Annotated in this window: 49 protein-coding genes, 2 tRNA genes and 2 rRNA genes (2 of these 53 running past the window's edge); 41 read left to right on the forward strand and 12 right to left on the reverse strand. The window is 38.7% G+C overall.

Annotation, left to right across the window (positions count from 1 at the left end; translation table 11 throughout):
- The 4 genes in view from K6J66_RS05185 to K6J66_RS05200 are tightly spaced (at most 47 nt apart) and all read left to right on the forward strand, a layout consistent with a single transcriptional unit that may run on beyond the window.
- Positions 1 to 1,019 carry the 3' portion of a YcjF family protein gene (locus tag K6J66_RS05185; RefSeq protein ID WP_038439611.1) on the forward strand. 46 nt of this gene lie to the left of the window's left edge, so 1,019 of the gene's 1,065 nt are visible here — the last part of the coding sequence; its start codon lies off the left edge, out of view; it ends in the stop codon at positions 1,017 to 1,019.
- Positions 1,019 to 1,693 carry a TIGR01621 family pseudouridine synthase gene (locus K6J66_RS05190; protein WP_038439612.1) on the forward strand — a complete coding sequence of 225 codons (675 nt, stop codon included), beginning with the start codon at positions 1,019 to 1,021 and terminating at the stop codon, positions 1,691 to 1,693. Before K6J66_RS05185 ends, K6J66_RS05190 begins: the two co-directional genes overlap by 1 nt.
- Before the next feature lie 47 nt (positions 1,694 to 1,740).
- Positions 1,741 to 2,544: an exodeoxyribonuclease III gene (gene xthA, locus K6J66_RS05195; protein ID WP_038439613.1), complete on the forward strand. Its 804-nt coding sequence runs from the start codon at positions 1,741 to 1,743 to the stop codon at positions 2,542 to 2,544.
- 9 nt (positions 2,545 to 2,553) lie between these two features.
- Complete coding sequence (locus tag K6J66_RS05200; protein ID WP_038439614.1) at positions 2,554 to 3,330, forward strand: TIGR01619 family protein; 777 nt, start codon at positions 2,554 to 2,556, stop codon at positions 3,328 to 3,330.
- Positions 3,331 to 3,380: 50 nt separating this feature from the next.
- Here K6J66_RS05200 and mreD read toward each other — a convergent pair whose 3' ends face one another.
- The 4 genes from mreD to K6J66_RS05220 all read right to left on the reverse strand — a co-directional run bounded on the left by mreD (position 3,381) and on the right by K6J66_RS05220 (position 7,967).
- Positions 3,381 to 3,869, reverse strand: a complete 489-nt coding sequence (gene mreD / locus K6J66_RS05205) for a rod shape-determining protein MreD (protein ID WP_005657800.1) — start codon at positions 3,867 to 3,869, stop codon at positions 3,381 to 3,383.
- Entirely contained in the window at positions 3,869 to 4,924 is a 1,056-nt protein-coding gene (gene mreC, locus K6J66_RS05210; RefSeq protein ID WP_012054775.1) for a rod shape-determining protein MreC, read from the reverse strand. The genes mreD and mreC overlap by 1 nt, the downstream gene beginning before the upstream one ends.
- Before the next feature lie 79 nt (positions 4,925 to 5,003).
- Positions 5,004 to 6,059: a rod shape-determining protein gene (locus tag K6J66_RS05215; RefSeq protein ID WP_005657804.1), complete on the reverse strand. Its 1,056-nt coding sequence runs from the start codon at positions 6,057 to 6,059 to the stop codon at positions 5,004 to 5,006.
- A gap of 129 nt (positions 6,060 to 6,188) precedes the next feature.
- Complete coding sequence (locus K6J66_RS05220; protein ID WP_005668011.1) at positions 6,189 to 7,967, reverse strand: ABC transporter ATP-binding protein/permease; 1,779 nt, start codon at positions 7,965 to 7,967, stop codon at positions 6,189 to 6,191.
- A 205-nt stretch (positions 7,968 to 8,172) separates the two neighbouring features.
- Between K6J66_RS05220 and K6J66_RS05225 the strand changes: the two genes are divergently transcribed.
- The 17 genes from K6J66_RS05225 (at position 8,173) to miaB (ending at position 26,767) form a co-directional block, all read left to right on the forward strand.
- Positions 8,173 to 9,828, forward strand: coding sequence for a putative transporter (locus K6J66_RS05225; RefSeq protein ID WP_038439615.1), 1,656 nt, complete (start codon positions 8,173 to 8,175; stop codon positions 9,826 to 9,828).
- A gap of 124 nt (positions 9,829 to 9,952) precedes the next feature.
- Positions 9,953 to 10,261 carry a ribosome silencing factor gene (gene rsfS, locus K6J66_RS05230; protein ID WP_005635481.1) on the forward strand — a complete coding sequence of 103 codons (309 nt, stop codon included), beginning with the start codon at positions 9,953 to 9,955 and terminating at the stop codon, positions 10,259 to 10,261.
- 53 nt (positions 10,262 to 10,314) lie between these two features.
- A complete protein-coding gene (gene rlmH / locus K6J66_RS05235) occupies positions 10,315 to 10,782 on the forward strand; it encodes a 23S rRNA (pseudouridine(1915)-N(3))-methyltransferase RlmH (protein WP_032824218.1) in 468 nt (155 codons plus the stop codon).
- Between the two features lie 21 nt (positions 10,783 to 10,803).
- Complete coding sequence (mrdA, locus tag K6J66_RS05240) at positions 10,804 to 12,759, forward strand: penicillin-binding protein 2 (RefSeq protein WP_038439616.1); 1,956 nt, start codon at positions 10,804 to 10,806, stop codon at positions 12,757 to 12,759.
- Positions 12,749 to 13,864 carry a rod shape-determining protein RodA gene (rodA, locus tag K6J66_RS05245; RefSeq protein ID WP_005649852.1) on the forward strand — a complete coding sequence of 372 codons (1,116 nt, stop codon included), beginning with the start codon at positions 12,749 to 12,751 and terminating at the stop codon, positions 13,862 to 13,864. Before mrdA ends, rodA begins: the two co-directional genes overlap by 11 nt.
- Before the next feature lie 52 nt (positions 13,865 to 13,916).
- On the forward strand, positions 13,917 to 14,780 hold the full coding sequence (locus K6J66_RS05250) for a septal ring lytic transglycosylase RlpA family protein (RefSeq protein ID WP_005691062.1): 864 nt from the start codon (positions 13,917 to 13,919) through the stop codon (positions 14,778 to 14,780).
- Between the two features lie 15 nt (positions 14,781 to 14,795).
- On the forward strand, positions 14,796 to 15,977 hold the full coding sequence (locus K6J66_RS05255) for a D-alanyl-D-alanine carboxypeptidase family protein (protein ID WP_005691063.1): 1,182 nt from the start codon (positions 14,796 to 14,798) through the stop codon (positions 15,975 to 15,977).
- A gap of 55 nt (positions 15,978 to 16,032) precedes the next feature.
- Positions 16,033 to 16,311 carry a DUF493 family protein YbeD gene (ybeD, locus tag K6J66_RS05260; RefSeq protein ID WP_005649857.1) on the forward strand — a complete coding sequence of 93 codons (279 nt, stop codon included), beginning with the start codon at positions 16,033 to 16,035 and terminating at the stop codon, positions 16,309 to 16,311.
- 1 nt (position 16,312) lies between these two features.
- Positions 16,313 to 16,951, forward strand: coding sequence for a lipoyl(octanoyl) transferase LipB (gene lipB, locus K6J66_RS05265; RefSeq protein ID WP_005649858.1), 639 nt, complete (start codon positions 16,313 to 16,315; stop codon positions 16,949 to 16,951).
- Between the two features lie 53 nt (positions 16,952 to 17,004).
- Positions 17,005 to 17,967, forward strand: a complete 963-nt coding sequence (lipA, locus tag K6J66_RS05270; RefSeq protein ID WP_011271785.1) for a lipoyl synthase — start codon at positions 17,005 to 17,007, stop codon at positions 17,965 to 17,967.
- A gap of 250 nt (positions 17,968 to 18,217) precedes the next feature.
- A complete protein-coding gene (gene citC, locus K6J66_RS05275; RefSeq protein ID WP_005668021.1) occupies positions 18,218 to 19,225 on the forward strand; it encodes a [citrate (pro-3S)-lyase] ligase in 1,008 nt (335 codons plus the stop codon).
- Between the two features lie 37 nt (positions 19,226 to 19,262).
- The gene (citD, locus tag K6J66_RS05280) at positions 19,263 to 19,550 is read left to right on the forward strand and encodes a citrate lyase acyl carrier protein (protein ID WP_005649866.1); all 288 of its coding nucleotides are present in this window, start codon (positions 19,263 to 19,265) and stop codon (positions 19,548 to 19,550) included.
- Positions 19,547 to 20,422 (forward strand): citrate (pro-3S)-lyase subunit beta, encoded by an 876-nt coding sequence (citE, locus tag K6J66_RS05285; RefSeq protein WP_005649868.1) that lies wholly within the window; start codon positions 19,547 to 19,549, stop codon positions 20,420 to 20,422. The genes citD and citE overlap by 4 nt, the downstream gene beginning before the upstream one ends.
- A gap of 14 nt (positions 20,423 to 20,436) precedes the next feature.
- Positions 20,437 to 21,939: a citrate lyase subunit alpha gene (citF, locus tag K6J66_RS05290; RefSeq protein WP_110442599.1), complete on the forward strand. Its 1,503-nt coding sequence runs from the start codon at positions 20,437 to 20,439 to the stop codon at positions 21,937 to 21,939.
- A 180-nt stretch (positions 21,940 to 22,119) separates the two neighbouring features.
- Positions 22,120 to 23,517, forward strand: coding sequence for a triphosphoribosyl-dephospho-CoA synthase CitG (gene citG / locus K6J66_RS05295; protein ID WP_080281363.1), 1,398 nt, complete (start codon positions 22,120 to 22,122; stop codon positions 23,515 to 23,517).
- Between the two features lies 1 nt (position 23,518).
- Positions 23,519 to 24,958 (forward strand): anion permease, encoded by a 1,440-nt coding sequence (locus tag K6J66_RS05300; protein ID WP_005652640.1) that lies wholly within the window; start codon positions 23,519 to 23,521, stop codon positions 24,956 to 24,958.
- A gap of 384 nt (positions 24,959 to 25,342) precedes the next feature.
- Positions 25,343 to 26,767, forward strand: a complete 1,425-nt coding sequence (miaB, locus tag K6J66_RS05305; RefSeq protein ID WP_005649877.1) for a tRNA (N6-isopentenyl adenosine(37)-C2)-methylthiotransferase MiaB — start codon at positions 25,343 to 25,345, stop codon at positions 26,765 to 26,767.
- A 68-nt stretch (positions 26,768 to 26,835) separates the two neighbouring features.
- On the opposite strand, the gene ung is transcribed toward miaB, so the two are convergent.
- Positions 26,836 to 27,495: a uracil-DNA glycosylase gene (ung, locus tag K6J66_RS05310; RefSeq protein ID WP_005691080.1), complete on the reverse strand. Its 660-nt coding sequence runs from the start codon at positions 27,493 to 27,495 to the stop codon at positions 26,836 to 26,838.
- A 254-nt stretch (positions 27,496 to 27,749) separates the two neighbouring features.
- On the opposite strand from ung, the gene grcA reads away from it, so the two are divergent.
- The 5 genes from grcA to era all read left to right on the forward strand — a co-directional run bounded on the left by grcA (position 27,750) and on the right by era (position 32,747).
- Positions 27,750 to 28,133, forward strand: a complete 384-nt coding sequence (gene grcA / locus K6J66_RS05315) for an autonomous glycyl radical cofactor GrcA (RefSeq protein WP_005628746.1) — start codon at positions 27,750 to 27,752, stop codon at positions 28,131 to 28,133.
- A gap of 169 nt (positions 28,134 to 28,302) precedes the next feature.
- Positions 28,303 to 30,099, forward strand: a complete 1,797-nt coding sequence (gene lepA / locus K6J66_RS05320; RefSeq protein ID WP_032824248.1) for a translation elongation factor 4 — start codon at positions 28,303 to 28,305, stop codon at positions 30,097 to 30,099.
- An 8-nt stretch (positions 30,100 to 30,107) separates the two neighbouring features.
- Positions 30,108 to 31,157 (forward strand): signal peptidase I, encoded by a 1,050-nt coding sequence (gene lepB / locus K6J66_RS05325; protein WP_021035502.1) that lies wholly within the window; start codon positions 30,108 to 30,110, stop codon positions 31,155 to 31,157.
- A 1-nt stretch (position 31,158) separates the two neighbouring features.
- The gene (gene rnc / locus K6J66_RS05330; protein WP_038439622.1) at positions 31,159 to 31,842 is read left to right on the forward strand and encodes a ribonuclease III; all 684 of its coding nucleotides are present in this window, start codon (positions 31,159 to 31,161) and stop codon (positions 31,840 to 31,842) included.
- Complete coding sequence (gene era, locus K6J66_RS05335; protein ID WP_038439623.1) at positions 31,839 to 32,747, forward strand: GTPase Era; 909 nt, start codon at positions 31,839 to 31,841, stop codon at positions 32,745 to 32,747. Before rnc ends, era begins: the two co-directional genes overlap by 4 nt.
- A 62-nt stretch (positions 32,748 to 32,809) precedes the next feature.
- Here the strand turns inward: era and rsmC are convergent, their stop codons facing one another.
- A complete protein-coding gene (rsmC, locus tag K6J66_RS05340) occupies positions 32,810 to 33,802 on the reverse strand; it encodes a 16S rRNA (guanine(1207)-N(2))-methyltransferase RsmC (protein ID WP_038439624.1) in 993 nt (330 codons plus the stop codon).
- A gap of 104 nt (positions 33,803 to 33,906) precedes the next feature.
- Here rsmC and holD point away from each other — a divergent pair, with 104 nt between their 5' ends.
- Positions 33,907 to 34,311, forward strand: a complete 405-nt coding sequence (gene holD, locus K6J66_RS05345; protein ID WP_021035498.1) for a DNA polymerase III subunit psi — start codon at positions 33,907 to 33,909, stop codon at positions 34,309 to 34,311.
- Between the two features lie 2 nt (positions 34,312 to 34,313).
- Positions 34,314 to 34,754: a ribosomal protein S18-alanine N-acetyltransferase gene (gene rimI / locus K6J66_RS05350; RefSeq protein WP_080281427.1), complete on the forward strand. Its 441-nt coding sequence runs from the start codon at positions 34,314 to 34,316 to the stop codon at positions 34,752 to 34,754.
- A gap of 39 nt (positions 34,755 to 34,793) precedes the next feature.
- Here the strand turns inward: rimI and fdhE are convergent, their stop codons facing one another.
- From fdhE to fdnG, 4 genes are all read right to left on the reverse strand, one after another.
- The gene (fdhE, locus tag K6J66_RS05355; RefSeq protein ID WP_038439626.1) at positions 34,794 to 35,702 is read right to left on the reverse strand and encodes a formate dehydrogenase accessory protein FdhE; all 909 of its coding nucleotides are present in this window, start codon (positions 35,700 to 35,702) and stop codon (positions 34,794 to 34,796) included.
- A gap of 71 nt (positions 35,703 to 35,773) precedes the next feature.
- Positions 35,774 to 36,493 (reverse strand): formate dehydrogenase subunit gamma, encoded by a 720-nt coding sequence (locus K6J66_RS05360; RefSeq protein WP_005649889.1) that lies wholly within the window; start codon positions 36,491 to 36,493, stop codon positions 35,774 to 35,776.
- Positions 36,486 to 37,424 carry a formate dehydrogenase subunit beta gene (fdxH, locus tag K6J66_RS05365; protein ID WP_038439627.1) on the reverse strand — a complete coding sequence of 313 codons (939 nt, stop codon included), beginning with the start codon at positions 37,422 to 37,424 and terminating at the stop codon, positions 36,486 to 36,488. The genes K6J66_RS05360 and fdxH overlap by 8 nt, the downstream gene beginning before the upstream one ends.
- Position 37,425: 1 nt before the next feature.
- Complete coding sequence (fdnG, locus tag K6J66_RS05370; protein ID WP_136429490.1) at positions 37,426 to 40,512, reverse strand: formate dehydrogenase-N subunit alpha; 3,087 nt, start codon at positions 40,510 to 40,512, stop codon at positions 37,426 to 37,428.
- Between the two features lie 270 nt (positions 40,513 to 40,782).
- Between fdnG and fdhD the strand changes: the two genes are divergently transcribed.
- The 3 genes from fdhD to K6J66_RS05385 all read left to right on the forward strand — a co-directional run bounded on the left by fdhD (position 40,783) and on the right by K6J66_RS05385 (position 43,121).
- Positions 40,783 to 41,595 carry a formate dehydrogenase accessory sulfurtransferase FdhD gene (fdhD, locus tag K6J66_RS05375; RefSeq protein WP_005649892.1) on the forward strand — a complete coding sequence of 271 codons (813 nt, stop codon included), beginning with the start codon at positions 40,783 to 40,785 and terminating at the stop codon, positions 41,593 to 41,595.
- Between the two features lie 257 nt (positions 41,596 to 41,852).
- Positions 41,853 to 42,317 carry an rRNA maturation RNase YbeY gene (ybeY, locus tag K6J66_RS05380; protein WP_038439629.1) on the forward strand — a complete coding sequence of 155 codons (465 nt, stop codon included), beginning with the start codon at positions 41,853 to 41,855 and terminating at the stop codon, positions 42,315 to 42,317.
- A gap of 18 nt (positions 42,318 to 42,335) precedes the next feature.
- Positions 42,336 to 43,121 (forward strand): Cof-type HAD-IIB family hydrolase, encoded by a 786-nt coding sequence (locus K6J66_RS05385; protein WP_038439630.1) that lies wholly within the window; start codon positions 42,336 to 42,338, stop codon positions 43,119 to 43,121.
- 36 nt (positions 43,122 to 43,157) lie between these two features.
- On the opposite strand, the gene K6J66_RS05390 is transcribed toward K6J66_RS05385, so the two are convergent.
- Positions 43,158 to 44,957 (reverse strand): AMP-dependent synthetase/ligase, encoded by a 1,800-nt coding sequence (locus K6J66_RS05390; protein ID WP_038439631.1) that lies wholly within the window; start codon positions 44,955 to 44,957, stop codon positions 43,158 to 43,160.
- A gap of 192 nt (positions 44,958 to 45,149) precedes the next feature.
- Positions 45,150 to 46,169, reverse strand: a complete 1,020-nt coding sequence (gene gap, locus K6J66_RS05395) for a type I glyceraldehyde-3-phosphate dehydrogenase (RefSeq protein WP_005634934.1) — start codon at positions 46,167 to 46,169, stop codon at positions 45,150 to 45,152.
- 250 nt (positions 46,170 to 46,419) lie between these two features.
- Here gap and gmk point away from each other — a divergent pair, with 250 nt between their 5' ends.
- From gmk to K6J66_RS05445, 10 genes are all read left to right on the forward strand, one after another.
- Positions 46,420 to 47,046 carry a guanylate kinase gene (gene gmk, locus K6J66_RS05400; RefSeq protein WP_038439632.1) on the forward strand — a complete coding sequence of 209 codons (627 nt, stop codon included), beginning with the start codon at positions 46,420 to 46,422 and terminating at the stop codon, positions 47,044 to 47,046.
- A gap of 62 nt (positions 47,047 to 47,108) precedes the next feature.
- Entirely contained in the window at positions 47,109 to 47,375 is a 267-nt protein-coding gene (gene rpoZ / locus K6J66_RS05405) for a DNA-directed RNA polymerase subunit omega (protein WP_005657866.1), read from the forward strand.
- Between the two features lie 180 nt (positions 47,376 to 47,555).
- On the forward strand, positions 47,556 to 49,670 hold the full coding sequence (gene spoT / locus K6J66_RS05410; protein WP_038439633.1) for a bifunctional GTP diphosphokinase/guanosine-3',5'-bis pyrophosphate 3'-pyrophosphohydrolase: 2,115 nt from the start codon (positions 47,556 to 47,558) through the stop codon (positions 49,668 to 49,670).
- On the forward strand, positions 49,667 to 51,748 hold the full coding sequence (recG, locus tag K6J66_RS05415) for an ATP-dependent DNA helicase RecG (protein ID WP_038439634.1): 2,082 nt from the start codon (positions 49,667 to 49,669) through the stop codon (positions 51,746 to 51,748). Before spoT ends, recG begins: the two co-directional genes overlap by 4 nt.
- Before the next feature lie 29 nt (positions 51,749 to 51,777).
- Positions 51,778 to 52,587 carry a glutamate racemase gene (gene murI / locus K6J66_RS05420; RefSeq protein WP_038439635.1) on the forward strand — a complete coding sequence of 270 codons (810 nt, stop codon included), beginning with the start codon at positions 51,778 to 51,780 and terminating at the stop codon, positions 52,585 to 52,587.
- 211 nt (positions 52,588 to 52,798) lie between these two features.
- Positions 52,799 to 53,944 (forward strand): FMN-dependent L-lactate dehydrogenase LldD, encoded by a 1,146-nt coding sequence (gene lldD, locus K6J66_RS05425; protein ID WP_005649913.1) that lies wholly within the window; start codon positions 52,799 to 52,801, stop codon positions 53,942 to 53,944.
- Positions 53,945 to 54,310: 366 nt separating this feature from the next.
- Positions 54,311 to 55,850, forward strand: a 16S ribosomal RNA gene (locus tag K6J66_RS05430).
- 79 nt (positions 55,851 to 55,929) lie between these two features.
- Positions 55,930 to 56,006 (forward strand) — tRNA-Ile (locus K6J66_RS05435).
- 85 nt (positions 56,007 to 56,091) lie between these two features.
- A tRNA-Ala gene (locus K6J66_RS05440) sits at positions 56,092 to 56,167 on the forward strand.
- A 402-nt stretch (positions 56,168 to 56,569) separates the two neighbouring features.
- Positions 56,570 to 57,671: ribosomal RNA gene (locus tag K6J66_RS05445) — 23S ribosomal RNA — on the forward strand; it runs 1,908 nt beyond the window's last position.
- Together the 16S and 23S rRNA genes with 2 tRNA genes alongside form the textbook arrangement of a ribosomal RNA operon.

Genomic DNA, 57,671 nt, shown 5'->3' on the forward strand with positions numbered 1-57,671 from the left:
AATATCAGCCTAAGCAAGAGTTTCATAATGTGGAAACAAAGTTAGATGAAGCGTTAGACGGAGAGTTACTTGATGCTCAGCTTGAACAGGCATTGAAACCAAAATCCAGTTTTGGAAAAACGGTATTAAAATTTACCGCACTTTTATTTGGCACGGCGACGGTTGCGCAATCTGTGCAGTGGATTTGGGATAGCTATCAACAACATCAATGGATTTATCTTGCTTTTTCTTTAGTGAGTTTAATTGTCATTTTATTAGGGATTAAAGAGATTATTGGCGAGTGGCGACGTTTAGTTTGTCTAAAAAAACGTGAGCAATTGCAACAACAAAGTCAGCAGATTTGGTTAGCAAGTGCGGTAAAAAATGGCGATATTTTTTCTGTTCAGAGCGTAGAAAAAAGTAAAGTACTTTGTTTAGAGGTCGCAAAATCTCTAGGTTTGGAAAATGATTCTCCAGCGGTAATTCAATGGCAACATCAATTAAATGAAGCTTATTCAGCGCAAGAAATTGCTCATTTATTCAGTCGTCATGTTTTGTCTTCTTTTGATGCACAAGCTAAAAAATTGATTAGTAAAATGGCAGCTGAATCAGCTGTGATTGTTGCGATTAGTCCGCTTGCTGTAGTGGATATGTTTTTTATCGCGTGGCGCAATCTTCGATTAATGAATAAAATTGCTGAAATTTATGGGATTGAATTAGGGTATTTTTCACGTATTCGATTGTTAAGAATGGTATTGGTCAATATCGCTTTTGCTGGGGCAGCCGAAGTGGCACAAGATATTGGAATGGATTGGCTTTCTCAAGATGTGACAGCAAAATTGTCTGCGCGTATCGCTCAAGGAATCGGTGTGGGATTACTCACAGCTAGATTAGGTGTGAAAGCAATGGAGCTTTGTCGCCCGTTAGCATTTCAATTAAACGAAAAACCAAAACTGTCACATATTCAACAGGAATTACTTAGTTCGGTAAAAGATATTGTTCTCGGTAAAAACAAAATTTACAAAAAGGAACAAGTCTGATGAAAATCGAGGTTGTTTATCAACATAGCGATTTTATTATTATCAATAAGCCTGAAGGTATTAGTGTTCATAAAGATCAAGAAGAACAAGGCTTAACAGAACTTGTTGCAAAACAACTGAATGTGTCTCAAGTATGGTTGGTTCATCGCTTGGATAAAGTGACGTCGGGGCTATTAATTTTGGCACTGAATGCTGAAAGTGCGGCTGAATTTTCTCGACTTTTTTCTGAACATAAAATTCATAAAACTTATTTGGCATTAAGTAAGCAAAAGCCTAAGAAGAAACAAGGATTGATCGTCGGGGATATGAAGAAAGCCCGAGATGGTGCGTGGAAACTTTGTCAAACTAAAGAAAATCCAGCGATTACGCGTTTTGAAAGTGTAAATTGTGAACCTAATTTACGTTTATTTATTTTAAAACCTCAAACGGGGAAAACACATCAATTACGTGTTGCCATGAAAAGTTTAGGTAGCCCGATTTTAGGCGATGGGCTTTATGGTAAAAATACTGAAAAAATTGACCGCACTTATTTGCACGCTACTCAATTGGAATTTGATTATTTGAATGATTTTATTTCGGTCACTTGTTTTCCTATTCAAGGTCAATTTTGGCTTAAGCCTACAGTATTTGAGCAAATTCAGGTTTATCTGACAAAGCCGTTTTTATCAAAATAGAAATCTCTGTATAATAAAGCCAATTTCACTCTTTAACAGGAACAAAAATGAAATTTATCTCTTTTAATATAAATGGTTTACGTGCTAGACCACATCAACTTGAAGCCATTATTGAAAAATATCAGCCAGATGTTATCGGCTTGCAGGAAATTAAAGTTGCTGATGAGGCTTTTCCTTATGAAATTACAGAAAACTTAGGTTATCACGTATTTCATCACGGACAGAAAGGTCATTATGGCGTGGCATTATTGACTAAACAAGAACCTAAAGCGGTTCGTCGCGGTTTTCCAACAGACAATGAAGATGCGCAAAAACGTATTATTATGGCTGATCTTGAAACTGAATTTGGCTTATTGACTGTCATTAATGGCTATTTCCCACAGGGGGAAAGCCGTGCTCACGAGACTAAATTTCCAGCTAAAGAGAAATTTTATGCAGATCTTCAACAGTATTTAGAAAAAGAACACAACAAATCTAATCCGATTTTAATTATGGGCGATATGAATATTAGCCCGAGTGATTTAGATATTGGTATCGGAGATGAAAATCGTAAACGTTGGTTACGCACAGGTAAATGTTCTTTCTTACCAGAAGAAAGAGAGTGGTATCAACGTTTATATGATTACGGATTAGAAGATAGTTTCCGTAAGATGAACCCAACAGCAAATGATAAATTCTCGTGGTTTGATTACCGTTCTAAAGGTTTTGATGATAATCGAGGTTTACGAATTGATCATATTTTAGTAAGCCAAAAATTGACTGAACGCTGTGTCGATGTGGGTATTGCATTAGATATTCGAGCAATGGAAAAACCGTCTGATCACGCACCGATTTGGGCTGAATTTAAATAGGAAAGCGAAATGGATATGGCAAATTGGCAGAATTATCGTTCTACCGTGAACGGTATGCCTGCCGTGTTTACCGCAAATATTGAAGATGTTGAAAAATATCACGGTAAAGGTCTCGATAAAATAGTGCAGTTTACTATTGATTATCAGGCTGATGATGAAACGGGTTTACCCTCAGAAGTTGAATACGATAAGTTAATTAACCGTGTATTTAAAATTTTGACACAACTCACCGCACTTCCAAATGTATTTTTTGCGGGGCATTTTATTTGTAATTCTCAAATAAAAATACATTTTTATTGTAAGCACGAAAATCTTATTGTAGAAACTTTACAACAAATTGATTTTGTTAAAGATATTAATGTTCAAAAGGATTTAATTTGGGATACTTATTTTGACTTTTTGCTTGCTTCTCCATTAGAGATTAAGTTAAATGCAACGGAGGAGTTACTTGATTTATTAAAAAGTAAAGGTCGTAATTTAAGTGATACCTATTTAGTAGAGCATAGTTTTCATTTTGATGAAGAGCAGAAAATGTTCCCTTTTATGGATGAACTGAGTTTAGGGGATTATTCTTTCACAACATTACAATATTCTGCACAAGCGATTCAGTTTAATGAAGGTGACGAACCTTATTTCTTGGTAAAATTAGAGCAAGAAATTTCATTAGATAATAGTGAGATTTTTGAACAAGTAGAACGTTTTGAAAAATTGGCTGAACAATTTTCGGGAGAGTATATCGGTTGGGAATGTGATTCTTTACTGGATAGCAATAAGCCGTTGAATTAGGTGTTTGAAACATTCATAAATCATAAAAAAGAGAGAGTTACCTCTCTTTTTTAATGTAATTTAACTTTTCTGCGTATTTTGCGCATTAATAAAAATACCCAAGGCCATAGTAAACCAGAAGCGAATGCGCCCAAGATGGCTTGCCAATGAAAAAAGGCAGTATGGAGTGAAAATTCAACTAAGAAAATAAGTAATCTTATAATGAAGACGAAAAGTACAACCAATAAACTTTGGAACCAAAGTGATAAATTTCGCAGAATTAAATAGTTTTTGGCAATGATGTACATGCTCGTAGAAAGTACGAGAGCGTGAACGCCTAATGTAGAGCCTAATATTAAATCCCAAGTTAATCCGAGTAAAAATGACCAGCCTATACTTACTTTATTGGGAATAGCTAATACCCAATAAAGTAATACAAGTACAAGCCACGCAGGCTTTAGCATTTGGAAACCAACTGGCCAAGGTGCAAGTTCTAATACAAAGGCAATAACAAAGAAGCTTAAAATAGTGAACCATTGTAAAATAAATCGTGTTTGCATTAGTCTTCTATCCTTTCTTCTTGCTGTTCTATGGGAAGATCTTCTTCATTTTGAAGAAAATCTGTTGGAATATCTGGTTCAATAATGGTTTTTTCTTCATTTTCTGGAAAGTCTTTTTCTGTTAAGGGTGTTTTTTTCACTCTATAATTTGCTTCATTAGCTTGGCTTTCTAAACGTTTTTGCACCAGATTGCGAACTTCTTCTGGCGACATTGATTTTACTTTTGATATATCTAGGTTACTTGGCCAAAGTAAAAGTACATAACGTAAACGTTCTAATAAAGCTAAAGGTTTAGCTTTAACTATTGCAAAGTAATTAGAGCTATCACGCGAAACGCTTTGTACAACAGCTACGGGATAGCCTTCAAGAAAACGTCCACCAAGCCCAGAGGTTACGAGAAGATCGCCTTTTTCTATATCAACGGAACGAGGCACGTTATCGAGGCTTAGTTCATCGGTATGCCCAGTCCCACTCGCAATAACACGAACATCATTGCGTAGAACTTGCACTGGAATTGAGTGTGTTACGTCTGTGAGTAGCAGTACTCGGCTAGTATTTTCGCCCACGGAAATAATTTGTCCAATGACGCCTTTTTCATCAATGACAGGCTGACCTACATAAGCACCGTCTTTTTTGCCTTGATTAATAACAATTTGTTGGCGATAAATATCTGTTTCTGCAGTAAGAACTTCGGCAATTTTTTTGTATTCATCGGTTCTTAACGGAGAATTTAATAAAAGACGTAATCGCTGATTTTCAACTTTGAGTTGATCAAGTAAAAGTAAATCTGCATTTTTTTCCAAAAGCTGTTGGCGTAGTACTTTGTTTTCAATTTGTAATTTATTGGTATCAACAAGATTTTCTGAAATGCCATCTAAGATACTTCTAGGGCTATTTGCAAGATAATATAAACCGCCTATTGCCGTTTCCATTGCACTACGTGCTTTCGTTATTGAGCTATTACGTCCATCAGCTAAAATTAAGGCAATAGATGCAAAGATAGCGATAAGCAGACGAATACCTAGGGGAGGGGCTTTGCCGAAAATGGGTTTCATTAAACTTTCTCTTGTTGAATGAAAAAAGTGAAAGGAAAAGTGCGGTTATTTTTAACCGCACTTTTTGTTCATATTCTGATTAAATTTCATCACTAAAAATATCGCCGCCGTGCATATCGATCATTTCTAATGCTTCGCCACCACCACGAGCAACACAGGTTAATGGATCTTCTGCGATGATAACTGGGACACCAGATTCTTTAGAAAGTAAAATATCAATATTACGTAATAAAGCACCGCCACCAGTTAATACCATACCACGTTCGAAAATGTCTGCTGCGTGTTCTGGTTGGCATTCTTCAAGTGCCGTTCGAACCGCTGCTACAATACCGTTTAATGGTTGTTGAATGGCTTCTAGGACATCACGTGATGTTAAAGTAAATGAACGTGGCGCACCTTCAGCTAAATTATGTCCGTGTACTTCCATTTCTTTAATTTCGTCACCTTCTTGAATATAAGCAGAACCAATTTCTTGTTTGATGCGTTCGGCGGTAGGTTCTCCGATAACCGAGCCAAAAGTGCGGCGAACATAAGAAATAATCGCCTCGTCGAAACGGTCACCACCGATACGCACGGAAGAAGAATATACGATACCATTTAAGGAAATTACAGCCACTTCTGTCGTACCGCCACCGATATCAATTACCATAGAACCAACTGCAGTAGAAACGGGTAATTTAGCCCCAATTGCAGCTGCCATTGGTTCTTCAATTAAATATACTTCACGCGCACCAGCACCGATTGCTGATTCTTTAATTGCGCGACGTTCTACTTGTGTTGCACCAGCTGGCACACATACTAATACACGTGGGCTTGGACGCATAAAATTACCGCTATGAACTTGTTTGATAAAGTATTGCAACATTTTTTCTGTCACAAAAAAGTCTGCAATAACGCCATCTTTCATCGGACGAATTGCTACAATACTTTTGGGAGTACGACCTAACATTAATTTAGCTTCTTTACCCACAGCTGCAATGCTTTTTAATGTGCCTACGCGATCTTGACGAATCGCAACAACAGAGGGTTCATCAAGTACAATACCTTGTCTTTTGACATAAATTAAAGTATTAGCTGTGCCTAAATCAATAGAAAGATCGTTTGAAAACAACCCACGAATTTTTTTAAATAACATAATTATACCGTTTAAAATGAAAGTTAGTTTTGTTTGACAAAAAGTAGAAAATGACTTTGTCAAACATACAAAAAATTGCACTAAATGTATCAAAAAAAGCGTTGCGATTACAGTGTTTTTTAGCGTTTTTTATAGCACTTGCCATTGCCCTTTGTCTTGCAGAATTAACTGTTGTTGATGTAAGGTTTTAAGGGTTGAACGGTGTCCCACACTGATGATTGTCGTTTGTGGTAGTTCTTGTTGTAACAATTGATACATCGAAAATTCTAAACCTTCATCCATACTAGCTGTGGCTTCATCTAAAAATGCCACCGCTGGTTTGTGTAGAATTAATCGTGCAAACGCCAAACGCTGTTGTTCGCCAAGAGAAAGAATACGTGTCCAGTCTTGTTCTTTTTCTAATTGTTCAGCCAAATGTCCTAGTTGTACTTTATTTAATATTTCTACAGCTTGTGTATGTGAAATATTGTCAGCGTTATTTGGATAAGCTAATGCTGACATTAAATTTCCTTGTGGCACATAGGGCTTTTGTGACAAGAAAAGCTGATTGTGCGTAGGGCAATTTATTTCTCCCTCGGCGTAGCTCCAAAGCCCCGCAATGGTGCGTAAAAGCGTGGTTTTTCCTGCCCCAGATTTTCCTTGAATAAGTAAACTTGTTCCTTGCGGTAAGGTAATGTTTAGATGTTTAATTAGTGTATGACCTAATGGATTTTGAATACTTAAATTTTTGAAAATCACATCTGTTGGATGATTGTGGATCTGTGTTTGTGATTTATTATTTGCTTTTTCAATGGCATAACAGAACCCAGTTAAACGATCTAGCGTTGCTTTATAGCTTGCAAAATTATCATAAGTACTGCGGAAGAATGAAAGATTTGCGTGTAACTGACCAAATACTTGCAAGGTTTGCATTAGATCGCCTAGTTTTATTTGCTTTTCAAAGTAACGTCCAACTTGAATTAACAATGGAAAAACAACAGAAATTTGGCTTACGACTAGGTTAAATCCAGAAAATTTTAGTGTTCTAAATATAATGACCCACATATTGTGAATGACGGCGTTGAACTGCTGATAAAGCTGATTTTTTTCGACTTTTTCGCCCGCATAAAAAGCAATGCTTTCAGCATATTCTTTAATGCGAATTAAAGAATAACGATAGTTTGCGTTTAGGCGTTCATTAATAAAATTCAATGAGATTAATGGGCGACCGAGCCAGAATGCGATGAGGGTTGTGAAAATGACATAACCAAACACTAAAAATACCATCATATGCGGAATTTCTACACCAAGTACTATCATTGGACCTGCTAATCCCCATAACAAAATCGTGTAAGAGATCATCGAGGTGACCGCATCAATGACGCCAGTGCTTAAAGAAAGCGTGGTTTTTACATAAGATTGCACATCTTGTTGAATACGTTGATCGGGGTTATCTAGGTTTTCTGATAAATACTGTGTTTTGTAATAGGCACGATGTGCCATCCATTTATTAACAAGCTGCTCGTTAAGCCATTCAATCCAGTTGATGACGAAACGTTGCTCTAAATAATAGCTTACTAATGCTGCTGAAACAGAACTTGCTGCGATGACGCAGAATAAGCCCATTTGTTGCCAAAATACATGTTCATTAAATTCTTGCAATGAGGTATACATATTTTTATACCACTCAGAATTTACAAGGCTGATACGTACGCTAAGTAATGTCATTGCAACAATAAGCAGAAAGAATAAGATAGGTTTAATGCTACGTTTAGGCGAAAGATAACCGCCTGCAAACATCCAAAATTGTTTTCCCCATTGAGTAAAACGCACCAAAAGAAAAATGCCAAAACTAAAGACGACTGAGGTGATGGCTAGCGTTTGTAAAATCCAAATAAGAGAAGTAATGGCTTCTTGGCTGTAATCCATAAATATTCCATCCGAGATAAAAGTGCGGTGAAAAATAACCGCACTTTTTGTAAAAGGGTCAAAAATTTTCGGTATTGTAGAGTCTATGCTCAATTTCGCAAGAAAAAATGTGACGAACGTATCATTTTTTGAGTTTGGTTAAGGTTTTCAAAAAACAACTTGGATATAATCCGAAGGAGTTAAATTTCATTTTTAAGGGGTCAATATGAGTGATATTGCGATCACGATTAGTCTTCTTGCCCTCGTCGCCGTAATCGGCTTATGGATCGGGCATTGGAAGATCCGCGGGGTTGGGCTTGGCATTGGTGGCGTGCTGTTTGGCGGCATTATTGTTGCCCATTTCACTAATCAATATGGCTTGCAACTGGATGCGCATACGCTGCATTTTGTGCAAGAATTTGGTTTGATTTTATTTGTTTATACTATTGGTATTCAGGTTGGACCTGGCTTTTTTTCTTCTTTACGAAAATCTGGTTTAAAGCTAAATGCCTTTGCCATTTTGATTATTGTGCTGGGGTCAATTGCCGTGGTTCTTGTACATAAAATTGCGGATGTTCCACTGGATATTGCCTTAGGTATTTATTCTGGTGCTGTTACTAATACGCCAGCGTTGGGGGCAGGGCAGCAAATTTTAGCAGAATTAGGGGTGCCTCAAACCACTGTGACTATGGGGGTGTCTTATGCAATGGCTTATCCATTCGGGATTTGCGGTATTTTGCTTGCAATGTGGTTAATCCGCTTGTTTTTTAACGTCAAAGTGGACGATGAAGCCGCTCGTTTTAATGCGGAGAGCAGCCAAGATAAAGAAAGTTTACATAATATTTCTTTAAAAGTGACGAACCAAAATCTAGATGGTCTGACATTGATTCAAATTCCTGGATTTAGTGATGAAGAAGTCGTATGTTCACGTTTAAAACGCGATGATATGGAAATTGTTCCAAAGGCAAGTACTGAGATTCGTACCAACGATATTTTACAATTAGTGGGTGATGATAATTCGCTTGCTAAAATGCGTTTAATTATCGGACACGAAGTTGATGCACCAACCGTTGCCTATAGTGGCGAAATTCGTTCCGAGCGTGTGGTGGTAACGAATGAAAAAGTATTAGGCAAAAAGATCCGTGCGTTAGGCATTCATCAAAAATATGGGGTTGTAATTTCACGTTTAAATCGTGCAGGGATTGAGTTAGTTCCAACGGGAAATACCACACTGCAATTTGGCGATGTGCTACATATGGTTGGACGCAGTGATGTACTAAATCAGGCCATTTCAGTTATTGGTAACGCACAACAGAAATTACTTCAAGTGCAAATGTTACCAGTGTTTATCGGTATTGGTTTAGGGGTACTCGTTGGTTCGATTCCATTCTATATTCCAGGTTTCCCTGTTGCGTTAAAATTAGGGCTTGCTGGCGGGCCATTGGTGGTTGCGTTGATTTTAGCGAGAATTGGCACGATTGGTAAACTTTACTGGTTTATGCCACCAAGTGCTAACTTGGCATTGCGCGAAATTGGGATTGTTCTTTTCTTGGCGGTTGTTGGTTTAAAATCAGGTGGAAGTTTCTTTGATACTTTAGTGAATGGTTCGGGACTTGAATGGATGGGATACGGTATTTTTATCACTTTTGTGCCGTTGATTATTGTTGGGACTATAGCACGCTTATATGGAAAACTTAATTACCTCACAATATGCGGTTTACTTGCAGGTTCAATGACGGATCCTCCCGCTTTAGCATTTGCGAATGAAATTAAAGAAGATAACGGTGCTGCAGCACTTTCTTATGCAACTGTGTATCCATTGGTGATGTTCTTGCGGATAATGTCGCCACAGTTATTGGCAGTGTTATTATGGGCAGCATAGTAAAAATAATTTCAATGTAGACATAAAAAGCGCGGTTAATTTCGCGCTTATTTTTTGCGTGGATTTTGCGCAAGAGGGTATTCAATGATAGAATTCCGCACCTTTATTGCTAAGTGAGAACAAAATGGCGTTAGTTGAATTTTTGATGGAAACCTTAGATGGGTTAAAGGGAACAGATATTGTACATTTTGATGTACGTGGAAAATCCTCGATTACGGATAATATGATTATTTGCACGGGGACGTCGAGTCGCCAAGTTTCTGCAATGGCAGATAATTTAATTACAGAATGTAAAAAAGCAGGTTTTGAAACCTTTGGCGAAGAAGGTAAAAATACTGCAGATTGGATTGTGGTGGATCTTGGTCAAGCTATCGTACATATCATGCAACGTGACGCCCGTGAAATGTATCAATTAGAGAAACTTTGGGCGTAAATTTTAGTAAAGTGCGGTAAAAAATAACCGCACTTTTTAGATAAGGATGACTTGTGAAAATCACGTTAATTGCCGTCGGAACAAAAATGCCTTCTTGGGTTACAACGGGTTTTGAGGAATATCAACGCCGTTTCCCAAAAGATATGCCTTTTGAACTAATTGAAATCCCAGCAGGCAAGCGTGGAAAAAATGCTGATATTAAACGTATTTTAGAACAAGAAGGTAAAGCGATGTTAGCGGTCTGTGGAAAAGGCAAAGTCGTGACGTTAGATATTCCTGGTAAACCTTGGACGACGCCGCAGCTAGCTGAGCAACTAGAAGCGTGGAAAAATGATGGTCGCGATGTTTGTTTATTGATTGGTGGGCCTGAGGGGCTTTCGCCAGAATGCAAAGCTGCCGCAGAGCAAAGCTGGTCGCTTTCTCCCTTGACATTACCTCACCCGCTTGTTCGTGTCGTGGTGGCTGAAAGTTTGTATCGTGCGTGGTCGCTAACCACTAATCATCCTTATCATCGAGAATAATATATCCTTATTTTTAGTCAGATGAATTTAAAAAAATTCTTCAATACACCAACGCACGAACCGTTCCGCGATAAAAAAGCGGAGCGTAACCTTTTTGCACGTCGAACGTTAGTGGCTTTTTTGGGGATTTTGCTCTTAACAGGCGTGTTATTCACCAATATTTATCGGCTACAGATTGTTAATTTCGATACTTACCAAACGCGTTCTAATGGTAACCGAATTAAATTATTACCTTTACCGCCAACGCGTGGCTTAATCTATGATCGTTACGGCAAATTATTAGCCGAAAATCTTACTTTTTTTGGTTTATACATTGTGCCAGAAAAAACTGAAAATTTAGACCGCACTTTAGATGAATTACGCTATATTGTGGGATTGACGGATAACGATATTGAAAATTTTAAAAAGGAACGTCGCCGCGGAACGCGTTATACACCGATTTTATTAAAGCCGAATTTAACAGAAGAACAAATTTCACGCTTTGCGGTAAATGGCTACCAATACCCGAGCTTAGAGGTACGTCCTTATTTCAAACGCCATTATTTATATGGCGAAACAATGGCGCATATTTTGGGCTATGTAGGTAAAATGAATGATAAAGATGTAGAACGTTTGAAACGAGAGGATAAATTCGCGAATTATGCGGGAACGAACGATATTGGAAAATTGGGTATTGAACGTTATTACGAGGATATTCTGCAAGGTACCACGGGTTTTGAAGAAGTAGAAATTAATAATCGCGGCAAAGTAATCCGCACTTTGCGTAGCCGACCTGCTGTGGCGGGAAAAAGTATTCATTTAACCATTGATTTGGCATTACAGCGTTATATTACTGAACTTTTATCGGGACTAAAAGGTGCTGTAGTTGTGCTTGATCCGAAAGATAGTAGTGTATTAGCGATGGTATCTACACCAAGTTATGATAATAATTTATTTGTTGATGGTATTTCCTCCGAAGATTATAAACGTTTATTAAATGATCTTGCTCGTCCACTTTATAGTCGTGCGACACAAGGTGCGTATCCGCCCGCTTCGACAGTCAAACCTTTTATTGCAGTAGCCGCTCAAACTGAAAATGTGATTACACCAAACACAACGATTTTTGATCCGGGATATTGGGTATTACCTAATTCCACAAAACGTTTTCGTGATTGGAAAAAAACAGGTCACGGGGATACGGATTTGAATAAAGCTATTACTGAATCCTCTGATACTTATTTTTATCAAGTGGCTTATAATATGGGTATTGATCGCCTTTCTAATTGGATGAAGGATTTTGGTTTTGGTATGCCAACGGGGATTGAAATTCAAGAAGAAACGGCTGCCAATATACCAACTCGAGAATGGAAACAAAAACGTTATAAACGCCCTTGGGTGCAAGGCGATACGATTTCGGTTGGGATTGGTCAAGGTTATTGGACGGCAACACCACTACAAGTAGCAAAAGCGACGACAATATTGGTCAATAATGGCAAAGTAAATACACCGCATTTGATGAAAGCAATTGAAGGTGAAGTATTAGAGCCTTATGAAGATCCGTTACTTTATCCTGATATTAACACACCTAAAGTGGCAGCTTGGGAGGCAGCGAAACGCGGTATGTACAATGTTGTTAATGCTGCAAATGGAACTGGGCGAAAAGCCTTTGCAGATGCAAATTATCGTGTTGCAGGGAAATCTGGCACTGCACAAGTGTTTAGTTTAAAGGAAAATGAAAAATATAATGCGGCAGGCTTAAAAAAAGAATTGCATGATCACGCTTGGTTTACCGCTTACGCCCCTTATGATAATCCTAAATTAGTTGTAACAGTGATTTTAGAAAATGCAGGTGGTGGTTCAAGTAATGCCGCACCGTTAGCACGTAAAGTGATGGATTACTATTTAAATCAGCGTTTACCACAAGTTGAAAAATATAATGAACCTATTCAGCAAAAAAAAGATTTGTCACAAGAGAGCGAACAAATAAATGGAAGATAAAATCCCTTTTTGGTTGCGTGTTTGGCAACGTTTGCATATTGATTTTTGGCTGTTTATCGGACTTCTTGCAATAACTGCTTATGGTATGCTGGTGTTATATAGTGCATCAGGTGCCAGTGAAACGATGTTTAATAGCCGAATTATTCAGGTCTTACTTGGATTTATTGTTATGCTGTTAATGGCTCAATTTCCACCAAGATTTTACCAACGCATCGCACCTTATCTTTATTTAATTGGTTTTGTGTTATTGATCTTGGTAGATGTTATTGGTACGACAAGTAAAGGTGCGCAGCGTTGGCTTGATCTTGGATTTATTCGTTTTCAACCCTCTGAAATTGTAAAACTTGCTGTGCCATTAATGGTGGCGGTGTATTTAGGTAATCGCCCGCTTCCACCTAAATTAAGTGAAACATTTATAGCGATTGCAATGATTCTACTGCCAACATTGCTTGTGGCGATTCAGCCTGATTTAGGCACATCAATTTTGGTCAGTGCGTCAGGTTTATTTGTCGTGTTTTTAGCAGGAATGAGCTGGTGGCTTATTTTAGCGGCAGTGATTGGCTTAGCTGGATTTATTCCGATCATGTGGTTATATCTAATGCACGATTATCAACGCACTCGCGTTCTCACATTATTGGACCCAGAAAAAGATCCTCTCGGTGCTGGCTATCATATTTTACAATCAAAGATTGCGATTGGTTCTGGTGGATTAAGCGGAAAAGGCTGGATGCAGGGGACTCAATCACAATTAGAATTTTTGCCCGAACCTCATACAGATTTTATTTTTGCGGTAATGGGTGAAGAGCACGGAATGATTGGTTTTTTGATTTTAATGGCGATTTACTTGTTTATTATTGTGCGAGGTTTAATGATTGCCGTAAATGCTCAAACTTCTTTTGGGCGTATTCTTGCTGGTGCAACAACATTAATTTTCTTTGTTTATGTATTTGTGAATATTGGAATGGTAAGCGGAATTTTGCCTGTTGTGGGTGTGCCATTACCTTTATTTAGTTATGGTGGTACCTCTTATGTTGCGATTATGGCAAGTTTTGGTTTACTGATGTCTATTCATACGCATAAAAGTCAATTTATGAAAAGGAGCTAATTTCATTTTTTTCTTTCTTAAAGAAAGAATAAATGAAAAGCGTTAATATTTTATGAAATTAAAAACTGGGTTAAATTTGACCGCACTTTTGCTATTTATGATAAGTGTAGCTTTTCCTGTGCAGGCTGATACGCAAAAAATGTATGGTATTCGAGGGGATAATCTTTCTATCGCAACTCAAATGCCTGCACCAAGGACTTATTCAGTAAAAGGGCAAACTTATACCACTAAAAGTGGGAATGAAGCCAAATCTTATATTAAAGAAGGTTTAGCAAGTTATTATCATCTTAAATTTGATGGGCGCAAAACAGCAAGTGGCGATGTTTATAACTCAAAACAATTTACTGCAGCACATAAAACATTGCCAATAAATTCTTATGCTTTAGTGACAAATTTACATAACAATCGTAAAGTTATCGTACGTATTAATGATCGTGGGCCTTTTAGTGATAAACGTTTAATTGATCTTTCACACGCTGCGGCAAAAGAAATTGGCTTAATTTCCCGCGGCATAGGGCAGGTAAGAATTGAGGCCTTGCACGTTGCTAAAAATGGGAATTTATCAGGCGCAGCCACAAAAACACTGGCTAAACAAGCAAAAACTCAGGAAGCTGCCGATCGTTTAGTATTAAAATCTAACACGCTTTTTGATAACGCATCTAAGTCAATAAATGCTCTAAAAGGAACCGAATTTTACTGTTTGAAAATGCTTGAATTAACCTCTCGTAGCCAAGCAAATAAATTAATTACGCAACTTGCGTTAGCGAATATTCAAACTGAAGTAAATCGCTCAGGAAATAAATATGAAATTTATATTGGGCCTTTTGATGACAAAACAAAAATGGCACAAGTGAGAACTAAATTACAAAAAATGGCAAATAATAAGCCATTAATTGTTTATACGTATAAAAATTAATTGTAGGAACACACTATGTTGAAAAGAACAACAAAAATCGCATTTTTATCAAGTTTTGCGGCACTTAGTGCTTTTTCGGTATCTGCAGAGGATATGCAGTTTGGCGTAACTCCACCACAAATTACGGCTCAAACGTATGTATTGATGGATTATAATTCAGGTGCAATTTTGACCGCACTTAATCCAGATCAACGTCAATATCCAGCATCACTGACTAAAATGATGACAAGTTATGTAGTTGGTGTCGCATTAAAACAAGGCAAAATCCATAATACCGATATGGTTACCATTGGTGAAAGTGCGTGGGGGCGTAATTTCCCTGATTCATCAAAAATGTTTTTAGATTTAAATACACAAGTATCTGTAGCAGACTTAAATCGAGGTGTGATTGTTGTTTCTGGTAATGATGCGACTGTTGCATTAGCTGAACATATTTCTGGCAATGTACCGAACTTTGTAGAAACAATGAATAAATATGTTCAACAATTTGGTTTGAAAAATACAAATTTCACCACGCCCCATGGTTTAGACGATCCAAATCAATATTCTTCCGCGCGTGATATGGCAATTATTGGTGCACATATTATTCGTGATTTACCTGAAGAATATAAAATTTACTCCGAAAAAGACTTTACATTTAATAAAATCAAACAACCTAACCGTAATGGACTATTATGGGATAAAACCATCAATGTTGATGGAATGAAGACAGGGCATACTAGCCAAGCAGGATATAACTTAGTCGCTTCAGCGACTACATCAAACAATATGCGTTTAATTTCTGTAGTAATGGGTGTGCCAACTTACAAAGGTCGTGAAGTAGAAAGTAAGAAACTTTTACAATGGGGTTTTGCTAATTTCGAAACATTTAAAACTTTAGAGGCTGGTAAAGAAATTTCAGAACAAAGGGTTTATTATGGCGATAAAAATTCAGTAAAACTTGGTGCTTTCATGGATCACTTTATTACGATACCTAAAGGTAAACAAAGTGAGGTTAAAGCTCGTTATGAATTAGCAGATAAAAATTTACAAGCACCATTAGCAAAAGGTCAAGTGATTGGTAAAGTGGTTTATCAACTGGATGGTAAGGATATTGCAAGTGCCAATTTACAAGTGATGAATGATGTGGGAGAAGCGGGTATTTTTGGTAAACTATGGGATTGGTTAGTATTGACTGTGAAAGGGTTATTCTCATAAAAACAAGTTGAAAATTGACCGCACTTTTTGATTTATTTTATTTTTAGGAAAGAAAATGACAATAGAAAACGATTATGCAAAACTCAAGGAATTAATGGAATTTCCAGCAAAAATGACTTTTAAAGTTGCGGGAATTAATAGAGAAGGGTTAGCACAAGATCTTATACAAGTGGTGCAAAAATATATTAAAGGCGATTATATTCCAAAAGAAAAGCGCAGTAGTAAAGGCACTTATAATTCAGTTTCAATTGATATTATTGCTGAAAACTTTGATCAGGTAGAAACACTCTATAAAGAACTGGCTAAAGTTGAAGGCGTGAAAATGGTTATTTAGTATGAACAATTCCCTTATCGTTCGTCAGTTAGGATTGCAAGATTATCAAGAAATTTGGCACAAAATGCAGGATTTTACTGATACTCGAAATGCTGAAACGCAAGACGAAATTTGGTTAGTACAACATTATCCTGTTTTTACACAAGGGCAAGCAGGTAAACCAGAGCATCTTTTACAACGTAGTGAAATCCCTGTGGTGCAATCGGATCGTGGTGGGCAAATTACCTATCACGCACCTGGTCAGCAAGTGATGTATGTGCTTATTGACATTAAACGCCATAAAAACTTAAATGTGCGTCAATTAGTTACCGCACTTGAACAAACGGTGGTGAAAACTTTGGCTGAATATGGCATTGAAAGCTATCCAAAGCCTGATGCGCCAGGTGTTTATGTGGATGGAAAAAAGATTTGTTCTCTTGGATTACGTATTCGTCGTGGTTGCTCTTTTCACGGGTTAGCATTAAATATTAATATGGATCTTAATCCTTTCCATTATATTAATCCTTGTGGTTATGCAGGGCTTGAAATGTGTCAGTTAGCGGATTTTGTTAATCAAGATGAAGCTGATTGCGATAATGTTTCAGCAAAATTAATTAAACACTTCGCCGATCTTTTAGGCTATAATATAACAACTTTATAACATTTTATAAAAACTAAATGCCCAATTTGGGCATTTTTATTTAGGAAAATACTATGTCTACGCCTTTCAAAATGGAACGCGGTGTAAAATATCGCGATGCGGCAAAAACCTCAATTATTCCCGTAAAAAATATCGATCCTAATCAAGAGTTATTAAAAAAACCAGAATGGATGAAAATTAAACTTCCAGCAAGTTCAGCTAAAATTGAAAGCATTAAAAATGGAATGCGCCGTCACGGATTACATTCTGTTTGTGAGGAAGCATCTTGTCCAAATTTACACGAATGTTTTAATCATGGCACAGCCACTTTTATGATTTTAGGTGCAATTTGCACGCGCCGTTGCCCATTCTGTGATGTGGCTCACGGTAAACCATTACCGCCTGATCCTGAAGAGCCACAAAAATTGGCAGAAACGATTCAAGATATGAAACTTAAATATGTGGTAATCACATCGGTGGATCGTGATGACTTACCTGATCGTGGTGCGGGTCATTTTTCTGAATGTGTAAAAGCTGTGCGCGAGCTTAATCCTAACATTAAGATTGAAATTTTAGTGCCTGATTTTCGTGGTCGTATTACACAGGCTTTAGAGAAATTAAAAGATAATCCGCCAGATGTCTTTAACCATAATTTAGAAAACGTACCGCGCTTATATAAAGAAATTCGTCCAGGTGCGGATTACGAATGGTCACTTAAATTATTGCGTGAATTCAAAGAAATATTCCCAAATATCCCAACCAAATCTGGTTTAATGGTTGGGTTAGGCGAAACCAACGAGGAAATTTTGCAAGTGATGCAAGATTTACGTGATAACGGTGTGACTATGCTCACGTTGGGTCAATATCTTCAACCTAGCCGCCATCATTTGCCTGTTGCCCGTTATGTGCCGCCAACTGAATTTGATGAATTCCGTGATAAAGCCAATGAAATGGGCTTTGAACATGCGGCTTGTGGGCCATTTGTTCGCTCTTCTTATCACGCTGATTTACAAGCCAGTGGCGGATTAGTGAAATAATTTAAAACTGCGCTGAATTAAACCGCACTTTTTGCTTGCAACAAAAGTGCGGTTTATTTTTACAACTCAGAATAACCGCCAATATTGCCTATAAATTATTCAATGTATAATGCAGTGTGAAGATAATATTAGATTATAAAGTTGGGAAAAATATGAGCTTATCTTGTATCGTAATTTGCTCATCGCTTATAATAGCTCTATACTACTAACTTGGTAGTGATGTTATGTTTTCTTCTTTTTTGGAGAGTCGATGCAATTTGAGCGAATTTCTACTGAACAAAAAAAACTTTCCCTCATTCAGACATTTTTACATCAAAATGCGCTTAAATTAGATGAACAAATCGAGTATTTTGTTGTTGGCTATAATGATAACGAACAAATCGTTGTCTGTGGCGGTTTAGCAGGCAATATCATAAAATGTGTTGCGATTGATGAGTCTTTGCGTGGTAGCGGTGTTGCCTTGCAATTAATTACTGAATTGGTTGATTTAGCTTACACGCTAAAACGCCCACACCTTTTTATTTATACAAAACCCGAATATGCAACGTTGTTCAAATCTTGTGGTTTTTATATCATCTCTGATGCCAATCCTTATGTAGTATTGTTAGAAAATAGTGCTACGCGTTTACAAAAACAATGCTCATTATGGGAGAAAATGCGTGTGGATGGTAATCGAATTGGCTCGATTGTAATGAACGCGAATCCATTTACCTTAGGTCATCGTTATTTAATTGAGCAAGCATTACAACAATGTGATCATCTGCATTTATTTATTGTCGGTGAAGACGCATCGCAATTTTCTTACACTGAACGATTTGAAATGATTCAACAAGGTATTTTCGATTTATCCAATATCACTCTTCATTCTGGCTCTGACTATATTATTTCTCGTGCAACATTTCCAAATTATTTCCTAAAAGATCAATTAATTACAGATGAAAGTTATTTTGAGATTGATCTGAAGTTATTCCGTTTACATATTGCTCAAGCTTTGGGAATAACACATCGCTTTGTTGGTACTGAGCTAAATTGTCCCGTCACTGCCGAATATAATCGCCAAATGCATTATTGGTTAATGGATGCCGAAATGAATGCACCAAAAATAAATGTTATCGAGATACCTAGAAAAACAGCAAGCAACCACATTATTTCTGCTTCTACAGTACGAAAGCATTTGGCTGAAAAAAATTGGGCTCAACTCGCAGAGTTTGTGCCTATGACTACGTTAAATTATTTACAAAAGTGCGGTCGTTTTTAAATACATTTTTATTCATCAATATACGGAAGGAAAATCTATGAAAATAACAAAAGTAGCCGTTGCAGGGACACTGGAATCCAGTGATGTTCAAGTACGGGTTCAACCTTTTGATTCACTCGATATTGAAATCAATAGCTCAGTAGCAAAACAATTTGGTGAACAAATTGAAGCGACAGTTCGTGAAGTATTAGCAAAACTAGGCATTACAGCAGCGCAAGTCATTGTAGAAGACAAAGGGGCGTTAGATTGCGTGTTACAAGCTCGAGTAAAAGCTGCTGCAATGCGTGCAACTGATGAAACGATTAACTGGGAGGCTGTGCTATGAAATTAAGAAGAAGTATGTTATTTGTGCCGGGCTCAAATGCCGCCATGTTAAGTAATAGCTTTATTTATAAACCAGATTCCATTATGTTTGACTTAGAAGATGCGGTTGCTCTCAAAGAAAAAGATTCTGCTCGTTTATTAGTCGCTCATGCACTTCAACATCCGCTTTATAAAGAAATTGAGACCGTAGTTCGTGTTAATCCGCTAGATTCTGAATTTGGTTTATTGGATTTGAATTCGGTAGTGCGTGCGGGTGTGGATGTGGTACGTATGCCAAAAACTGAAAGCGCGCAAGATGTGTTGGATATGGATCACGCCATTACTGAGATTGAGAAAGCTTGCGGTCGAGAAGCAGGTTCGACTAAAATGCTAGCCGCCATCGAATCGCCATTAGGTATCACTCAAGCCAACCAAATCGCTTTCGCTTCTAAACGTTTAATTGGTATCGCATTGGGTGCAGAGGATTACGTACGTAACTTAAAAACCGAGCGTTCACCAGAGGGGATTGAACTGCTTTTTGCTCGTTGTTCTATTTTACAAGCGGCACGTGCGGCTGGCATTCAGGCTTTTGATACCGTATATTCTAACGCGAACAATGAAGAAGGCTTCTTAAAAGAGGCTGCATTAATTAAACAGCTTGGTTTTGACGGTAAATCCTTAATCAACCCACGCCAAATTGAATTGTTACACAACTTATTTGCACCGACACAAAAAGACGTGGAGCAGGCAAAACGCATTATTGAAGCGGCAGCAGAAGCTGAACGACAAGGGGCTGGTGTTGTTTCGTTAAACGGTAAAATGATTGACGCACCGATTATTGATCGCGCAAAACTTGTATTAGAACGTGCGAAATCAGGTATTCGTGAAGAGTAAAGGGAGATAAAAAGATGACAACAAGAGAACAACGTATTGAAAAATATCACGCTGATCGCTCAGTCTATCAAGCAGTGCCTAAATCTGAATCCCTTTCTCGTACAGCGAAAGATCGCAAACTTTGTACCTCTCTAGAAGAAGCGATTAAACGCTCTGGCTTAAAAGATGGTATGACTGTTTCATTTCATCATGCTTTTCGGGGCGGAGATTTTGTGGTGAATATGGTGATGAATAAAATTGCCGAAATGGGTTTCAAAAATCTGACCCTTGCATCTTCATCTTTAATTGATAGCCACTTCCCGATTGTCGAACATATCAAAAATGGCGTGGTCACCAAAATCTATTCTTCTGGTTTACGCGGTGAACTTGCAGAGCAAATCTCTCGAGGTTTATTGAATGAACCTGTAAATATTCATTCTCATGGTGGACGTGTTCACTTAGTAAAATCTGGCGAATTAAAAATTGACGTTGCTTTTTTAGGCGTGCCTTGCTGTGACACATTCGGTAATGCCAATGGATTTACTGGAAAAAGTAAATGCGGCTCTCTAGGCTATGCGCGTGTCGATGCTGAATATGCTGACAAAGTTGTGTTGCTCACAGAGGAATTTGTTGAATACCCGCACCACCCAATCAGCATAGCTCAAGATCAAGTAGATTTAATCGTGCAAGTTGAAGCAGTCGGTGACCCGAAAAAAATTGGTGGTGGTGCAACCCGAATGACTACCAATCCACGCGAATTGCTCATTGCGCGTAAATGTGCAGAAGTAATTTTTGCCAGTGGTTATTTTAAAGATGGCTTCTCATTACAAACTGGTTCTGGGGGGGCAGCATTAGCTGTTACACGCTTCCTAGAAGAAAAAATGCGTCGTGAAAATATCACTGCAGATTTCGCACTTGGCGGAATTACTGCAAGTATGGTGGCATTACATGAGGCTGGTCTTATTAAAAAATTATTAGATGTACAAAGCTTTGATTCTGTTGCAGCTGAATCACTTGCCCGTAACCCAAATCATATTGAAGTCTCCGCTAACCAATATGCGAATTACAGTTCCAAAGGCGCATCTGTTGAACGTTTAGATATGGTGATTCTTTCTGCTTTAGAAATCGACACTAAATTTAACGTGAATGTATTGACTGGCTCTGACGGTGTGATTCGCGGAGCATCTGGTGGTCATTGTGATACCGCAGCTTCTGCACAAGTAGCAATCATTGTGGCACCATTAGTTCGTGGTCGTATTCCAACCGTGGTGGAAAACGTGATTACCTGTGTAACACCTGGTGAAAACGTCGATATTCTCGTTACCGATCATGGTGTAGCAGTAAATCCTAAACGTCCAGATTTGATTGAAGCTTTAAGCAAAACAGACATTCCATTGTTTACTATTGAACAACTTTGTGAACGTGCTTACAGCATTACTGGTAAACCAAAAGAAATTAAGTTTACTAATAAACCTGTGGCTGTTGTTCGTTATCGTGATGGTTCGGTGATTGATACGGTGTATCAAGTTAAAGACTAGAATCAGCATTACAAGCGATCTACTTTCAATAGCCAAAATTAACTCTTGTCTTCCCATGATTATCAGGAAAGGAGCCCAAAGAGTTGAAAGGGACTCGATTAGCTCTTTCAGCTTTCACCAGCACCATATAAATGGAAAGAGTTAAGAAAATTTATTTTTATACAAAAGAGCGGTCAAATTTTGCAGCATTTTTTTACGACATTCTCTACAGAGGGTTCAAAAATTTCACTTGAAGCATTGCTTAATGCTCGAGAGGAACGTGCAATTTTACAACAACAGCTTATAACACAATATGGACAAACCTTACTTTGCATCACTTTAACTGCTGTGGGTGGCGTAAAAAAAAATGCTTTGTTGGATTATGTTTTTACAAAAGCTCTAGAAAATCTGACCGCACTTTTTACTCAGTTAAACATCACAGCAGTAAAAGAAATAGTCCGTCCGTTAGAAACGGGGCATGAAGCCTATTTTGTAGTACCGATAGATGCTCGTACGCTAAAAGTGCTGATGATTGAATTGGAAGAAAGTATTCCTCTTGCTCGTTTGTGGGATTTAGATGTGTTTAATGCTAAAGGCAATCTACTGAGTCGTACAGATTTTGATCTTTCTCCAAGAACTTGTTTAGTGTGCGGAGAAAATGCAAAAATCTGTGCGAGAACCCGCAAGCACGAGATTGATGAGATTGTAGATAAAATTCAATCTCTCGCACAGAAGCATGATTTCGCAGAACATATTGGTGAACAAGTTTATCTGGCATTAATACAAGAGGCTCGCTTATCGCCAAAACCTGGTTTAGTGGATGCCATCAATAACGGTTCGCACAAAGATATGAACCTACATACTTTTGAGCAAAGTGCGATTAGTTTAAAACCTTTTTTTACGCAGTTTGTTCTCAAAGGCATGATGACCGGGCATTTGTCTGAAAATCAAATTCTCTCTGAAATTCGTCCTTTAGGTTTATTAGCAGAAAAAGCAATGTTTAAAGTTACTGATGGCGTAAACACCCACAAAGGTGCTATTTTTTCTTTTGGTTTAGTGTGTACGGCAATTGGACGATTATTGGCACAAAAAAGTTTGGTTCAAAGTGCGGTAGATTTTGATGTTAAATTAATCTGTTCACTTGTTGCACAATTTACTCAAGGTTTAACGGATGAACTGAAAAATTATCCTGAACACTTGCCTAGTACGGCTGGAGTGCGTTTATTCCAAAAATATGGCTTAACAGGTGTCCGTGGCGAAGCAGAAAATGGTTTTAATCTCATTCAAACGTTGTTGCCACAATTTGATGAGTACCATCAGTTAGAATGGGAACATCGTTTACTGATTTTGTTATTGAATTTAATGGCAATTAACTCCGACACTAACGTGGTTCATCGAGGTGGTTTAGCGGGATTACATTTCATACAGCAAACAGCACAGGATCTGCTTACAGATCAACACCTTGTGACAGATAAAACAGCACTGACACAAGCATTAATGAAATTTGATACCGCCTGCATTGAACGTAATTTAAGTTCGGGCGGTAGTGCTGATTTATTAGCACTAACAATTTTCTTTTTATCATTTAGAGGTAATTAATATGGCATTATCCAAAAATACAAAACTGGTGATTTTAATGGCTATCCCATTGATCACTTTCTTACTACCTGCTCCTGATGGGCTTTCTTTGATTGCTTGGCGATTACTTGGTGTTTATATCGCCACTATCGTTGGGCTTGTGCTTAAACCTTATGGCGAGCCCGTTATCTTATTGGCTGCAATTGCGGTTTCTGGCGTTATCATCGGTAATACTGAAGGGGCGAAAGAATTGGTTAAAGTCGGCAATATGTTGGATGGTTATAAATCTGGCACAACATGGCTTATTTTTACCGCATTCACTTTGAGTTCAGCATTTGTAATCACAGGTCTAGGTAAACGTATCGCCTATCATATGATCGGCGCAATGGGTAGCACAACCCTACGCTTAGGCTATGTTACCATGTTCTTAGATCTTTTACTCTCGCCAGCAACGCCCTCTAACACCGCGCGTTCAGGTGGGATTATCTTTCCAATCATTAATAGCGTAGTGGTTGCTCTTGGTTCAGATCCAGAAAAAAGCCCGAAAAAAGCAGGGCGTTATTTGATGATGAACGTATATATGGTGGTTAAAACTACCTCTTATATTTTCTTAACCGCAATGGCTCCTAATGCCTTAGCTCTTTCATTAATGGCACCAATTCTTGGTTTTGAAACCACTTGGATCAAATGGTTCTTAGCTGCATCTGTACCCGGCTTACTCTGCTTATTCTTAATTCCGTTAATTTGTTATTGGGTATCTCCACCAGAATTGAAAAAAGTGGATAATAAAGCCATTGCGAAAAAAGGCTTAGAAGAATTAGGTCCAATGTCTTTTCGTGAAAAAGCACTCAGCGTGTTATTCGTAATTGCATTATTCGGCTGGATTTTCTCTAATTCACTTCATATCAATGCTACCATTGTTGCAATCATTGTAATGGTGCTTTGTATTGTATTAAGTATTGTGACCTGGGACGATATCCTAAAAAGCAAAGGCGCATGGAATACCCTAGTATGGTATGGTGGTATCATCGGTATGTCTGGCTTGCTTGAAAAATCTGGCTTTTTCAAATGGTTAGCAAACACCTTAAGTACCATACTTCAGTTTGAGGGACATGGTATGATGGCGTTAATAGTGATTCTTACCTTAAGTGTCTCTGTACGTTATTTATTCGCATCAGGCGGTGCATATGTAGCTGCAATGGTACCCGTATTTGCAACAGTCGGACATGTAACAGGCGCTCCTACTGAATTGCTTGCTCTAGGCTTAGTCTTTGCTAATTCTTATGGTGGTTCAGTAACTCACTACGGAGGCGGACCAGGTCCAATTGCATTCGGTGCAGGTTATAATGATATAAAATCTTGGTGGATTACTGGCGCGATCATTGCTTTTGGTAGTTTAATTATCCATCTAACTATCGGTATGGCATGGTGGAAATTATTAATGAGTTTAGGCTGGTTATAAGCTAATCTTTTTTAAATTTAACTGCTATTTTGACGGTGTAGTAGACAAAGTAGTTGATTATAAATATATGCTTGCGCTTTCACTAAAAAGTGAGCTCTATTTAATCCTTTTGGTTTACCTTGAATATACACATCGTTGTAATCGCGATAAGCTAGTATTTCCTTTAATTTTATGAACTAATATTTACCTCATACTGCATTATATCTTGAGTATATTTATGAATATCTTATTTTTTTAATGATTTACAAGCCTTTCTAGCTTATCAAAATATTCTGTTTAGTGTCTTTCACCGAATATTCACTAGCCAGAATTAGCGCAAGCCTGTAGAATAGTCCATTGCTTTATTTAACTAATTATTTATAACACCTAACGATATTGTAGAAAATGACTCAAAAATTACATATTAAAACTTGGGGCTGCCAGATGAATGAATATGATTCATCTAAAATGGCTGATCTTTTATTAAGCACCCACGGATTAGAACTCACGGAAGCACCTGAAGAAGCAGACGTATTATTATTAAATACCTGTTCTATTCGTGAAAAAGCACAAGAAAAAGTGTTCCACCAACTTGGGCGTTGGAAAGAATTAAAGAAAAATAATCCAAATTTAGTGATTGGTGTGGGCGGCTGTGTAGCCTCTCAAGAAGGGGAACATATTCGCCATCGTGCGCCTTATGTGGATATTATTTTTGGCCCGCAAACTTTGCATCGCTTGCCTGAAATGATTAATCAAATTCGTGGCGGTAAAAGCTCTGTGGTTGATGTGAGCTTTCCTGAAATTGAGAAATTTGACCGCTTACCTGAACCTCGTGCAGAAGGCCCAACGGCATTTGTTTCCATTATGGAAGGCTGTAATAAATACTGTACTTTTTGTGTTGTGCCTTATACTCGTGGAGAAGAAGTCAGCCGTCCTGTGGATGACGTGCTATTTGAAATTGCGCAACTTGCGGAACAAGGTGTGCGTGAGGTCAATCTACTAGGTCAAAATGTAAATGCTTATCGTGGACCAACGCATGATGGTCAAATTTGTAGCTTTGCTGAGTTGCTTCGTCTCGTGGCTTCTATCGATGGTATTGACCGTTTACGTTTCACAACCAGTCATCCAATAGAATTTACCGATGATATTATTGATGTATATCGTGATACGCCTGAATTGGTGAGTTTCCTACATCTTCCAGTGCAAGCAGGTTCTGACCGTGTATTAACTATGATGAAACGTGCTCATACCGCATTAGAATATAAATCCATTATTCGTAAACTTCGTGCAGTGCGCCCAGATATTCAAATCAGCTCAGACTTTATTGTTGGTTTCCCAGGTGAAACGGCGGAAGATTTTGAGCAAACTATGAATTTGATTGCACAAGTAAACTTTGATATGAGCTTCAGTTTTGTTTATTCCGCCCGACCAGGTACGCCAGCAGCAGATATGCCAGATGATGTGACGGAAGATGAAAAGAAACAGCGTCTTTATGTGCTACAAGAGCGTATTAATCAACAAGCGGCACAATTTAGCCGTCGTATGCTTGGCACAGAGCAGCGCGTGTTAGTTGAAGGTCCATCGAAGAAAGATATTATGGAATTGACGGGACGCACTGAAACAAATCGTATTGTTAATTTCCAAGGTTCTCCAGAAATGATCGGTAAGTTTGTGGATGTGAAAATCACTGATGTTTATACTAATTCGTTACGTGGCGAAGTGGTGCGTACTGAAGATGAAATGGGATTACGTATTGCGCAATCTCCACAAGAAGTGATGAATCGCACACGTAAAGAAGATGAATTAGGTGTAGGGCGTTACCACGGCTAATTGAAATACTGAAATATTTAACCGCACTTTGAGAGATTAAAGTGCGGTTATTTTTTTAGAGATATGGTTTAGATTTGCCAATCTATCGGTTTTATTCCGTGGCTTTCCAAATATGAATTTGTTTTGGAAAAATGATGACAACCAAAGAAACCTCGATGTGCTGATAACGGGGAAGGGTGTGGCGCCGTTAAAACAAAGTGACGAGTGCGGTCAATAATTTGCCCTTTTTTTTGTGCGTGACTGCCCCAAAGTAAAAACACCAGTTTTTCACGATGTTCATTGAGTACTTCAATAACTTTATCTGTAAACCTTTCCCAACCTAAATTGGCGTGTGAATGTGCCATACCTCGTTCCACGGTAAGCACAGTGTTAAGTAGCAATACCCCTTGTTCTGCCCATTTGACTAAATAACCATTTGATGGCATTTGAAATCCCGAAATATCTTGTGTGAGTTCTTTATATATATTTAATAGGGAAGGGGGAATGGCTACTTCAGGTTTTACTGAAAAAGCCAAGCCGTGCGCTTGGTTTGCACCGTGATAAGGATCTTGACCTAAAATTACCACTTTTACATCTTCAAAAGCGGTATATTTGAATGCGTTAAATACATCTTCTTGTGGGGGATAAATCGTTTTCCCGCTTGCTCTTGCAAGATGAACCTGTTGTAGTGCGTGTTGAAAGTAAGGTTGCGCTTTTTCTGTTCCGATAACGTCTGTCCAGTTTTTCATTATTTTATCCTATTAATAAGTTTTTATTCATTATAAACAAAAACATTCATTCAATAAAAAGTTAAATTAATGTTAAATTATTGATATAAATTTTATTTAAAAATTAATAAATTTTAATTTAGATCAAATTTATAAAAATTAATTAAAAAAATAACCTGCTCTTTATCAAATAAATCTAAAATAATTTGAAATATTAAAATGATTTGATAAAATTTGTACAGTATTATTATTTTCGTGCCAATTAGGAGGCTATTATGATTAAAGGTATTCAAATTACTCAAGCGGCAAATGACAATTTGCTTAATTCATTCTGGTTATTAGACAGCGAAAAAAATGAAGCACGTTGCTTATGTGCAAAAGGCGAATTTGCTGAAGACCAAGTTGTTGCAGTGAGCGAATTAGGTCAAATCGAATACCGTGAATTACCAGTAAACGTAGCACCAACTGTTAAAGTTGAAGGTGGCCAACACTTAAACGTAAACGTATTACGTCGTGAAACTTTAGAAGATGCGGTAAACAATCCAGATAAATATCCACAATTAACTATCCGTGTTTCTGGTTACGCAGTACGTTTCAACTCTTTAACGCCAGAACAACAACGCGACGTTATTACTCGTACTTTCACTGAAAGCCTATAATTTCAGTTTGAATGAAAAAAAGAAACCCCGAAGTCATTCGGGGTTTTGTTTTATCTAAAAGGTTAAAAAATTTGACCGCACTTTTCCTTTTCATCTCTAGCGATTTCCGCGCTTTTCAGGTAGAATCCGCCAGTTAAATTTATTGATTTTTTGAGAAAAACTATCTTTTATGAAGAATATTCGCAACTTTTCTATTATTGCCCATATTGACCACGGTAAATCAACGCTTTCTGACCGTTTGATTCAAACTTGTGGTGGCCTTTCGGATCGTGAAATGGAAGCGCAAGTGCTAGATTCAATGGATCTTGAGCGTGAACGTGGAATTACCATCAAAGCACAAAGTGTGACTTTAAATTATAAAGCCAAAGATGGCGAAACTTATCAATTAAACTTCATCGATACACCAGGACACGTGGACTTTTCTTATGAAGTGTCTCGCTCTCTTGCTGCTTGTGAAGGGGCATTGTTAGTTGTGGATGCAGGACAAGGAGTCGAAGCCCAAACTCTGGCAAACTGTTATACCGCAATCGAAATGGATTTAGAAGTAGTGCCGATTTTAAATAAAATCGATTTGCCTGCCGCAGATCCTGAACGCGTAGCTGAAGAAATTGAAGATATCGTGGGAATTGATGCGATGGAAGCGGTTCGATGCTCAGCTAAAACGGGTGTGGGTATCGAAGATGTATTAGAAGAAATCGTGGCAAAAATTCCAGCACCAGAAGGCGATCCTAATGTGCCATTACAAGCATTGATTATTGATTCTTGGTTCGATAACTATTTGGGCGTGGTGTCTTTAGTGCGTATTAAAAACGGGGTATTACGTAAAGGCGATAAAATTAAAGTGATGTCCACAGGGCAAACTTACAACGTAGATCGTTTAGGGATTTTTACGCCAAAACAAGAAGATACGACTGTTTTAGAATGTGGCGAAGTGGGTTGGGTTGTTTGTGCGATTAAAGATATTTTAGGCGCGCCAGTTGGGGATACCTTAACCCATCAACATAATTCTGCAACTGAAGTGTTGCCAGGTTTTAAAAAAGTAAAACCACAGGTTTATGCTGGGCTTTTCCCTGTAAGTTCTGATGATTATGAAGCGTTTCGTGATGCGCTTGGTAAATTAAGTTTAAACGATGCATCACTTTTCTATGAACCAGAAACTTCGACCGCACTTGGTTTTGGTTTCCGTTGTGGTTTCCTTGGACTTCTACATATGGAAATCATTCAAGAGCGTTTAGAACGTGAGTATGATTTAGATCTTATCACAACTGCGCCAACGGTAATTTACGAAGTGCAATTAACGAATGGGGAGGTTGTTTATGTGGATAGTCCTGCAAAATTGCCCCCACTTAATAATATTGCTGAAATTCGCGAGCCAATCGCAGAATGTAATATGTTAGTGCCACAAGAATATTTAGGTAACGTCATTACCCTTTGCGTTGAAAAACGTGGTGTGCAAACCAATATGGTATATCACGGTAATCAGATTGCGCTGACTTATGAAATTCCAATGGGAGAAGTGGTTCTAGATTTCTTTGACCGTTTAAAATCAACATCTCGTGGTTATGCTTCGTTAGATTACGGTTTCAAACGTTTCCAAGCGGCAGATATGGTTCGCGTGGATATTATGATTAACAGCGAACGAGTAGATGCTTTAGCTTTAATTGTTCATAAAGATAATTCACAATATCGTGGTCGTGAATTGGTTGAAAAAATGCGAGAGTTAATTCCTCGTCAGCAATTTGATATTGCCATTCAAGCAGCGATTGGAAACCACATTATTGCGCGTTCAACCGTAAAACAATTACGTAAAAACGTATTAGCAAAATGTTATGGTGGCGACGTGAGCCGTAAGAAAAAACTCTTACAGAAACAGAAAGAGGGTAAAAAACGTATGAAGTCTTTAGGTAACGTAGAAGTGCCGCAAGAGGCGTTTTTAGCAATTTTACACGTAGGAAAAGATAAATAAGGAAAATTATGTCAAATTTATTTTTTGTGATTTTATTGGCTGTGGGTTTTGGTGTGTGGAAAGTATTAGATTATTTTCAGCTGCCAAATACTTTTAGTATTTTGTTACTAATTTTGACCGCACTTTCAGGCGTATTATGGTTTTATCATCGTTTTGTGGTGCTGCCAAAACGTCATCGTCAAGTGGCACGTGCAGAACAACGTTCTGGTAAAACCTTAAGTGAGGAAGATAAAGCCAAAATTGAACCGATTTCTGAGGCTTCAGAATTTTTATCTTCACTTTTTCCTGTGCTTGCAGTGGTATTTTTGGTTCGTTCTTTTTTGTTTGAACCGTTTCAAATTCCCTCTGGCTCAATGGAATCCACCTTACGTGTTGGCGATTTTTTAATTGTGAATAAATATGCTTATGGTGTGAAAGATCCGATTTTCCAAAACACCATTATTGCAGGCGAAAAACCACAACGTGGCGATGTAATTGTGTTTAAAGCACCACAACAAGCGTTAATTCGTACAGGTCTTGGCGCAACTCGAGCGGCTTTTGCAGAAAATCTTGCGTTAAGTTCAAAAGATAATATGTCTGGTGTTGATTATATTAAACGTATTGTTGGAAAGGGCGGAGACCGCATAATTTTTGATGTGGAACAAAAAACATTAAAAATTGTATATGGTAAAGAAGGTAAACCTTGTGAAATTGATTGCGAAACCAAGGCGTTTGAATATACACAAAATCCAACAAATCCAGCTTTTCCTAATGAATTAGAATTGACTGAAAAAGGCGATGTAACACACAATGTGTTAATTAGTGAATATCGTCGTTATTCAGGCTCTGAATTTTTCCCACAAGAGGGGATGCAAACTGCAGAATGGCTTGTGCCAGAAGGGCAGTATTTTGTGATGGGGGATCATCGCGATCACAGTGATGATAGCCGTTTTTGGGGCTTTGTGCCTGAAAAAAATATTGTGGGGAAAGCCACTTATATTTGGATGAGCTTAGAAAAAGAAGCGAATGAATGGCCAACAGGTTTCCGTTTTGATCGCTTCTTTACAGCAATAAAATAAGATGAATCATTTAGATCGACTTGAGCGTAAAATCGGCTATTGTTTTAATGATATTGCGCTCTTAAAGCAGGCACTTACGCATCGAAGTGCGGCAACTCAACATAATGAACGCCTAGAATTCCTAGGCGATTCCATTCTTAATTTCACTATCGCTGAAGCACTTTATCATCAGTTTCCACGTTGTAATGAAGGAGAACTGAGCCGTATGCGTGCTACTTTGGTACGCGAACCCACTTTAGCGATTTTAGCGCGCCAATTTGAATTAGGCGATTATATGTCGCTTGGTTCTGGCGAGCTAAAGAGCGGTGGTTTTCGCCGTGAATCTATTCTTGCCGATTGTGTAGAAGCGATTATTGGTGCAATGTCTTTGGATCAAGGATTAGCTGTGACGACCCAAGTGATTCGAAATTGGTATCAACAATTATTGGCAGAAATTAAACCGGGCGATAATCAAAAAGATGCGAAAACTCGTTTGCAAGAATATTTACAGGGTAAACATTTGCCATTGCCAACTTATGAAGTGGTAAATATTCAAGGGGAAGCCCATTGCCAAATTTTCACTGTTGAATGCAAAGTGAAAAGTGCGGATAAAATTGACCGCACTTTTGTGGCAAAAGGATCTAGCCGTCGTAAAGCTGAACAAGCGGCAGCAGAACAAATTTTAAAAGAACTGGACATCAAATGACCGAACAATTCGACAAAACCTATTGCGGCTTTATTGCTATCGTAGGTCGCCCAAATGTGGGTAAATCAACGCTCTTAAATAAAATTTTAGGACAAAAAATTTCAATTACATCACGTAAAGCACAAACTACCCGTCACCGCATTGTGGGAATTAAAACTGAAGGGTCGTATCAAGAAATCTATGTGGATACGCCAGGGCTTCATATTGAAGAGAAGCGTGCAATTAACCGCTTAATGAACCGCGCCGCAAGTAGTGCTATCGGCGATGTTGATTTAATTATTTTTGTTGTTGATGGCACACACTGGAATGCAGATGATGAGATGGTGCTAAACAAATTACGCAATGCAAAATCCCCCGTTGTGCTTGCTATCAACAAAGTAGATAACATCAAAAATAAAGATGATTTATTGCCGTTTATTACAGATCTTAGCAGTAAATTTAACTTTGCTCACATTGTGCCAATTTCTGCACAGCGTGGTAATAATGTTCATGAATTAGAGAAAATTGTACGCCAATCTTTACGCGAAGGTGTGCATCATTTCCCAGAAGATTATGTTACAGACCGTTCACAACGTTTTATGGCATCGGAAATAATCCGTGAAAAATTAATGCGTTTTACGGGAGAAGAATTGCCTTACTCTGTTACTGTTGAAATCGAACAATTCAAAGTGAATGAACGTGGTACTTATGAAATAAATGGCTTAATTCTGGTTGAACGTGAAGGTCAGAAAAAAATGGTAATTGGTGCGGGCGGTCAAAAAATTAAAACTATTGGTATGGAAGCACGTGCTGATATGGAACGTTTATTTGATAACAAAGTCCATCTTGAACTTTGGGTAAAAGTGAAATCAGGTTGGGCAGATGATGAACGTGCGCTGCGCAGTTTAGGATATATGGATGAATAAAGTGCGGTAAAATTTATTCGCATAATAAAAATCCCCATTATTGTGATGGGGATTTTTTGTTTTTAACTTTTCACTGAATACACTTTAAATTTTCCTGTTTGAGCAAGAACTTGATAATCATTGAAATGTTGTTTAAGTAGCTCGGGATAAGGCAAAAATGCATTGGCGACAATGCGTAATTCTCCACCTTGATTGAGATGCCATTTCGCTTGAGTGATAAGTTCTTTTACGGCTCGATAGGCGGTATCAATGCCATCGTGGAATGGTGGATTTGAAATGATCAAATCAAATTTTCCTTGTACATCAGAAAAGACATCACTGGCGTAAACCTCGCCTTGTAATTGATATTCAGAAAGTGTTTTACGCGCTGATTCTAATGCCATTGCGTGAATATCTGCCATCGTAATTTGTGCGTTAGGCGAGCGTTTTTTTATCATAGAGCCAATTACCCCCGCGCCACAGCCAAGATCGAGCACTTTTCCTTTTATTTTATTATCAATGGTTGAAAGTAACAGTTCCGTGCCTGCGTCTAATTCCGCCGCACTAAATACCCCAGGTAAACTATATATAGTTAAGTCTTCTAGCGTAGAATGTTGATAGGTTTTCCAGAAATTTTTAAGTTCAAAGTGCGGTTTATTTTGGAGTGAAAAATGATATAAACCACAACGGCGAGCAGAGTCAATTTTTGCTATTTCCCCATAGGGTGCTAATGTTTTTTCTACTGAACGTACGCCACAACGATTTTCGCCAATAATTAATATTTCTTGACCAATAGGAGCTTGAGACAATAGTTGAAGCAGTTGGAAATTGACTTCTTGTTTGTTTTTAGTCCAATAATAAACGATTAAATCGGCTTGACCTTGAAATTCAACGGAAAAATTGACCGCACTTTGCGTTCTTGCATAGTCAAAATAGCAGCTCCAAATTTGGATTGATTGGCATTTTGAGGCTAATGTTTGAGGAAAATTATCAGAAATTCCTCCAGCAAATAATACCGATTTACCATTAAAAAATGAAAGATGGCGTTCTAAAACTTGGCTCTCTAGAGAAATCACGCTTTGAATCCTGTGGGTTATTAGTTAAAATTATGCGTCATTTTAGCAAAGATTAATAAAAGAAATTAACACTATTTTTCAAGCAACGTTTTAAAAATTCACTTATGAACAGACGCGATCTTCTTTTACAAGAAATGGGCATTTCCCAGTGGGAATTATATCGCCCCGAGGTACTGCAAGGTTCAGTAGGAATCAGTGTGGCAGAGAATATTCGCTTTATCACTGTTTCCGATGAGAATATCAGTAGCTCGCCTTTGTTGGCTGATGTGCTGTTAAGCCTTGATCTTAAAAAAGAAAATTGCTTATGTTTGAATTACGATCAAATCCAGCATATGGAATGTAAGCAGCCTATTCGTTATTGGTTACTATCAGAAAATAGCGACCAAATTGACCGCACTTTAGCATTTTGTGTGCAGGCAGAGCAGGTTTATCGCTCGCCAAGTTGGCAGCAATTTCAATCTAATCATCAAGCCAAACGAGCGTTATGGCAACAAATTCAGCAGTCTTAATTATGTCTATTATTTCTCAAATTGAAGCCTGTGATTTCGAGCGATTGTATGAAATCGAACAGCAAGCACATCTGGTGCCTTGGTCGCTGGGGACGTTAAAAAATAATCAAGGGGAGCGTTATTTCAATTTAAAATTAATTGAGAATAATCAGATTATCGGTTTTGCGATTTGCCAAACCGTATTAGATGAAGCGAATTTGTTTAATATTGCGATTTTGCCTAATTATCAAGGTTGTGGATTTGGCAAATTATTGTTAGGCGAATTAATCTTTCAATTAAAGGAAAGAGGTGTACAGACTTTATGGCTAGAAGTCAGAGAGTCTAACCCTGCTCGTTTCTTGTATGAAAAAGTTGGTTTTAATGAAGTCGATATTCGGAAAAATTATTATCCGAAACCCAGTGGTGGACGAGAAAATGCCGTGGTAATGGCGTGTTATCTATAGATTTAAATAATTAGCCTAGATATTTCTAGGCTATATTTTTTATGCTTCTTCTGCAGGAAAAACAAATGGATTTAATCCGCTTCGTGCGAAACCTTTTTCTTCCATTTCAATATCTAAGAAAATAGAAGCCAAATCATCGGCTACAGGCTCTACATGAGGATCTTTTTCTTGGAACATAATTTTCAAGTAACTTTCACAGCTACCACAGGTTTCAGCACGAACAAGTGCAAGTTCTTCATCTAACGACCACATTTCGAGTTTGTCGTGGCTATTACAATTGGTGCATTGTGCGCGTACTAAATTCCATTCACTTTCACATAAATTACAATGTAAGTAGCGTAACCCTTGTGATGTACCAATTTGTACAATACTTGCCACAGGTAAAGAACCACAAACAGGGCAGTGATGTAAATTTTCGGCGTTCTCAACTTGGCTATTATGGGGAATTTGCTGGGCGAGCTGTAGCCAATAAAGGGAAAGTGTAGCCCAAATAAAGACGGCTTTATCACTGCTAACTAAATTAAATTCTTGTGCTAATAACTTATTTGCCATTTCTTCTAAGTCGGTAGAGGAGGCTTTTTCAAGAAATTCAATTGTTGCAGCAACTTGTTCGTTAGCTTTGGGTTTTATTTCATCAAGAATTTCAGTTAAGTATTCGCGCCAGATACTGTCTCGCTTAAAGGTTTTGGCATTTAGTGGCTCGATAGCATTTAACGGTTCAAACTGTTGTGCTGGTAAAGGATTTTTTTCTAACGTGGAAAGTTGGCTTTCAACTATGTCTGCGGCAAATAATAAATAATCAGATAGAGGATGATTTTGTGCTAAGTCTCTTAAACGTTTCGCTCTGCGTTGGTAAAGATTTTTAGGATTGGCAAATAAAACCGCTGGGGCTTGATATGTATTTGCCACTTGTTTAATTTCTGATTCAGATAAGATTTTGATACTCATATTCTTCTCACTTTTATAATAAAAAGTGCGGTCAATTTTAACCGCACTTTTTTCTTTTTCAGGATTTGAGCTTATTTGCCAAATCCTTTAAATAAGACTTTGGTTTTACCTACTTTTTTGCCAGATTGCTCGTTGAGTAAATCTTCTTCAAGTTTTGATAAAACTTCTTCACGATACCATCTTGGGTGATGTTTTTTCGCCCAACGAACAGTAACCCAACCTTCAACAATACCGCGAATTGATCCTTTAACCCAAAATGCCATATATATATGCACCAAGATACCCGTGAATAACATAAAAGCACTTGCAGAGTGGAGCAAAATAGCAATTCGCAATACTGGGATTGAGAAGTAATGTGAAAAATATTGACGCCACATAATGATGCCAGTGACTAATAACGTTACCATCGCCAAGTTTAATGTCCAAAAGAGCATTTTTTGACCAAGGTTATATTTACCGTTGTCAGCAACTGCGTGTTCATTCCCTTTAAGCACTTCAACGACACCTTTTGCCCAGCGAATATCGTTTTTTTCTGGAATATTGTGATCCCAGTACAATAACGCTAAGTAGATGAAAGCGAAGAACATTAAAATCCCTGTGAATGGGTGAATGGCGCGCGCAATTTGTGGTGTACCCAAAATTTCTGTGAGCCAAGCAAAGTCAGGGAAGAAAAATGCAACGCCAGTGAACATCGTCATAAAAAAGCAAATAACCAACATCCAGTGACTAATACGCGCTGGGGTTCTATGACGGATAACGCGAGTATCGTTGCTAATTTCAATTTTACTCATTGTTTTCCCCCTTAGACGGTTTATTTTCTTCAAATTCGTGATGATGATCTTCTACATCTTCTTCTACATTTGGGCCAACGGTTAAGTAATGTGCAACTTCTGCTAGAGCTAGACCACCCATTGCCACTGCAGCGACTGGTTTCAATACATCTTTCCATAAGGTCACACTCAAATCAATTTGAGGATCTTTTGGAAGACCATTGTAAAGTTCAGGTTTATCTGCGTGATGCAACACATACATTACATGTGTACCGCCTACACCTGGAGGATCGTAAAGTCCTGCATTTTCATAACCACGAGATTTTAAATCTGCCACGCGTTGTTCTGCGTAAATTTTCATTTCTTCTTTAGAGCCGAAACGAATCGCACCTGTTGGACAGGTTTTCACGCAAGCTGGTTCTTGTGCTACAGAAACACGATCCACACAAAGGGTGCATTTGTATACACGATTGTCTTCAGGATTCATACGTGGAATATTGAATGGACAGCCTGCAATACAATAACCACAACCAATACATTTATCGGATTGGAAATCTACAATACCGTTAGCATATTGAATGATCGCACCAGGTGCTGGACAAGCCTTTAAACAACCAGGTTCTGCGCAGTGCATACAGCCATCTTTACGAATCAGCCATTCTAAACGATCGTTTTCTTCAACTTCGTTAAAACGCATCACCGTCCACGCTTTTGCATCAAGATCAACTGGATTGTCATAAACCCCAACACATTGTGCATTGACATCAGAGCGAATATCATTCCACTCTGAACAACCCACTTGACAGGCTTTACATCCTATACAAGTTGAAACATCAATTAATTTTGCAACTTCGACTTTATGATCTCTCGCTTGTGGTGCTGGTGTTAAACCAGATGTTGCGGAGATTTTAATAACGTCTTGCGTTTGAACGCCTTGAGCAGTTCCGGCCATATTATGCCTCCCCAACTTTTTCAATATTTACCAAGAATGTTTTGTATTCTGGTGTTTGCGTGATTGCCTCACCCCAAGATGGTGTTAAGGTATTAGTAGAGAATCCACGGTTACCTTTGCCATTCAATGCCTTCATATTCCAGTGAATTGGAAGACCTATATGGTGTACGACACGTCCATCAATTTCGAGATCTTTAAGACGTTTTGTAACCACGGCAACCGCTCTAATATAGCCACGACGAGAAGTAATTTTTACCATATCGCCTTTTTGGATGCCTTTTTCTGCCGCTAATTTTTCGCCAATTTCCACAAATTGTTGTGGTTGTGCGATGATATTTAATGCAGATTGTGCAGTCCAGCTGTGGAAATGCTCGGTTAAACGATAAGTTGTTGCTACAAATGGATAGTTTTTATTTGAACCAATAAATTCACGATCTTCTTTATAGATACGTAAAGTTGGATCTGTCACTACATTTGGATGAAGTGGGTTTGTATCAATTGGGCTTTCAACTGGTTCATAGTGTTCTGGCATTGGGCCATTTGCAATTTTATCAACGGCAAATAAACGTCCTACGCCTTCTGCGGACATAATAAACGGCCCAGTATCAGAACCTGGTGGTTGCGTGCCGTAGTCAGCAATATCAAACCAGTTCCAGTTTTTACCGTTCCATTTGATTAATTGGCGGTTTTTATCCCAAGGATTACCATTGATATCTAATGATGCACGGCTATAAAGTACGCGGCGGTTTGCAGGCCATGCAAAGCCCCAGCCAATAGTACAACCTAAACCCGATGGATCTGAATTATCGCGATTAGCAGTTTGGTTGCCTTTTTCAGTCCATTGACCAACATATAACCAGTTACCTGATGTTGTTGTACCATCATCACGTAAATGTGCAAATCCATTGAGTAATTGACCTTTTTTGTACATCAAGTTACCGTTTGGATCATAAAGATCTTCAAGCGCATAACCATTTAATTCTTTGGCTAATTCAACCGCACTTGGTGAGTGTGGTTGAGCATAATTCCAAGTCATTGCTTCAAAAGATTCAATGCCTTGACCACCCTCTTTTTTATAAAGTTCGTGCATTTCTTCGCGTAGCATAGAAAGAATATCAACATCAGGTAAGGCTTCTCCCGGTTGATCGCAACCTTTCCAGTGCCATTGAGCCCAGCGACCAGAATTAACGATTGATCCTTCTTCTTCTGCGAAACAAGTAGTTGGTAAACGGAAAACTTCTGTTTGAATTTCCGTAGGATTTACATCATTTGACTCACCAAAATTTCTCCAAAATTCTGATGATTCAGTTTGTAATGGATCCATAACGACTAAGTATTTCAGTTTACTCATACCAGATAACGTTTTATTTTTATTTGGTAGTGCATTTAATACGTTAAAACCTTGTAAAATCCAACCGTGTAATTTGCCTTCATTCATCAATTTAACGTGAGTAATCGGATCATATAAGCGATCTGCTTTTGGTAAGAAATCGAATCCCCAGCCATTTTCCTTAGTGGCATTATCTCCGTAGAAAGTTTTCATCATACTGACAAAGAATTTTGAAGTATGACGATAATAGTTCACTTGGTTTGGAACGATATCTTTTGGTGTAATTGCGTTAATGTATTGATCGTAAGAGGTATCTTTATCGTTTGGCAAACGCATATAACCTGGTAAAGACATTGGCAATAAGCCCATATCTGTCGTACCTTGAACATTGGAGTGTCCACGTAATGCGTTAATACCGCCACCTGGCATCCCCATATTACCTAAAAGTAATTGGATTATCGCCATTGAGCGAATATTTTGTGTACCGATTGAATGCTCAGTAAAGCCTAACGCATATAGATGCGTCATCGTTTTATTTGGCACTGAGGTTTTACCAATTTCTTCACAGATTTGTAAGAAGAGTTTTTGTTTTACACCTGTAATACGCTCAACCATTTCTGGGGTATAACGAGAAACGTGCTCTTTTAAGATGTTAATGACACAACGAGGATGTTGTAATGTCATATCACGTTTAGCGTGACCATTTTCATCAAATTGGTAGTTCCATTTAGATTTATCGTAGTTACGTTTTTCTTCGTTGTAACCTACAAATAAACCGTCTTCAAATTTGAAACCTTCATCAATTAAGAATGAAGCATTGGTATAGTGTTTAACATATTCGTGTTGAATTTGATTTGTTTCCAATAGGTAACGGATCACGCCCATTAAGAACGTAATATCAGAACCAGAACGAATTGGCACGTGTAAATCTGCAACGGATGCGGTACGGTTAAAACGCGGATCAATAACGATGATTTTCGCACCGTTTTTCTTCGCTTCAATTGCCCAACGGAAGCCAACAGGATGGGCTTCAGCAGGGTTACCGCCTTGAACGATGATTAAGTTGGCATTTTTAATATCAACCCAGTTATTTGTCATGGCACCGCGACCAAATGATGGAGCAAGACTTGCTACCGTTGGTCCGTGTCAAGTATTCGCTTGGTTACATACTGGCACCATACCGAGCATTCGAATCCACTTTTGCGTTAATAACGCAGCTTCATTGCTCATTGCTGATGCAGTCATAATTCCTGTCGTTGCCCAACGATTAACCGTTTTTCCACTTGCATCTTTTTCAACAAAGTTGGCATCTCGGTCATCTTTCATTAAACGAGCAATACGTTTAATGGCATCTTTCCAAGAAATTCGTTCCCATTTATCAGAACCGGGCGCACGATATTGAGGATATAAAGAACGGCTTTCACTATTGACATAATCGAGTGCGCCAGCACCTTTCGGGCAAAGTGCACCACGACTGACTGGGTGATCTGGATCGCCTTCAATATGAAAGAGTTTTGAACGAGTATTTGTGCCAGTATGGCTACTTAATGAATTGTAAGGTTTGCCTGTGCTATATAACAACATACCGCAACTTACAGCGCAGTATGTACAGGTGTTACGGGATTCAAACGCGCGTAATAATTTATATTCGCGTGGCGCAGCTAATACATTTGCTGGAGCAAAGCCCAACATTGCAGCTGACGTTCCCGCCATACCTCCTGCACAGATCTTGAAGAATTTTCTTCTTGAGACCTGCATAATCACTCCTTTCAACAACAAGTTGTTGAGATATTATAGATAGTAATAAAATTCGTTTAGTAGCTAGATTATGTTGATTTCGTTAAAATAACACTCTCTAGTGTATAAATCATCGTAAAAACGTTGATTTATTAGATGGCTAGAGTAACGATTTTTTAACAATAAATCCATAATCAAATGACATTAGCTTCAACAAATATTGTGATCTAGATCATAAATATAAAAATAATTTAACAGACTTTTTACATTTAACTAATGAACGGGTAATAAATGCAGTGCTGGATTCGACAAACTATCAACTTTTTTAGAAAGACAAAAAATACAGAAAAATTGACCGCACTTTTGCAACAAAAAGAAGACATACTGGCTGTAGAGATACCAGTTTCTTTGGTATATAACGGCATTTCTCACGCAGTTATGATGTGTTCCCCAAACAATTTAGAGGATTTTGCTTTAGGTTTTTCTCTAACAGAGGGAATTATCAATAAACCAGAAGATATTTATGGTATTGATGTTGTAGAAGTTTGCAATGGTATTGAAGTGCAAATTGAACTTTCCAGCCGTAAATTTATGGCATTAAAAGAGCATCGTCGTAATCTTACGGGGCGTACTGGTTGTGGTATTTGTGGTACAGAACAATTGAATCAAGTATATAAAACTTTTCCGAAATTAGACTGTACTTTTCAATTTGATTTAAATTTGCTAGATAGTTGTCTTATTGATCTTCAAAAAAATCAATTGCTTGGATGTAAAACTGGTGCTACCCATGCTTGTGCATTTTTCGATTTATATGGAAGTATGTTAGCTATTTACGAAGATGTGGGTCGCCACGTTGCATTAGATAAATTGCTTGGGTGGCACGCAAAATCGGGTAAACCTAGAGGTTTTATTTTAGCCTCCAGTCGAGCGAGTTATGAAATGGTGCAAAAAACAGTGGCTTGCGGGGTGGAAATGTTAGTCACGATTTCTGCCGCAACGGATTTAGCAGTCACAATGGCAGAAAAACATAATTTGACTTTAATTGGTTTTGCTAGGGAAGGAAAAGGAAATATTTATAGCGGACATCTACGACTTCACAATTAACCCCAACCAAGAGCGAGAGATTTGAGGTCTTGTGTTTATTAAGGAAATAGCGTGATTTGTCTCTTTGTATGTTAAAAATAGAGTAAATTAGCGGTAAATATAAATTATGTAATCTAAAGGGGATTGGTGGGTTTATTATTGTATAATTCCCCTCATTTTTACACATATAAAAGTGGTCATAAGCCCACCCGTTTGTTATATGTATTCAATAAGTGCAAAAGTGCGGTTAGAAATTGAAAAGAATTTAGGAGAATAGAATGGGAAGTGTATTGGTTGATTTGCAAATTGCCACAGAAAATATAGAGGGTTTGCCAATAGAAGAGCAGATTGTGCAGTGGGCAACAGATGCTGTTCAGCCTGAGGGCAATGAAGTCGAAATGACGGTGCGTATTGTGGATGAAGCCGAAAGCCATGAATTAAATTTAACTTATCGTGGAAAGGATCGCCCGACTAACGTACTTTCATTTCCATTTGAATGCCCCGATGAGGTGGAGTTGCCATTGTTAGGGGATCTCGTTATTTGTCGTCAAGTCGTGGAGCGAGAAGCCTCAGAACAAGAGAAACCATTAATGGCACATTGGGCGCATATGGTCGTGCATGGTAGCTTACATTTACTCGGTTATGATCATATTGAAGACGATGAAGCGGAAGAAATGGAAAGCTTAGAAACCCAAATTATGCAAGGATTAGGCTTTGATGATCCTTATCTAGCAGAGAAATAATCTTTATTCGGAGTAATGATGTATAAAGCAGTATTTAGTGATTTTGATGGCACCTTATTAACCTCTCAACATACCATTTCCCCTCGAACTGTTGCGGCAATTAAGCGTTTAACGGCGAATGGCATTCCTTTTGTGCCAATTTCGGCACGTTCTCCTTTGGGTATTTTGCCTTATTGGAAACAGCTTGAAACGAATAATGTGCTTGTTGCATTTAGTGGTGCGCTTATTTTGAATCAACATCTTGAACCAATTTATAGCGTACAAATTGATCCAAAAGATATTTTAGAGATTAATACCGTTTTGGCGGAACATCCTTTGCTTGGCGTGAATTATTATACAAATAATGATTGCCATGCTCGTGACGTAGAAAATAAATGGGTGATTTATGAACGCAGCGTGACCAAAATTGAGATTCATCCTTTTGATGAAGTAGCGACAAGTTCGCCACATAAAATTCAAATTATTGGGGAAGCAGAAGAAATCATTGAGATTGAAGTTCTTTTAAAGAAAAAATTTCCACATTTAAGTATTTGTCGTTCTCATGCTAACTTTTTAGAGGTAATGCACAAGAGTGCAACCAAAGGAAGTGCGGTGCGTTTTTTGGAAGATTATTTTGGCGTACAAACTAATGAAGTGATTGCATTTGGCGATAATTTTAATGATTTGGATATGCTAGAACATGCGGGGCTTGGGGTGGCAATGGGAAATGCGCCAAATGAAATTAAACAAGCTGCAAATGTAGTTACCACGACCAATAATGAAGATGGACTTGCATTGATTTTAGAAGAAAAATTTCCTGAATAATTAGAAAAGAAAGGCTCTCAATTGAGAGCCTTTTAGTTATGCTTCTTGTGAATGATACATTGCTTCAATTTGCTTGCGATAACGTTCTAAAATCACTTTTCTACGCAATTTTAATGTTGGTGTAATTTCACCCAATTTAATGCTAAATGCTTGAGAAAGTAACGTGAATTTTTTTACTTGCTCGAAATGAGCCAATTCTTTTTGTACTGCATTAATACGCTGCTCAAACATTTTCAGAATGTCAGAATTTTTTAGTAGTTCTAAACGGTCATGATATTTAATATTGAGCTGTTTTGCGTACTCTTCCAAACTATCAAAGCAAGGCACAATAAGCGCGGATACATATTTTTTCGCATCAGCGATGATCGCAATTTGTTCGATAAATTTATCTTTACCGATTTTGCTTTCGATATATTGTGGTGCGATATATTTGCCGTTTGAGGTTTTCATTAATTCTTTAATGCGATCGGTAATAAATAAATTGCCTTGTTCGTCAAATTCTCCCGCATCGCCAGTTTTTAAGAAACCATCTTCTGTAAAGGCTTGAGCCGTTTCTTCTGGCTTTTTGTAATAGCCTTTCATCACCATTCCACCACGCACAAGGATTTCATTATTTTCCCCAATTTTCACTTCCGCTTTTGGCATCAGTGTGCCGATTGAATTTGGGTTAAATTGGAAATCATGCCAGCAAGAAACGGTTGCAGTTGTTTCTGTCATGCCATAGCCTAATTTGATGTTGATACCAATGGCGTGGAAAAATAGCCCAATAGCAGGTTCTAATTTTGCTCCTCCGCAAGGCATCATTTTTATTCGTCCCCCCAATAATTGACGAAGTTTTGAGAGCACTAATTTATCCGCTAAAGCAAATTGTTTCTTCAATAAGAACGGAACAGTTTTGTTATTCGCACGTAGATCAAAATGTTTTTGTCCTACAGAAATTGCCCAATGAAACATAATTTGGCGAAGTTTTGGGGCTTTTTGAACTTTATCCAATACGGCAGCATAAATTTTTTCGTAAAAACGTGGGACGGCGCACATTAAGGTTGGTCGAATTTCCGTTAAAGCTGACCGCACTTGATTGGTGTCTTCTAAATAGCAAAGTATTGCGCCTCTATGAAGAATATAAGCCGCCCAGGCTCGTTCAAAAATATGAGAGAATGGTAAAAAAGAAAGTGAAATATCCTGATCTGTCACATTAAGTGAAAGATCATGTGTTTCTAATTGGTGAGCGAGATTAGCGTAATCTAACATGACACCTTTAGGCTCTCCCGTTGTGCCTGAGGTATAAATAATCGTAAATAAATCCGATAATTGTTTTTGGTTTAAGCGTTGGGTTAGTTCATTTTGTTGGGCGTTTGAACCTGTTTTAATAAAACTTTCCCAAGTGCAAGAAAGAGGATCTTGTTGTAATTGAATGGTGGATTTCATTGCCACAATTTTTTGTAATTTTGGACAATGATGAGCAATTTCCAATGCTTGATCATATTGCTCTTGATCGCCGACGAAGAGAATTTTTACATCGGCGTGATTTAGGATAAATTCTGCTTGCTGGGCTGTATTGGTTGCGTAAATAGGTACTGTGATTGCTCGAATTTGTAAGGTCGCAATGTCAGCGATTGTCCAACGTTCCATATTATGGGCAAAAATGGCGATTTTATCTTGTACGCCAATATTGTGAGCAAGCAATGCTCGAGAAAGTTGATTGAGTTGATCTTGAAAATTTTTCCAAGAAATGTCTCTCCACAAGCCGTGTTCTTTATAGCGAAGTGCGGTCATATTTGCACGAGTTTTGGCTTGTTGTTGAATACGATGAACAAAATGGAGATCGAGATTCATATTAACCCTATTTTTTATTTCATTGAGCGAACGGTTGTGCGCTAATATAATCTTAAATAGGAATGAAAGCTAGAAGAATATTGATTGTTTTAAATCATTTTTAGTGATCCTTTGTTCATTTTTAGAGCGTAAACTAAATTCTAGATAATAAAAAACCGCTCTGAAGAGCGGTTAATTTTTTCAAAGTTTTAATTAGCCTTTGTAGTTGTAGATATGAGCTACTAAGTCTAATACTTTGTTTGAGTAACCCGTTTCGTTATCGTACCAAGATACTAATTTAACGAAAGAATCAGTTAATGCGATACCAGCATCAGCATCAAATACAGAAGTTAAAGTACAGCCGTTGAAGTCAGTAGAAACAACCGCATCTTCAGTGTAACCTAATACGCCTTTTAATTCGCCATTGAACGTTTTACCTTCCGCTGCATCTTTGATTGCTTGTTTGATTGCATCATAAGAAGCTGGTTTTTCAAGATTAACTGTTAAATCAACAACAGATACGTTTGGCGTTGGAACACGGAAAGCCATACCAGTTAATTTACCGTTTAATGCAGGTAAGACTTTACCTACTGCTTTCGCTGCACCTGTTGAAGATGGAATGATGTTTTGTGATGCACCGCGGCCGCCGCGCCAGTCTTTAGCTGATGGGCCATCCACAGTTTTTTGAGTTGCAGTTGTTGCGTGAACAGTGGTCATTAAACCATCTTTGATACCGAAAGTTTCATGAACAACACGTGCTAAAGGAGCTAAACAGTTTGTTGTACAAGATGCGTTAGAAACGATATCTTGACCTGCGTATGCGTTGAAGTTTACACCACGAACGAACATAGGAGTTGCATCTTTAGATGGGCCAGTTAATACAACTTTTTTCGCACCTGCAGTGATGTGTTTACGAGCAGTTTCATCAGTTAAGAATAAACCAGTCGCTTCAACAGCGATATCAACACCGATTGCACCCCAGTTCAAGTTTGCTGGATCACGTTCTGCAGTGACACGGATAGTTTTACCATTAACCACTAGGTTACCATCTTTCACTTCAACAGTGCCGTCGAAACGACCGTGAGTTGAATCATATTTCAACATATAAGCCATGTATTCAACGTCGATTAAGTCGTTAATACCTACAACTTCAATGTCATCACGGTGTTGTGCTGCACGGAATACGATACGGCCGATACGACCAAAACCATTGATACCAATTTTAATTGCCATAAGATTTTCACCTTTTATTTAAGTTAAACAAATCTGTTTGCTTTGAGTAATACTGCTCACTCAGTAAGACAACGCACAGAGTATAGCACGAGCATTTTTATAAAACTATAAACCCTACTACTTTTTTGTGATCTATATCAAATTATCATTAGAATGAAAAAGTACCGTAAAAAATCACCGCACTTTTGATGATTTTTTATAGAGAAATCTGCATAATAGACTGAAGTTGTTAGAGAAGGTTAAATATTCTATGTCTCAAGGTAATCTTTATATTTTATCTGCACCAAGTGGCGCAGGAAAATCTTCATTAATTTCTGCGTTATTGACATCAGATAGCTCAACTCAAAAAATGGTTTCTGTGTCACATACGACCCGTGCCCCACGCCCGGGTGAAGTTGAAGGCGTACACTATTATTTTGTATCAAAAGAAGAGTTTGAATCACTCATTGAGCAAGATTTATTTCTAGAATATGCCAAAGTTTTTGGTGGCAATTATTATGGAACCTCTTTACCAGCGATTGAAGAAAATTTAGCAAAAGGCATTGATGTATTTTTAGATATTGATTGGCAGGGCGCCCAACAAATCCGCAAAAAAGTTCCTAGTGTTAAAAGCATTTTTATTTTACCGCCTTCATTGCCTGAATTAGAACGTCGTTTAATTGGTCGTGGGCAAGATAGTGAAGAGGTTATCGCTGAACGAATGTCAAAAGCGATGAGTGAAATTTCGCATTATGACGAATATGATTATGTTATTGTGAATGATGATTTTGAGAAAGCATTAAAAGATTTACAAAGTATTTTGCAATCGGAACGCTTAACTAAAGATTATCAACAAAAACAAAATGCAATGTTAATTCAACAGCTACTAGCAAAATAGGGCGAAATTGAGTATTATAACGCCCTTTCAATAGAGTAATTTTTGACAAATCGGAGTAAATTATGGCTCGTGTTACTGTGCAAGATGCAGTAGAAAAAATTGGTAACCGTTTTGATTTAATTTTAACGGCTGCGCGTCGTGCAAGACAATTACAACTTAACCAAAGTGTGCCGTTAGTGCCAGAAGATAATGACAAACCAACAGTAATCGCATTGCGTGAAATCGAAAAAGGTTTGATTAATCAAGATATTATGGATGCACAAGAATTCCAAGAAATGGCGAAAGTTCAAGAAACGGAAGAAGCAGCTGTTGCATTAATTACAGAATAATCTTTTAAAAGTGCGGTAAAAAATAAAGGTATTTTACCGCGGGTAGGTATACCCACGGTTAATTATGGTTATAGTTGTACCCCTTTGGGGAACGTAATTTCTACCCCAAAGGGGTAATGTTTAGTTAAGCTAGGGTCTACTTACCCTAGGCGATATTTTTCAACGATAAGTAGGTCTCCTTTGGAACTGTTTGCGGATTTAGATCGAATTATTCAAGGGTATTTGCCCGCAGATAAAATTGAACTCATCAAGCGTGCGTTTGTGATTGCAAGAGATGCGCACGAAGGACAATTTCGCTCCAGCGGCGAACCTTACATTACCCATCCTGTGGCGGTAGCCTCCATTATTGCTCAACTTCACTTAGATCACGAAGCGGTAATGGCTGCGCTTTTGCACGATGTTATTGAAGATACACCTTATACGGAAAACCAACTGAAAGACGAGTTCGGTGCCAGTGTGGCTGAAATTGTGGGCGGTGTATCAAAACTCGATAAGTTGAAATTTCGTACTCGCCAAGAAGCACAAGTCGAGAATTTTCGCAAAATGATTTTGGCGATGACGCGTGATATTCGCGTTGTGTTAATCAAGCTTGCTGACCGCACGCATAATATGCGCACGCTTGGTTCGTTACGACCAGATAAACGCCGCCGTATTGCGAAAGAAACGCTTGAAATCTATTGTCCGCTTGCTCATCGTTTAGGTATTGAGCATATCAAAAATGAATTAGAAGACTTATCTTTTCAAGCAACGCATCCACATCGTTATGAGGTGTTAAAAAAACTCGTTGATGTGGCGCGGAGTAATCGACAAGATTTAATCGAACGTATTTCACAAGAGATTAAAGTGCGGTTAGAAAACGCAGGCATTTTTGCCCGAGTGTGGGGACGTGAAAAACATCTTTACGAGATCTATCAAAAAATGCGCATAAAGGATCAAGAATTCCACTCTATTATGGATATTTATGCGTTCCGTGTGATTGTAAAGAATGTTGATGATTGTTATCGCGTTTTGGGGCAAATGCATAATCTTTATAAGCCACGCCCTGGTCGAGTTAAGGATTATATCGCCGTACCTAAAGCAAATGGCTATCAATCTTTGCAAACTTCAATGATTGGGCCGAAAGGTGTTCCCGTAGAAGTTCATATCCATACTGAGGATATGGAACAAGTCGCAGAAATGGGCATTACTGCGCATTGGGTTTATAAAGAAAATGGTAAAAACGATAGTACAACCGCACAAATCCGCGCACAACGCTGGTTGCAAAGTTTGGTCGAAATTCAACAAAGTGTAGGTAATTCGTTTGAGTTTATTGAGAATGTAAAATCAGAGTTTTTCCCGAAAGAAATTTATGTTTTTACGCCAAAAGGTCGAATTGTTGAATTACCAATGGGCGCAACAGCAGTAGATTTCGCTTATGCTGTGCATTCAGATGTGGGGAATACTTGTGTTGGCGTGACTGTTGAGCATAAACCTTATCCACTTTCACAAGCCCTTGAGTCTGGTCAAACGGTCAATATCATCACCGATCCAAATGCGCATCCTGAAGTCGCATGGTTAAATTTTGTGGTAACGGCTCGTGCGAAAACACGGATTCGCCATTATCTCAAACAGCGTTGTGAAGAGGATGCGGTGAAATTAGGCGAAGTTGAGCTTAATGTAGCATTACAGCCTCATAATTTAGGTGATTTTTCTATTCAAAAAATTAGCACTGTATTAGATGCTTTAGCCCTTTCTTCTTTAGATGAATTATTACGAGAAATTGGTTTAGGTAATCAGTCAGCCTCCATGATTGCGCATCAATTTGTGGGCGTGCCGTTAGAATCTGCTAATACTAAGAATCTCGAATTTGAATCAAAAATACTCACTATTGCACCAATGCAAGTGGGTAAAACACAATTTGCGCAATGTTGCCATCCAATCCTAGGTGATCCTATTGTGGGATGTTGTACAGAAAAAAATACAGTTGTGGTACACCATCAACATTGTGCAAGTTTGAAAAATGCTTGTCGTCAATCGTTGGCTAAATGGGATAACGTTCAAAGTGCGGTGAATTTTGAGGCTGAATTACAAGTAGAAATATTGAATGAGCAGAATGCCTTGCTTAGTTTAATGACCGCAATTTCAGCTAGCGAAGGCAGTCTCCAAAATATTTGGACGGAAGAATTAGAGAACAATTTATTGCTTGTGATTTTGCAAGTTTGTGTAAAAGATATCAAACACCTTGCCAATATCGTTCATCGTATTAAAGGCATCACTGGCGTCGTTAATGTCAAACGCAATATTAATGAGCTATGAGCCTTGAACTTCTCGATGCCGTGCCTTTGACCAGCCTTTCTGGTGTGGGGGCTGCCATTTCTAATAAACTGGCTAAAATCGGCATTCATAACCTGCAGGATTTACTCTTTCATTTACCTATTCGCTATGAAGATCGTACGCGAATTACGCCAATCGCTAATCTTCGCCCTGAACAATATTTTACTATAGAGGGAATTGTACAAACCTGTGAAGTCACTTTTGGCCGTCGCCCGATTTTATCGGTCAGTTTGTCAGACGGCACATCGAAAATTATGTTACGTTTTTTCAATTTTAATGCGGGAATGCGTAATAGTTTTCAAGTTGGCGTGCGAGTAAAGGCTTTTGGCGAAGTGAAACGTGGGCGTCACATGCCAGAAATTCATCATCCAGAATATCAAATTGTGCGAGATAATGCGCCCATAGTATTGGAAGAAACCTTAACGCCGATTTATTCCACAACGGAAGGGCTAAAACAAAATTCATTACGAAAATTAACGGATCAGGCTTTGGCATTACTCGACAAAGTTAAGATTGCAGAAATTTTGCCTAATGAATTTAATCCACATCAATATAGCTTAAAAGAGGCATTGCGATTATTGCATCGTCCACCGCCAGATATTTCATTAGAAATGTTAGAGCAAGGTAAGCATCCTGCACAACAACGATTAATTTTTGAAGAGCTTCTGGCACATAATTTAGCTATGCAAAAAGTGCGGTTAGGAACGCAACAATTTTCTGCCTTACCGCTACATTATCAAACAGATTTGAAACAGCGATTTTTAGCCACCTTGCCATTTCAACCAACTAATGCGCAAAAGCGAGTGGTGTTGGATATTGAACAAGATCTTATCAAAGATTATCCGATGATGCGCTTAGTGCAAGGCGATGTGGGCTCGGGAAAAACATTGGTTGCCGCATTGGCTGCTTTAACTGCAATTGATAACGGCAAACAAGTCGCCTTAATGGCACCAACAGAAATTCTTGCAGAACAGCATGCGAATAATTTCCGACGTTGGTTTGAGCCTTTCGGCATTGAAGTTGGCTGGTTGGCAGGTAAAGTAAAAGGAAAATCAAGACAAGCAGAGCTTGAAAAAATCAAAACTGGTGCGGTGCAAATGGTGGTGGGGACGCATGCTTTATTCCAAGAAGAAGTCGAGTTTTCCGACTTAGCATTGGTGATTATTGATGAACAACACCGTTTTGGGGTGCATCAACGATTAATGTTGCGTGAAAAAGGCGAAAAAGCAGGATTTTATCCCCATCAGTTAATTATGACGGCAACACCGATTCCGAGAACGTTGGCAATGACCGTCTATGCAGATTTGGATACATCAATTATTGATGAATTGCCTCCAGGTCGTACGCCGATAACAACCGTAGTGGTTTCTGAAGAACGTCGCGCTGAAATTGTGATGCGTGTAAAAAACGCTTGTGTTAATGAAAAACGCCAAGCCTATTGGGTGTGTACGTTAATTGATGAATCAGAGGTTTTAGAAGCTCAAGCAGCTGAAGCGATTTGGGAAGATTTAACGAAAGCGTTACCGATGTTAAATATTGGTTTAGTGCACGGGCGCATGAAACCCCAAGAAAAACAAGATGTCATGATGCGTTTTAAAAATGCAGAATTGGATTTATTGGTGGCGACGACAGTCATCGAAGTGGGAGTTGATGTTCCGAATGCTAGTTTGATGATTATCGAAAATGCAGAGCGTTTAGGTTTATCGCAGCTTCATCAGTTACGAGGGCGCGTCGGTCGAGGCAGCACGGCTTCTTTTTGTGTACTAATGTATAAACCTCCGCTCGGCAAAGTTTCGCAAAAACGTTTGCAAGTGCTAAGAGATAGCCAAGATGGGTTTGTTATTTCTGAAAAAGACTTAGAAATTCGCGGACCAGGTGAAGTGCTGGGAACTAAACAAACGGGCATTGCTGAATTGCGAGTAGCAAATTTAATGCGAGATAGAAAAATGATACCAACGGTGCAATTTTATGCGAAATCACTTATCCAAAAATACCCAGATCTAGCAGAAAGTCTGATTCGTCGTTGGTTAAATAATAAAGAGATTTACTCGAACGCTTAAAAGTGCGGTCAATTTTCAAAGAGTTTTAAATGGATAAAAAAGAAAAACGCCCAACTGTACTTTTTTTTGATTCTGGAGTGGGTGGGTTTAGCGTATATCGTGAAGCTAAAAAACTATTACCAAATTGGCATTATCTCTATTGTTTTGATAATGCTGGTTTCCCTTATTCAGAACGCGAAGAAGAAAGTATTATTCACCGCACTTTAGCGGCGTGTCAGCTTATTAATCAACGTTATCCATTAGATGCAATCGTGATAGCTTGCAATACAGCGAGTACAGTTGTGCTTCCGCCTTTGCGAGCTGCTTTTGATATTCCTATCGTTGGGACTGTACCCGCTATTAAACCAGCATCAGAAATGACAAAGACAAAACATATTGGTTTATTAGCTACAAAGGGTACAGTAAAGCGTCATTATATCGATGAGTTGATTGATAAATTTGCGCAAGATTGTATTGTTGAGAGACTGGGAACGACAAAATTAGTCGAAATTGCGGAGCAAAAAATTCGTGGTCATTCCGTTGATCTAATTAGCTTAAAAGATGAATTATCTCCGTGGGCAGGCATGGCAGATTTGGATACATTAGTTTTAGGTTGTACTCATTTTCCTCTCATCAAAGATGAAATTCAGTTGTGCTTGCCACAAGTTAAATATTTTATGGATCCGAGCGCAGCAATTGCTAAACGGATCAAATATTTACTTGATGATAAAAATCTACAAGCGCAAAATGAAAAATATAATCAAATGTTTTGCACCGCACATTTTCCCGAAGAATCTCAATTTAAAAAAGCTTTACATCTATGGGGATTTGAATCTTTGGAAGTAATCAAAATAGATTAAAAGTTAATAGATTAATTGTGTGATATTGATAAATTCACAATTTTTTCTAATTTTATAGGTGATTTTTCTACTTATATCATTTCTATATGTCACTTTTTTAAAATAAATTGTGATCTAGTTCTCAAAATAATTATGATTTTTATTGAATTTGTTAAAATAGTGTTATAATGCCTATCAGGTTTCTCACTATTTTATTGAATAAGAGGTAAAAATGATTATTTCATCAGCTAGCGATTATCGTGAAGCGGCGCGCCGCCGTGTTCCTCCCTTTATGTTCCACTATGCCGATGGCGGTTCTTATGCCGAGCAAACACTTGCGCGTAATGTGAGTGATTTGGAAAATATTGCTTTAAGACAACGTGTCTTAAAAGATATGTCTGAATTGGATACTAGTATAGAATTATTTGGTGAAAAACTTTCAATGCCAACTATTCTTGCACCAGTTGGGGCGTGCGGAATGTATGCACGTCGTGGAGAAGTACAAGCAGCACAAGCGGCAGATAATAAAGGTGTGCCGTTTACCCTTTCAACAGTATCAATTTGTCCAATTGAAGAAGTCGCCCCTGCGATTAAGCGTCCAATGTGGTTTCAGCTTTATGTGTTAAAAGATCGTGGTTTTATGAAAAACGCGCTTGAGCGTGCGAAAGCAGCGGGCTGTTCTACTTTAGTGTTTACGGTCGATATGCCTACTCCAGGTGCGCGTTATCGTGATATGCACTCAGGTATGAGCGGCCCCTACAAAGAAATTCGTCGTGTATTGCAAGGCTTTACGCACCCATTCTGGGCGTATGATGTGGGTATCAAAGGCAAACCGCACACCTTGGGTAATGTTTCAACTTATATGGGTAGACAAATAGGTTTAGATGACTATATTGGCTGGCTAACAGAAAACTTTGATCCATCAATTTCGTGGAAAGATTTAGAGTGGATCCGTGAGTTTTGGGAAGGCCCAATGGTCATTAAAGGCATTCTCGACCCTGAAGATGCGAAAGATGCGGTGCGTTTCGGTGCTGATGGAATTGTCGTTTCAAATCACGGTGGCCGTCAGTTAGATGGCGTGCTTTCAAGTGCAAGAGCGTTGCCACCGATTGCCGATGCAGTGAAAGGGGATATTAAAATTATTGCCGATTCAGGTATTCGCAATGGTTTAGACATAGTCCGTATGTTGGCATTAGGGGCAGATGCAACAATGTTAGGTCGAGCATTTGTTTATGCTTTAGGGGCAGCAGGTCGTCAAGGTGTTGAAAATATGCTCGACATTTTCAAAAAAGAGATGCGCGTAGCGATGACATTAACCAGCAATCGTACCATTGCCGATATTAAACCAGAGGCTTTGGTTGATCTAAGTAAACTTTAATTTATAAATTGAGATCAAAAATCAACCGTTTGTTGGCGGAATTATGTATTTTACGTATGTATTTTCAACAAACGGTCGAGTTTTTCAAAAATTTTTGCAAAAAGTACTTGCAAGAGATTTGAAAATCCCTATAATGCATCGCACACAACGACGCACTGTTGTGAAGTTTTTTAAGTTTCCAAGTGCGTCGTTCTTTTTTGCTCTTTAACAATATATCAGACAATCTGTGTGGGCACTTGTTGATTGACTTGTTTTAAAACTATTTTTAATTTTGAAGTCTTAATAGGTGCTTAACTGAAAATTCATCATTACTTTTTTAAGTAGTGTTTTATTTATAGCTAAGCAGTTTATTGAGCGATTGAACTTGAATTGAAGAGTTTGATCATGGCTCAGATTGAACGCTGGCGGCAGGCTTAACACATGCAAGTCGAACGGTAGCAGGAGAAAGCTTGCTTTCTTGCTGACGAGTGGCGGACGGGTGAGTAATGCTTGGGAATCTGGCCTATGGAGGGGGATAACGACGGGAAACTGTCGCTAATACCGCGTATTATCGGAAGATGAAAGTGCGGGACTGAGAGGCCGCATGCCATAGGATGAGCCCAAGTGGGATTAGGTAGTTGGTGGGGTAAATGCCTACCAAGCCTGCGATCTCTAGCTGGTCTGAGAGGATGACCAGCCACACTGGAACTGAGACACGGTCCAGACTCCTACGGGAGGCAGCAGTGGGGAATATTGCGCAATGGGGGGAACCCTGACGCAGCCATGCCGCGTGAATGAAGAAGGCCTTCGGGTTGTAAAGTTCTTTCGGTATTGAGGAAGGTTGATGTGTTAATAGTGCATCAAATTGACGTTAAATACAGAAGAAGCACCGGCTAACTCCGTGCCAGCAGCCGCGGTAATACGGAGGGTGCGAGCGTTAATCGGAATAACTGGGCGTAAAGGGCACGCAGGCGGTTATTTAAGTGAGGTGTGAAAGCCCTGGGCTTAACCTGGGAATTGCATTTCAGACTGGGTAACTAGAGTACTTTAGGGAGGGGTAGAATTCCACGTGTAGCGGTGAAATGCGTAGAGATGTGGAGGAATACCGAAGGCGAAGGCAGCCCCTTGGGAATGTACTGACGCTCATGTGCGAAAGCGTGGGGAGCAAACAGGATTAGATACCCTGGTAGTCCACGCTGTAAACGCTGTCGATTTGGGGGTTGGGGTTTAACTCTGGCGCCCGTAGCTAACGTGATAAATCGACCGCCTGGGGAGTACGGCCGCAAGGTTAAAACTCAAATGAATTGACGGGGGCCCGCACAAGCGGTGGAGCATGTGGTTTAATTCGATGCAACGCGAAGAACCTTACCTACTCTTGACATCCTAAGAAGAGCTCAGAGATGAGCTTGTGCCTTCGGGAACTTAGAGACAGGTGCTGCATGGCTGTCGTCAGCTCGTGTTGTGAAATGTTGGGTTAAGTCCCGCAACGAGCGCAACCCTTATCCTTTGTTGCCAGCGACTTGGTCGGGAACTCAAAGGAGACTGCCAGTGATAAACTGGAGGAAGGTGGGGATGACGTCAAGTCATCATGGCCCTTACGAGTAGGGCTACACACGTGCTACAATGGCGTATACAGAGGGAAGCGAAGCTGCGAGGTGGAGCGAATCTCATAAAGTACGTCTAAGTCCGGATTGGAGTCTGCAACTCGACTCCATGAAGTCGGAATCGCTAGTAATCGCGAATCAGAATGTCGCGGTGAATACGTTCCCGGGCCTTGTACACACCGCCCGTCACACCATGGGAGTGGGTTGTACCAGAAGTAGATAGCTTAACCTTTAGGAGGGCGTTTACCACGGTATGATTCATGACTGGGGTGAAGTCGTAACAAGGTAACCGTAGGGGAACCTGCGGTTGGATCACCTCCTTACAGAAGACGAGAAACAGCGAGTGCTCACACAGATTGGCTGATAGTTGTAGACAAATGAGCAGGAGAAAACATTACCCTTGGGTCTGTAGCTCAGGTGGTTAGAGCGCACCCCTGATAAGGGTGAGGTCGGTGGTTCAAGTCCACTCAGACCCACCACTCTGAGAGTGAGTGAAGCGAAAGGTGTAGTGTAAATAAATAATAACTAAAAGGTAAATAATTAGTTATTAAATTATGATGAAATGGGGATATAGCTCAGCTGGGAGAGCGCCTGCCTTGCACGCAGGAGGTCAGCGGTTCGATCCCGCTTATCTCCACCACTTATCATCGTTAAGTAAATTAGAAAAAGACAAAGTAATAAGGTATTGAGATAGTATTAAGCTATTTTAAATATTAGGTTATTTTATTCTTAGTTTTAAGTTTAATTTTAAATTTAATTTTTTTAGTTTATTTAACGATGATAACTGAAAAGTTTTATCAACTGTTCTTTAAAAAATTGGAAACAAGCTGAAAACAAGAGATTTTCGAGAGAAAGTCTGAGTAGGCAAGATAGGAAAGTGAGAGGAGGGAACTGAAAAGGAAACTCTAAAAACAAAACCTGTTTTGCATAAAATCTTGATTGAACAAAAGTAATCAAGTGTTTAGTTGAATGAAAATACGCATCAAATTGACCGCACTTTGAAGTGAAAACTTAAAGTGATAGAAAACATTTGAGGTTGTATAGTTAAGTGACTAAGCGTACAAGGTGGATGCCTTGGCAATCAGAGGCGAAGAAGGACGTGCTAATCTGCGAAAAGCTTGGATGAGTCGATAAGAGGCGTTTAATCCAAGATATCCGAATGGGGAAACCCAGTAGATGAAGAATCTACTATCAACAAGTGAATTCATAGCTTGTTGAGGCAAACCGGGAGAACTGAAACATCTAAGTACCCCGAGGAAAAGAAATCAACCGAGATTTCGTCAGTAGCGGCGAGCGAAAGCGAAAGAGCCAGTAAGTGATAACAGTATGGTTAGGAGAATGTGTTGGGAAGCACAATCAAAGAGGGTGATAATCCCGTATCTAAAAACCATATTGTGGTACTAAGCTAACGAGAAGTAGGGCGGGACACGTGATATCCTGTTTGAAGAAGGGGGGACCATCCTCCAAGGCTAAATACTCCTGATTGACCGATAGTGAACCAGTACTGTGAAGGAAAGGCGAAAAGAACCCCGGTGAGGGGAGTGAAATAGAACCTGAAACCTTGTACGTACAAGCAGTGGGAGCCTGAAAGGGTGACTGCGTACCTTTTGTATAATGGGTCAGCGACTTATATTTTGTAGCGAGGTTAACCGAATAGGGGAGCCGAAGGGAAACCGAGTCTTAACTGGGCGAAGAGTTGCAAGGTATAGACCCGAAACCCGGTGATCTAGCCATGGGCAGGTTGAAGGTTGGGTAACACTAACTGGAGGACCGAACCGACTAATGTTGAAAAATTAGCGGATGACTTGTGGCTGGGGGTGAAAGGCCAATCAAACCGGGAGATAGCTGGTTCTCCCCGAAATCTATTTAGGTAGAGCCTTGAGGTGACACCTTTGGGGGTAGAGCACTGTTTCGGCTAGGGGGCCATCCCGGCTTACCAACCCGATGCAAACTACGAATACCAAAGAGTGATACTCAGGAGACACACGGCGGGTGCTAACGTCCGTCGTGGAGAGGGAAACAACCCAGACCGCCAGCTAAGGTCCCCAAGTCTATATTAAGTGGGAAACGAAGTGGGAAGGCTTAGACAGCTAGGATGTTGGCTTAGAAGCAGCCATCATTTAAAGAAAGCGTAATAGCTCACT

This window comes from Haemophilus influenzae, assembly GCF_019703545.1.
Taxonomy (GTDB): Bacteria; Pseudomonadota; Gammaproteobacteria; order Enterobacterales; family Pasteurellaceae; genus Haemophilus; species Haemophilus influenzae_E.

What these genes read in the sequence shown, in the direction of transcription:
- lipB (WP_005649858.1), top strand. Translation starts at nt 16,313, where the DNA reads ATGAACAATTCCCTTATCGTTCGTCAGTTAGGATTGCAAGATTATCAA.
- K6J66_RS05225 (WP_038439615.1), top strand. Translation starts at nt 8,173, where the DNA reads ATGAGTGATATTGCGATCACGATTAGTCTTCTTGCCCTCGTCGCCGTA.
- murI (WP_038439635.1), top strand. Translation starts at nt 51,778, where the DNA reads ATGGATAAAAAAGAAAAACGCCCAACTGTACTTTTTTTTGATTCTGGA.
- K6J66_RS05250 (WP_005691062.1), top strand. Translation starts at nt 13,917, where the DNA reads ATGAAATTAAAAACTGGGTTAAATTTGACCGCACTTTTGCTATTTATG.
- citD (WP_005649866.1), top strand. Translation starts at nt 19,263, where the DNA reads ATGAAAATAACAAAAGTAGCCGTTGCAGGGACACTGGAATCCAGTGAT.
- recG (WP_038439634.1), top strand. Translation starts at nt 49,667, where the DNA reads ATGAGCCTTGAACTTCTCGATGCCGTGCCTTTGACCAGCCTTTCTGGT.
- gap (WP_005634934.1), bottom strand. Translation starts at nt 46,169, where the DNA reads ATGGCAATTAAAATTGGTATCAATGGTTTTGGTCGTATCGGCCGTATC.
- lepB (WP_021035502.1), top strand. Translation starts at nt 30,108, where the DNA reads ATGTCAAATTTATTTTTTGTGATTTTATTGGCTGTGGGTTTTGGTGTG.
- rnc (WP_038439622.1), top strand. Translation starts at nt 31,159, where the DNA reads ATGAATCATTTAGATCGACTTGAGCGTAAAATCGGCTATTGTTTTAAT.
- lepA (WP_032824248.1), top strand. Translation starts at nt 28,303, where the DNA reads ATGAAGAATATTCGCAACTTTTCTATTATTGCCCATATTGACCACGGT.
- fdhD (WP_005649892.1), top strand. Translation starts at nt 40,783, where the DNA reads ATGCAGTGCTGGATTCGACAAACTATCAACTTTTTTAGAAAGACAAAA.
- K6J66_RS05255 (WP_005691063.1), top strand. Translation starts at nt 14,796, where the DNA reads ATGTTGAAAAGAACAACAAAAATCGCATTTTTATCAAGTTTTGCGGCA.
- citC (WP_005668021.1), top strand. Translation starts at nt 18,218, where the DNA reads ATGCAATTTGAGCGAATTTCTACTGAACAAAAAAAACTTTCCCTCATT.
- ybeY (WP_038439629.1), top strand. Translation starts at nt 41,853, where the DNA reads ATGGGAAGTGTATTGGTTGATTTGCAAATTGCCACAGAAAATATAGAG.
- xthA (WP_038439613.1), top strand. Translation starts at nt 1,741, where the DNA reads ATGAAATTTATCTCTTTTAATATAAATGGTTTACGTGCTAGACCACAT.
- K6J66_RS05300 (WP_005652640.1), top strand. Translation starts at nt 23,519, where the DNA reads ATGGCATTATCCAAAAATACAAAACTGGTGATTTTAATGGCTATCCCA.
- mreC (WP_012054775.1), bottom strand. Translation starts at nt 4,924, where the DNA reads ATGAAACCCATTTTCGGCAAAGCCCCTCCCCTAGGTATTCGTCTGCTT.
- K6J66_RS05390 (WP_038439631.1), bottom strand. Translation starts at nt 44,957, where the DNA reads ATGAATCTCGATCTCCATTTTGTTCATCGTATTCAACAACAAGCCAAA.
- ybeD (WP_005649857.1), top strand. Translation starts at nt 16,033, where the DNA reads ATGACAATAGAAAACGATTATGCAAAACTCAAGGAATTAATGGAATTT.
- citF (WP_110442599.1), top strand. Translation starts at nt 20,437, where the DNA reads ATGACAACAAGAGAACAACGTATTGAAAAATATCACGCTGATCGCTCA.
- miaB (WP_005649877.1), top strand. Translation starts at nt 25,343, where the DNA reads ATGACTCAAAAATTACATATTAAAACTTGGGGCTGCCAGATGAATGAA.
- K6J66_RS05190 (WP_038439612.1), top strand. Translation starts at nt 1,019, where the DNA reads ATGAAAATCGAGGTTGTTTATCAACATAGCGATTTTATTATTATCAAT.
- K6J66_RS05360 (WP_005649889.1), bottom strand. Translation starts at nt 36,493, where the DNA reads ATGAGTAAAATTGAAATTAGCAACGATACTCGCGTTATCCGTCATAGA.
- gmk (WP_038439632.1), top strand. Translation starts at nt 46,420, where the DNA reads ATGTCTCAAGGTAATCTTTATATTTTATCTGCACCAAGTGGCGCAGGA.
- mreD (WP_005657800.1), bottom strand. Translation starts at nt 3,869, where the DNA reads ATGCAAACACGATTTATTTTACAATGGTTCACTATTTTAAGCTTCTTT.
- rpoZ (WP_005657866.1), top strand. Translation starts at nt 47,109, where the DNA reads ATGGCTCGTGTTACTGTGCAAGATGCAGTAGAAAAAATTGGTAACCGT.
- lldD (WP_005649913.1), top strand. Translation starts at nt 52,799, where the DNA reads ATGATTATTTCATCAGCTAGCGATTATCGTGAAGCGGCGCGCCGCCGT.
- fdhE (WP_038439626.1), bottom strand. Translation starts at nt 35,702, where the DNA reads ATGAGTATCAAAATCTTATCTGAATCAGAAATTAAACAAGTGGCAAAT.
- rimI (WP_080281427.1), top strand. Translation starts at nt 34,314, where the DNA reads ATGTCTATTATTTCTCAAATTGAAGCCTGTGATTTCGAGCGATTGTAT.
- rsfS (WP_005635481.1), top strand. Translation starts at nt 9,953, where the DNA reads ATGGCGTTAGTTGAATTTTTGATGGAAACCTTAGATGGGTTAAAGGGA.
- mrdA (WP_038439616.1), top strand. Translation starts at nt 10,804, where the DNA reads ATGAATTTAAAAAAATTCTTCAATACACCAACGCACGAACCGTTCCGC.
- rodA (WP_005649852.1), top strand. Translation starts at nt 12,749, where the DNA reads ATGGAAGATAAAATCCCTTTTTGGTTGCGTGTTTGGCAACGTTTGCAT.
- citE (WP_005649868.1), top strand. Translation starts at nt 19,547, where the DNA reads ATGAAATTAAGAAGAAGTATGTTATTTGTGCCGGGCTCAAATGCCGCC.
- K6J66_RS05215 (WP_005657804.1), bottom strand. Translation starts at nt 6,059, where the DNA reads ATGTTATTTAAAAAAATTCGTGGGTTGTTTTCAAACGATCTTTCTATT.
- holD (WP_021035498.1), top strand. Translation starts at nt 33,907, where the DNA reads ATGAACAGACGCGATCTTCTTTTACAAGAAATGGGCATTTCCCAGTGG.
- ung (WP_005691080.1), bottom strand. Translation starts at nt 27,495, where the DNA reads ATGAAAAACTGGACAGACGTTATCGGAACAGAAAAAGCGCAACCTTAC.
- K6J66_RS05220 (WP_005668011.1), bottom strand. Translation starts at nt 7,967, where the DNA reads ATGGATTACAGCCAAGAAGCCATTACTTCTCTTATTTGGATTTTACAA.
- grcA (WP_005628746.1), top strand. Translation starts at nt 27,750, where the DNA reads ATGATTAAAGGTATTCAAATTACTCAAGCGGCAAATGACAATTTGCTT.
- era (WP_038439623.1), top strand. Translation starts at nt 31,839, where the DNA reads ATGACCGAACAATTCGACAAAACCTATTGCGGCTTTATTGCTATCGTA.
- fdxH (WP_038439627.1), bottom strand. Translation starts at nt 37,424, where the DNA reads ATGGCCGGAACTGCTCAAGGCGTTCAAACGCAAGACGTTATTAAAATC.
- K6J66_RS05385 (WP_038439630.1), top strand. Translation starts at nt 42,336, where the DNA reads ATGTATAAAGCAGTATTTAGTGATTTTGATGGCACCTTATTAACCTCT.
- K6J66_RS05200 (WP_038439614.1), top strand. Translation starts at nt 2,554, where the DNA reads ATGGATATGGCAAATTGGCAGAATTATCGTTCTACCGTGAACGGTATG.
- lipA (WP_011271785.1), top strand. Translation starts at nt 17,005, where the DNA reads ATGTCTACGCCTTTCAAAATGGAACGCGGTGTAAAATATCGCGATGCG.